At 45.6% G+C, this 57,671-nt stretch carries 56 protein-coding genes, 2 pseudogenes and 1 riboswitch (1 of these 59 running past the window's edge); of the genes and pseudogenes, 36 read left to right on the forward strand and 22 right to left on the reverse strand.

The window, feature by feature from the left end; genetic code table 11:
- Positions 1–440 precede the first annotated feature (440 nt).
- The 5 genes from metA (at position 441) to I2494_RS15475 (ending at position 6,439) form a co-directional block, all read left to right on the forward strand.
- Positions 441–1,370 carry a homoserine O-acetyltransferase MetA gene (metA, locus tag I2494_RS15455; protein ID WP_218467770.1) on the forward strand — a complete coding sequence of 310 codons (930 nt, stop codon included), beginning with the start codon at positions 441–443 and terminating at the stop codon, positions 1,368–1,370.
- A gap of 102 nt (positions 1,371–1,472) precedes the next feature.
- Positions 1,473–5,153, forward strand: a complete 3,681-nt coding sequence (gene metH, locus I2494_RS15460) for a methionine synthase (RefSeq protein WP_218467771.1) — start codon at positions 1,473–1,475, stop codon at positions 5,151–5,153.
- Between the two features lie 124 nt (positions 5,154–5,277).
- Positions 5,278–5,574: a metalloregulator ArsR/SmtB family transcription factor gene (locus I2494_RS15465; protein ID WP_407656562.1), complete on the forward strand. Its 297-nt coding sequence runs from the start codon at positions 5,278–5,280 to the stop codon at positions 5,572–5,574.
- A complete protein-coding gene (locus tag I2494_RS15470) occupies positions 5,574–6,008 on the forward strand; it encodes a YeeE/YedE family protein (protein ID WP_218467772.1) in 435 nt (144 codons plus the stop codon). Before I2494_RS15465 ends, I2494_RS15470 begins: the two co-directional genes overlap by 1 nt.
- 5 nt (positions 6,009–6,013) lie before the next feature.
- Complete coding sequence (locus I2494_RS15475) at positions 6,014–6,439, forward strand: DUF6691 family protein (protein WP_218467773.1); 426 nt, start codon at positions 6,014–6,016, stop codon at positions 6,437–6,439.
- 57 nt (positions 6,440–6,496) lie between these two features.
- Here I2494_RS15475 and I2494_RS15480 read toward each other — a convergent pair.
- The 5 genes and pseudogenes from I2494_RS15480 to I2494_RS15505 all read right to left on the reverse strand — a co-directional run bounded on the left by I2494_RS15480 (position 6,497) and on the right by I2494_RS15505 (position 12,987).
- Positions 6,497–7,951, reverse strand: a pseudogene (locus I2494_RS15480) (DASS family sodium-coupled anion symporter).
- Between the two features lie 220 nt (positions 7,952–8,171).
- Positions 8,172–9,098 (reverse strand): ketopantoate/pantoate/pantothenate transporter PanS, encoded by a 927-nt coding sequence (panS, locus tag I2494_RS15485; protein ID WP_218467774.1) that lies wholly within the window; start codon positions 9,096–9,098, stop codon positions 8,172–8,174.
- A 196-nt stretch (positions 9,099–9,294) separates the two neighbouring features.
- Positions 9,295–10,644, reverse strand: coding sequence for a lysine-sensitive aspartokinase 3 (lysC, locus tag I2494_RS15490; protein WP_218467775.1), 1,350 nt, complete (start codon positions 10,642–10,644; stop codon positions 9,295–9,297).
- A 115-nt stretch (positions 10,645–10,759) separates the two neighbouring features.
- A riboswitch (Lysine riboswitch) is annotated at positions 10,760–11,018 on the reverse strand.
- Positions 11,019–11,323: 305 nt separating this feature from the next.
- The gene (locus tag I2494_RS15500) at positions 11,324–11,959 is read right to left on the reverse strand and encodes an NAD(P)-dependent oxidoreductase (protein ID WP_218467777.1); all 636 of its coding nucleotides are present in this window, start codon (positions 11,957–11,959) and stop codon (positions 11,324–11,326) included.
- A 479-nt stretch (positions 11,960–12,438) separates the two neighbouring features.
- Entirely contained in the window at positions 12,439–12,987 is a 549-nt protein-coding gene (locus I2494_RS15505) for a helix-turn-helix domain-containing protein (RefSeq protein WP_218467778.1), read from the reverse strand.
- A 148-nt stretch (positions 12,988–13,135) separates the two neighbouring features.
- Here I2494_RS15505 and I2494_RS15510 point away from each other — a divergent pair, with 148 nt between their 5' ends.
- The 18 genes from I2494_RS15510 to I2494_RS15595 all read left to right on the forward strand — a co-directional run bounded on the left by I2494_RS15510 (position 13,136) and on the right by I2494_RS15595 (position 25,827).
- On the forward strand, positions 13,136–13,402 hold the full coding sequence (locus tag I2494_RS15510) for a helix-turn-helix domain-containing protein (RefSeq protein WP_218467779.1): 267 nt from the start codon (positions 13,136–13,138) through the stop codon (positions 13,400–13,402).
- Positions 13,403–13,421: 19 nt separating this feature from the next.
- On the forward strand, positions 13,422–15,506 hold the full coding sequence (locus I2494_RS15515) for a Mu transposase C-terminal domain-containing protein (RefSeq protein ID WP_407657920.1): 2,085 nt from the start codon (positions 13,422–13,424) through the stop codon (positions 15,504–15,506).
- Between the two features lie 16 nt (positions 15,507–15,522).
- Complete coding sequence (locus I2494_RS15520; protein WP_218467780.1) at positions 15,523–16,449, forward strand: AAA family ATPase; 927 nt, start codon at positions 15,523–15,525, stop codon at positions 16,447–16,449.
- A gap of 2 nt (positions 16,450–16,451) precedes the next feature.
- Entirely contained in the window at positions 16,452–16,658 is a 207-nt protein-coding gene (locus tag I2494_RS15525; RefSeq protein ID WP_218467781.1) for a hypothetical protein, read from the forward strand.
- Between the two features lie 2 nt (positions 16,659–16,660).
- The gene (locus I2494_RS15530) at positions 16,661–16,831 is read left to right on the forward strand and encodes a hypothetical protein (protein WP_218467782.1); all 171 of its coding nucleotides are present in this window, start codon (positions 16,661–16,663) and stop codon (positions 16,829–16,831) included.
- An 8-nt stretch (positions 16,832–16,839) separates the two neighbouring features.
- Positions 16,840–17,109 carry a hypothetical protein gene (locus I2494_RS15535; protein WP_218467783.1) on the forward strand — a complete coding sequence of 90 codons (270 nt, stop codon included), beginning with the start codon at positions 16,840–16,842 and terminating at the stop codon, positions 17,107–17,109.
- 95 nt (positions 17,110–17,204) lie between these two features.
- The gene (locus I2494_RS15540) at positions 17,205–17,681 is read left to right on the forward strand and encodes a hypothetical protein (protein ID WP_218467784.1); all 477 of its coding nucleotides are present in this window, start codon (positions 17,205–17,207) and stop codon (positions 17,679–17,681) included.
- Entirely contained in the window at positions 17,681–18,151 is a 471-nt protein-coding gene (locus I2494_RS15545; protein WP_218467785.1) for an ANR family transcriptional regulator, read from the forward strand. The genes I2494_RS15540 and I2494_RS15545 overlap by 1 nt, the downstream gene beginning before the upstream one ends.
- Positions 18,148–18,291, forward strand: a complete 144-nt coding sequence (locus I2494_RS15550; protein ID WP_218467786.1) for a hypothetical protein — start codon at positions 18,148–18,150, stop codon at positions 18,289–18,291. The genes I2494_RS15545 and I2494_RS15550 overlap by 4 nt, the downstream gene beginning before the upstream one ends.
- Before the next feature lie 44 nt (positions 18,292–18,335).
- Positions 18,336–18,581, forward strand: coding sequence for a hypothetical protein (locus I2494_RS15555; RefSeq protein WP_140918676.1), 246 nt, complete (start codon positions 18,336–18,338; stop codon positions 18,579–18,581).
- A complete protein-coding gene (locus I2494_RS15560; RefSeq protein ID WP_218467787.1) occupies positions 18,574–18,753 on the forward strand; it encodes a phage protein GemA/Gp16 family protein in 180 nt (59 codons plus the stop codon). The genes I2494_RS15555 and I2494_RS15560 overlap by 8 nt, the downstream gene beginning before the upstream one ends.
- The gene (locus I2494_RS15565; protein ID WP_228350984.1) at positions 18,746–18,985 is read left to right on the forward strand and encodes a tail fiber assembly protein; all 240 of its coding nucleotides are present in this window, start codon (positions 18,746–18,748) and stop codon (positions 18,983–18,985) included. The genes I2494_RS15560 and I2494_RS15565 overlap by 8 nt, the downstream gene beginning before the upstream one ends.
- Before the next feature lie 237 nt (positions 18,986–19,222).
- Positions 19,223–20,128 carry a LysR family transcriptional regulator gene (locus I2494_RS15570; protein WP_218467789.1) on the forward strand — a complete coding sequence of 302 codons (906 nt, stop codon included), beginning with the start codon at positions 19,223–19,225 and terminating at the stop codon, positions 20,126–20,128.
- 220 nt (positions 20,129–20,348) lie between these two features.
- Positions 20,349–21,992 carry a glucose-6-phosphate isomerase gene (gene pgi / locus I2494_RS15575; protein ID WP_218467933.1) on the forward strand — a complete coding sequence of 548 codons (1,644 nt, stop codon included), beginning with the start codon at positions 20,349–20,351 and terminating at the stop codon, positions 21,990–21,992.
- Positions 21,993–22,053: 61 nt separating this feature from the next.
- The gene (psiE, locus tag I2494_RS15580; RefSeq protein WP_130592822.1) at positions 22,054–22,464 is read left to right on the forward strand and encodes a phosphate-starvation-inducible protein PsiE; all 411 of its coding nucleotides are present in this window, start codon (positions 22,054–22,056) and stop codon (positions 22,462–22,464) included.
- Positions 22,465–22,610: 146 nt separating this feature from the next.
- On the forward strand, positions 22,611–23,117 hold the full coding sequence (gene ubiC, locus I2494_RS15585; RefSeq protein ID WP_218467790.1) for a chorismate lyase: 507 nt from the start codon (positions 22,611–22,613) through the stop codon (positions 23,115–23,117).
- Positions 23,118–23,990 carry a 4-hydroxybenzoate octaprenyltransferase gene (gene ubiA / locus I2494_RS15590; protein ID WP_218467791.1) on the forward strand — a complete coding sequence of 291 codons (873 nt, stop codon included), beginning with the start codon at positions 23,118–23,120 and terminating at the stop codon, positions 23,988–23,990.
- 346 nt (positions 23,991–24,336) lie between these two features.
- Positions 24,337–25,827, forward strand: coding sequence for a tryptophan 7-halogenase (locus I2494_RS15595; RefSeq protein WP_218467792.1), 1,491 nt, complete (start codon positions 24,337–24,339; stop codon positions 25,825–25,827).
- A gap of 126 nt (positions 25,828–25,953) precedes the next feature.
- On the opposite strand, the gene plsB is transcribed toward I2494_RS15595, so the two are convergent.
- Positions 25,954–28,407 (reverse strand): glycerol-3-phosphate 1-O-acyltransferase PlsB, encoded by a 2,454-nt coding sequence (gene plsB, locus I2494_RS15600; RefSeq protein WP_218467793.1) that lies wholly within the window; start codon positions 28,405–28,407, stop codon positions 25,954–25,956.
- 120 nt (positions 28,408–28,527) lie between these two features.
- Here plsB and I2494_RS15605 point away from each other — a divergent pair, with 120 nt between their 5' ends.
- Together I2494_RS15605 and lexA are read left to right on the forward strand one after the other, a co-directional pair.
- Positions 28,528–28,905: a diacylglycerol kinase gene (locus I2494_RS15605; protein WP_218467794.1), complete on the forward strand. Its 378-nt coding sequence runs from the start codon at positions 28,528–28,530 to the stop codon at positions 28,903–28,905.
- Between the two features lie 88 nt (positions 28,906–28,993).
- Positions 28,994–29,605, forward strand: coding sequence for a transcriptional repressor LexA (gene lexA / locus I2494_RS15610; protein ID WP_218467795.1), 612 nt, complete (start codon positions 28,994–28,996; stop codon positions 29,603–29,605).
- A gap of 133 nt (positions 29,606–29,738) precedes the next feature.
- Here the strand turns inward: lexA and I2494_RS15615 are convergent, their stop codons facing one another.
- The gene (locus I2494_RS15615) at positions 29,739–30,293 is read right to left on the reverse strand and encodes a hypothetical protein (protein ID WP_218467796.1); all 555 of its coding nucleotides are present in this window, start codon (positions 30,291–30,293) and stop codon (positions 29,739–29,741) included.
- 392 nt (positions 30,294–30,685) lie between these two features.
- A complete protein-coding gene (gene zur / locus I2494_RS15620; protein ID WP_218467797.1) occupies positions 30,686–31,141 on the reverse strand; it encodes a zinc uptake transcriptional repressor Zur in 456 nt (151 codons plus the stop codon).
- Between the two features lie 207 nt (positions 31,142–31,348).
- On the opposite strand from zur, the gene dusA reads away from it, so the two are divergent.
- Complete coding sequence (gene dusA / locus I2494_RS15625; protein WP_218467798.1) at positions 31,349–32,347, forward strand: tRNA dihydrouridine(20/20a) synthase DusA; 999 nt, start codon at positions 31,349–31,351, stop codon at positions 32,345–32,347.
- A gap of 66 nt (positions 32,348–32,413) precedes the next feature.
- Here the strand turns inward: dusA and I2494_RS15630 are convergent, their stop codons facing one another.
- The 4 genes from I2494_RS15630 to I2494_RS15645 all read right to left on the reverse strand — a co-directional run bounded on the left by I2494_RS15630 (position 32,414) and on the right by I2494_RS15645 (position 35,442).
- Positions 32,414–33,385, reverse strand: a complete 972-nt coding sequence (locus I2494_RS15630; RefSeq protein ID WP_218467799.1) for an aldo/keto reductase — start codon at positions 33,383–33,385, stop codon at positions 32,414–32,416.
- Positions 33,382–33,765 (reverse strand): MerR family transcriptional regulator, encoded by a 384-nt coding sequence (locus I2494_RS15635; protein WP_218467800.1) that lies wholly within the window; start codon positions 33,763–33,765, stop codon positions 33,382–33,384. The genes I2494_RS15630 and I2494_RS15635 overlap by 4 nt, the downstream gene beginning before the upstream one ends.
- A gap of 147 nt (positions 33,766–33,912) precedes the next feature.
- A complete protein-coding gene (locus I2494_RS15640) occupies positions 33,913–34,404 on the reverse strand; it encodes a YfbM family protein (RefSeq protein ID WP_218467801.1) in 492 nt (163 codons plus the stop codon).
- Between the two features lie 54 nt (positions 34,405–34,458).
- Positions 34,459–35,442, reverse strand: coding sequence for a quinone oxidoreductase (locus I2494_RS15645; protein ID WP_218467802.1), 984 nt, complete (start codon positions 35,440–35,442; stop codon positions 34,459–34,461).
- Between the two features lie 147 nt (positions 35,443–35,589).
- Between I2494_RS15645 and dnaB the strand changes: the two genes are divergently transcribed.
- On the forward strand, positions 35,590–37,008 hold the full coding sequence (gene dnaB, locus I2494_RS15650) for a replicative DNA helicase (RefSeq protein ID WP_218467803.1): 1,419 nt from the start codon (positions 35,590–35,592) through the stop codon (positions 37,006–37,008).
- Positions 37,009–37,179: 171 nt separating this feature from the next.
- The gene (alr, locus tag I2494_RS15655; protein ID WP_218467804.1) at positions 37,180–38,256 is read left to right on the forward strand and encodes an alanine racemase; all 1,077 of its coding nucleotides are present in this window, start codon (positions 37,180–37,182) and stop codon (positions 38,254–38,256) included.
- Positions 38,257–38,321: 65 nt separating this feature from the next.
- Here the strand turns inward: alr and I2494_RS15660 are convergent, their stop codons facing one another.
- Entirely contained in the window at positions 38,322–39,638 is a 1,317-nt protein-coding gene (locus I2494_RS15660) for a cation:dicarboxylate symporter family transporter (protein ID WP_218467805.1), read from the reverse strand.
- Between the two features lie 590 nt (positions 39,639–40,228).
- Here I2494_RS15660 and I2494_RS15665 point away from each other — a divergent pair.
- Together I2494_RS15665 and I2494_RS15670 are read left to right on the forward strand one after the other, a co-directional pair.
- The gene (locus I2494_RS15665) at positions 40,229–40,606 is read left to right on the forward strand and encodes an MmcQ/YjbR family DNA-binding protein (protein WP_218467806.1); all 378 of its coding nucleotides are present in this window, start codon (positions 40,229–40,231) and stop codon (positions 40,604–40,606) included.
- 481 nt (positions 40,607–41,087) lie between these two features.
- Positions 41,088–41,633 carry a bactofilin family protein gene (locus tag I2494_RS15670; RefSeq protein ID WP_218467807.1) on the forward strand — a complete coding sequence of 182 codons (546 nt, stop codon included), beginning with the start codon at positions 41,088–41,090 and terminating at the stop codon, positions 41,631–41,633.
- A 155-nt stretch (positions 41,634–41,788) separates the two neighbouring features.
- Here the strand turns inward: I2494_RS15670 and I2494_RS15675 are convergent, their stop codons facing one another.
- From I2494_RS15675 to uvrA, 3 genes are all read right to left on the reverse strand, one after another.
- Entirely contained in the window at positions 41,789–42,673 is an 885-nt protein-coding gene (locus I2494_RS15675; protein ID WP_218467808.1) for a TPM domain-containing protein, read from the reverse strand.
- A 2-nt stretch (positions 42,674–42,675) separates the two neighbouring features.
- The gene (locus I2494_RS15680) at positions 42,676–43,293 is read right to left on the reverse strand and encodes a LemA family protein (RefSeq protein WP_228350985.1); all 618 of its coding nucleotides are present in this window, start codon (positions 43,291–43,293) and stop codon (positions 42,676–42,678) included.
- A gap of 192 nt (positions 43,294–43,485) precedes the next feature.
- Complete coding sequence (uvrA, locus tag I2494_RS15685; RefSeq protein WP_218467809.1) at positions 43,486–46,317, reverse strand: excinuclease ABC subunit UvrA; 2,832 nt, start codon at positions 46,315–46,317, stop codon at positions 43,486–43,488.
- Between the two features lie 320 nt (positions 46,318–46,637).
- Here uvrA and I2494_RS15690 point away from each other — a divergent pair, with 320 nt between their 5' ends.
- The 4 genes from I2494_RS15690 to I2494_RS15705 all read left to right on the forward strand — a co-directional run bounded on the left by I2494_RS15690 (position 46,638) and on the right by I2494_RS15705 (position 49,379).
- Complete coding sequence (locus I2494_RS15690) at positions 46,638–47,288, forward strand: tellurite resistance TerB family protein (protein WP_218467810.1); 651 nt, start codon at positions 46,638–46,640, stop codon at positions 47,286–47,288.
- Between the two features lie 182 nt (positions 47,289–47,470).
- A complete protein-coding gene (locus I2494_RS15695) occupies positions 47,471–47,977 on the forward strand; it encodes a single-stranded DNA-binding protein (RefSeq protein WP_130592791.1) in 507 nt (168 codons plus the stop codon).
- 124 nt (positions 47,978–48,101) lie between these two features.
- Positions 48,102–48,809 carry a hypothetical protein gene (locus I2494_RS15700; protein ID WP_218467811.1) on the forward strand — a complete coding sequence of 236 codons (708 nt, stop codon included), beginning with the start codon at positions 48,102–48,104 and terminating at the stop codon, positions 48,807–48,809.
- 60 nt (positions 48,810–48,869) lie between these two features.
- Complete coding sequence (locus tag I2494_RS15705) at positions 48,870–49,379, forward strand: deoxycytidylate deaminase (RefSeq protein ID WP_218467812.1); 510 nt, start codon at positions 48,870–48,872, stop codon at positions 49,377–49,379.
- A gap of 220 nt (positions 49,380–49,599) precedes the next feature.
- Here I2494_RS15705 and I2494_RS15710 read toward each other — a convergent pair whose 3' ends face one another.
- Both I2494_RS15710 and I2494_RS15715 read right to left on the reverse strand, forming a co-directional pair.
- A complete protein-coding gene (locus tag I2494_RS15710; protein WP_218467813.1) occupies positions 49,600–49,929 on the reverse strand; it encodes a hypothetical protein in 330 nt (109 codons plus the stop codon).
- A 103-nt stretch (positions 49,930–50,032) separates the two neighbouring features.
- Complete coding sequence (locus I2494_RS15715; protein WP_218467814.1) at positions 50,033–50,941, reverse strand: DMT family transporter; 909 nt, start codon at positions 50,939–50,941, stop codon at positions 50,033–50,035.
- A gap of 130 nt (positions 50,942–51,071) precedes the next feature.
- Between I2494_RS15715 and I2494_RS15720 the strand changes: the two genes are divergently transcribed.
- On the forward strand, positions 51,072–51,845 hold the full coding sequence (locus I2494_RS15720; RefSeq protein ID WP_218467815.1) for an AraC family transcriptional regulator: 774 nt from the start codon (positions 51,072–51,074) through the stop codon (positions 51,843–51,845).
- On the opposite strand, the gene I2494_RS15725 is transcribed toward I2494_RS15720, so the two are convergent.
- On the reverse strand, positions 51,846–52,460 hold the full coding sequence (locus tag I2494_RS15725; protein WP_142665299.1) for a LysE family translocator: 615 nt from the start codon (positions 52,458–52,460) through the stop codon (positions 51,846–51,848). It lies immediately after the preceding gene.
- A 145-nt stretch (positions 52,461–52,605) separates the two neighbouring features.
- Here I2494_RS15725 and I2494_RS15730 point away from each other — a divergent pair, with 145 nt between their 5' ends.
- Complete coding sequence (locus I2494_RS15730; protein WP_218467816.1) at positions 52,606–54,069, forward strand: aminotransferase-like domain-containing protein; 1,464 nt, start codon at positions 52,606–52,608, stop codon at positions 54,067–54,069.
- Here the strand turns inward: I2494_RS15730 and kdpE are convergent.
- From kdpE to kdpC, 3 genes and pseudogenes are all read right to left on the reverse strand, one after another.
- On the reverse strand, positions 54,059–54,748 hold the full coding sequence (kdpE, locus tag I2494_RS15735) for a two-component system response regulator KdpE (protein ID WP_218467817.1): 690 nt from the start codon (positions 54,746–54,748) through the stop codon (positions 54,059–54,061). The genes I2494_RS15730 and kdpE overlap by 11 nt on opposite strands.
- Positions 54,745–57,444, reverse strand: a pseudogene (gene kdpD / locus I2494_RS15740) (two-component system sensor histidine kinase KdpD). Before kdpD ends, kdpE begins: the two are co-directional and overlap by 4 nt.
- 8 nt (positions 57,445–57,452) lie before the next feature.
- Positions 57,453–57,671 carry the 3' portion of a potassium-transporting ATPase subunit KdpC gene (kdpC, locus tag I2494_RS15745; RefSeq protein ID WP_218467818.1) on the reverse strand. It continues 360 nt past the right edge of the window, so only the last 219 of its 579 coding nucleotides appear in the window; the start codon falls outside the window, past its right edge; the stop codon is at positions 57,453–57,455.

Genomic DNA, 57,671 nt, shown 5'->3' on the forward strand with positions numbered 1-57,671 from the left:
TGCAGATAGTGAAACAGTCAGAGACAGGCTCTACCGGCCGGGCACCTAAGTGATATCAGCACATACCGGTTACGGCCGGAATATCCGCTCCAGCCAATTTGTCAGGTTTGAATCAGGAAAAACCATCTCTGCTGAAAGACTGAGGGTTTTGTTATGCACAGGTGTAAAACCGTTTGGTCATGTTATTTTAATCAATTCACTCATTGAGATTTATTCATTTCAAGCATTCCATTTGGGTATAACAAATTTGGTTTTTATCTCTAAGATTTCCATCTGTCTGTAATAAATAGTTTTTTATTTTAAATTCAGTTCCCGCATGATGAATTTTATATAACCAAATATCTTTTTATCCTCTCGACATGATATTAAAAAGACGCTATCTTTAGCAGTATAGAAGTCTAAATGTATAAACGTATAAATGGATATTTGAGGATAAAGCAATGCCAATTCGTATACCTGATGAACTACCCGCCGTTAATGTTTTACGTGAGGAGAATGTCTTTGTAATGACATCCACTCGCGCCAGCCATCAGGATATTCGTCCGCTTAAAATTCTTATCCTCAATTTGATGCCAAAGAAGATTGAAACTGAAAACCAGTTTTTACGTCTGTTATCTAACTCTCCATTGCAATTGGATATTCAGCTATTAAGAATTGACTGCCATGAGTCGAAAAATACTCCAACTGAGCATTTGAATAATTTCTACTGTAACTTTGAAGATATTCAGGATCAGAACTTTGACGGGCTAATTGTTACCGGAGCACCTCTGGGGCTGGTTGAGTTCAAGGATGTTGCTTACTGGGCTCAGATAGAGAAGATAACCAACTGGGCTAAAGCGCATGTAACGTCGACCCTGTTTGTTTGCTGGGCTGTACAGGCGGCATTGAATATTCTTTATGATATTCCTAAACTGACCATGAGTGAAAAGCTGTCAGGCGTCTATTGGCATAACGTAGTGGCGCCATTGGCTCCGTTGGCTCGCGGTTTTGACGATCGCTTCTTAGCCCCGCATTCTCGCTATGCCAGTTTTCCGTCAGACGTTATTCGTCAGCAAACCGACCTGGAGATTTATGCCGAATCGGAGCAAACCGGCGCTTACCTGTTTGCCAGTAAAGATCGTCGCTTTGCGTTTGCAACCGGCCATCCTGAATATGATGCAGGAACGTTGTCTGCCGAATATTTTCGCGATCGTGATGCCGGACTGAATCCTACAGTTCCTGAGAACTACTTCCCTGAAGACAACCCTGATCGGGCGCCGGTAGCATCCTGGAGAAGCCATGGCTACCTGCTGTTTAATAACTGGTTGAATTATTTTGTCTATCAGAGAACACCATTCGATCTGCGTCAGATGAATCCTACACTGGATTAGTTTTTTATATTCTGTGCATATCAGGCAAATTCAGCCTATAACTATATGATTTAAAATGATGCCGGCAGACTGGCATAACGATTTATTAATGAGATTAATGTGATGACCAAGACAGAACAACTACATCAGCAGCTTACTAAACGAATTCTGGTTCTGGACGGCGGAATGGGAACCATGATCCAAAGCTATAAGCTGGGTGAGGAAGACTATCGTGGCACACGTTTTTCTGACTGGGAAAGTGACCTCAAGGGTAATAACGATCTGCTGGTATTAACCAAACCGGAAGTGATCTCTGCGATTCATCATGCCTATCTTGAAGCTGGCGCTGACATACTTGAAACCAATACCTTCAATGCCACATCTATTGCGATGGCCGATTACCATATGGAGTCGTTATCTGCAGAGATTAACTATGAAGGCGCTCGTTTAGCCAGACTATGTGCCGATGAATGGACGGCGAAAACACCGGATAAACCACGTTATGTCGCTGGTATCTTAGGGCCGACTAACCGTACCGCTTCTATATCACCAAATGTGAACGATCCCGCTTTTCGTAATGTTACTTTTGATCAATTAGTCGAAGCCTACAGAGAATCTACCAGAGCGTTAATTCAGGGCGGTGTCGATATCATCATGATAGAGACGATTTTTGATACTCTGAATGCCAAAGCCGCTATTTTTGCTGTAGAAGATATATTTGAAGAGCTGGGCGTTGAGTTGCCGGTAATGATATCCGGGACTATTACTGATGCATCTGGGCGCACATTATCAGGCCAGACTACAGAAGCCTTCTACAATTCATTACGTCACGTCAGACCGCTCTCTTTTGGCTTAAACTGCGCATTGGGGCCGGATGAGTTACGCCAGTATGTTGCTGAGCTTTCACGAATCTCCGAGTATTTTGTTTCAGTTCATCCTAATGCAGGCTTACCTAACGCATTTGGTGAATATGATCTCGGCCCTGAAGATATGGCAATTCAGATTGAAGAATGGGCTAAATCAGGGTTTGTTAATATTGTCGGAGGGTGTTGTGGAACGACTCCGGCTCATATTGCTGCCATTAGTAAGGTTCTGGAGACAATACCGCCTCGCTCATTACCAGAGATCCCCGTGGCTTGCCGTTTATCTGGTTTAGAGCCACTGGCAATTGATGCGAATACTCTGTTTGTAAACGTGGGTGAGCGCACCAACGTAACGGGTTCAGCCCGCTTTAAACGACTGATTAAAGAAGAAAAATATAACGAAGCATTAGAGGTCGCTCTTCAGCAGGTGGAAAGCGGCGCTCAGATTATTGATATCAATATGGATGAAGGCATGTTAGATGCTGAGGCGGCGATGGTGCGCTTCCTTAATCTGATTGCCGGTGAACCGGATATTGCCCGAGTTCCCATTATGATTGACTCCTCTAAGTGGGAAGTCATTGAGAAGGGCCTGAAATGTATTCAGGGGAAAGGTATTGTTAACTCGATCTCCATGAAAGAAGGGGAAGAAAAGTTTATTCAGCAGGCTCGTCTGGTTCGTCGTTATGGCGCCGCGATGGTCGTGATGGCATTTGATGAAGATGGGCAGGCCGATACTCGTGCCCGCAAGATTGAGATATGCCGCCGTGCTTACCGTATTTTGACTGAAGTCGTTGGTTTTCCGGCAGAAGATATTATTTTTGACCCGAACATTTTTGCTGTTGCCACCGGTATTGAAGAACATAATAACTACGCGGTGGATTTTATTCAGGCCTGTGGTGATATTAAGGCAGAGCTGCCACATGCTTTGATTTCTGGTGGTGTTTCTAACGTTTCTTTCTCATTTAGGGGTAATGATCCGGTTCGCGAAGCGATTCATGCAGTGTTTCTTTATCATGCCATCAAGAACGGCATGGATATGGGGATTGTGAATGCGGGGCAATTGGCCATTTATGATGATTTACCGGCGGAGTTAAAGGATGCGGTAGAAGATGTCATTCTTAACCGTCGTACCGATGGTACTGAACGTTTACTGACGTTGGCAGAGAAATATCGTGGCAGTGCCGGAGATGCCGAAGCAGATAAACAGCAGGCGGAGTGGCGCAGTTGGCCAGTGACGAAACGACTGGAATATGCATTGGTTAAAGGTATCACCGAGTTTATTGAAATAGATACTGAAGAAGCCCGTCAGCAGGTTGATTTGCCATTAGAAGTAATAGAAGGGCCGTTGATGGGAGGAATGAACATCGTCGGCGATCTGTTTGGCGAAGGCAAAATGTTTTTACCTCAGGTAGTAAAATCAGCGCGGGTTATGAAGCAGGCTGTAGCGTATCTGGAACCCTATATTGAGGCCAGTAAACAAAAGGGCTCTGCAGCCGGTAAAATCTTACTGGCGACAGTGAAAGGGGATGTTCACGATATCGGTAAGAACATTGTTGGTGTGGTATTGCAATGTAATAACTACGAAATTATCGATTTAGGCGTTATGGTTCCAACCGAGAAGATTTTAAAGACTGCTCAGGAAGAGAAGGTGGATATCATTGGTCTGTCCGGTCTGATTACCCCTTCTCTGGATGAGATGGTCAATGTGGCTAAAGAGATGGAGCGTCAGGGATTCTCGCTGCCACTGTTAATTGGTGGTGCAACCACTTCAAAAGCCCACACCGCGGTTAAAATCGAGCAAAACTACAGTGGCCCAACCGTTTATGTACAAAATGCCTCCCGTAGCGTGGGTGTCTGTTCAGCCCTGCTTTCCGATATGCAGCGGGATAGCTTCGTTGAACGTACTCGTAAAGAGTATGAAACAGTCAGAATTCAGCATGCGCGCAAAAAGCCAAGAACTGCACCGGTTAGCTTACAGGCCGCCAGAGATAACGGCTGGGAGTGCGATTGGGATAATTACACCCCTCCGGTGGCTAAACATTTGGGCATTCGGCAGGTTGAGGCTTCTATTGAAACCTTAAGAAATTATATCGACTGGACGCCGTTCTTTATGACCTGGTCGCTGGCGGGAAAATATCCACGAATTCTGGAAGATGAGATTGTCGGAGAAGAAGCCAAACGTCTGTTTAACGATGCCAACGAACTGTTGGATAAACTCTCTCAAAATCGTTCGCTAACTCCAAAAGGTATTATGGGAATTTTTCCGGCAAACCGGGTTGGTGATGATGTTGAGATTTATGCTGATGAAACTCGCCAGCAGGTTATTAATATTGGTCATCATTTGCGTCAACAGACTGAAAAAACAGATTTTCCTAACTATTGCCTGGCCGACTTTGTCGCACCAAAACGGAGTGGAAAAGCGGATTATTTGGGGGCATTTGCAGTAACGGGTGGTCTGGAAGAAGATACTTTGGCGGATGCTTATGAAGCGGTACATGATGATTATAACAAGATCATGATTAAAGCGCTGGCAGACCGTTTAGCTGAAGGGTTTGCTGAATATTTGCATGAACAAGTACGTAAAGAAATCTGGGGATATGCGGAAAGTGAAAACCTGACTAATGAAGAGTTAATCAGGGAGAATTATCAAGGTATTCGCCCTGCACCCGGTTATGCAGCTTGTCCGGAACATACGGAAAAAGCAGCTATCTGGCAATTGCTGAATGTTGAAGAGGCAATCGGCATGAAACTGACCGAGTCCTATGCTATGTGGCCAGGTGCCTCGGTGTCTGGTTGGTATTTTAGCCATCCTGAGAGTAAGTATTTTGCGGTGGCTCAGATTCAGCGCGATCAAGTTGAGGACTATGCTGCTCGCAAGAATTTGAGTATAACGGAGGTAGAACGTTGGTTAGCTCCAAATCTGGGATATGACGCTGACTAAGATCTGCTTGCTTTAAAAGATATCTCAGTTTATATTTTAATCATTATATTATTTTATATAATATTCATTGGTAAATTGAGATACCTTAATGAGTCAAAATAATTTTCTATCTGATATTTCTTTAATGAGAGCCGCAGCCGGTGACGTTGCGGCGCTTTTGCGTGCATTGGCAAATGAAGATCGCTTGTTAATTCTCTGCCAGCTCAGTCAGGGAGAACTTTCCGTTAGCGAACTGGAACAATGCCTGGATATTCGCCAGCCGACGTTATCTCAACAGTTAACCGTATTGAGAACCGAGGAGTTAGTGAGTACTCGCAGAGAGGGAAAGCGGATTTTTTATTCCATCCGTGATGAGAAGGTATTAGCGTTGTTAAATATGCTATATCAGCTTTATTGTCCGGCGAGTGGGGCGAAAATTTGATGAGTATTGCCTGGGCTGCATTTACTCCATTAACCGCTTTAGTGGGCGGTGTTTTGATTGGCGCTGCTGCCGCATTGCTGATTGTTTTTAATGGAAGAATTGCCGGAATTAGCGGTATTTTAGCCAATGTAATTAAAGGTCAGCGCGAAGGATTTGGCTGGCGAGGTGTTTTTCTGTTGGGCATGATTGTTTCACCGCTGGTTTATGGATTGCTATGGCCTTTGCCTGATATTCAAGTTGTCTCAGGATGGCCTACGCTGGTTATTGCCGGTCTTTTGGTGGGAATAGGCACTCGTTATGCTTCTGGCTGTACTAGTGGTCATGGTGTTTGTGGACTATCCCGTCTCTCATTTTGTTCCTTGATGGCTACCCTGACATTTATGGTTACCGGTGTAATAACGGTTTTATTATTAAATCCATTACAAGGGAGCTGAACAATATGAAACTATTTTTTGCCTTTATCAGTGGTTTGACTTTTGGCTTAGGGATTATTGTTTCCGGCATGGTTAATCCGGTGAAAGTTTTATCATTTCTGGATATTACCCGCGATTGGGATCCTTCATTAGCTCTGGTGATGGGAAGTGCTATTGTTGTTGGGCTATTGGCTTTTGGTTATATGAAGCATCGGCAGCAATCGGTTTTAGGCGAGCGTATTCAGTGGCCTGCTTTACGAGTTATAGATAAACGTTTGATTGGCGGTAGCGCCCTGTTTGGGATTGGTTGGGGAATTGCCGGTATTTGCCCTGGGCCCGGGCTGGTATTGCTTGGCGCCGGGATGGGAAAAGGTCTGATTTTTACCGGGGCTATGATCGCAGGTATGTTGATTTTTGATGCACTGGAGAAAAGAAAGACTTGCTCAGTATAAATGATAAAGGCCATATAAATAATATATGACCTTTTGTGAGGTTAGCTTCTGAAAGTATTAATACAATCCTAACGCTTTCCACCAAACTAAGCCCAGTATCAGGAATATCGCTTGATTGACAAGACTGACTATAAAACCAACTCGCCATCAGGTTCCGGTAGGAACATACCCGGCACCAAATAGAATTGGGCCACGGGCGTGAGAGTATTGAGTCAGTGAGCAATACAAACTACTGGTAAAAGCCAGCATCAGTGCCATAGGTAGGGCAGGAATATGCAGATTAATACCCACACTAAGGAAAACGGCATATAACGCGGCGATTTGAGCATTTCCACTGGCGAAGAAGTAGTGAGTGTAAAAATAGGCGGCATTAAGTAGCAACAGAATTAAAATCCAACTGCTGTCTCCCATGGCTGCGCCAATATGTTCACCAATAAGATTACCAAACCAGGTGGTAAAGCCAAGTTTCTTCAATTGGTTAGCCATCATTAATAATGCAGCAAACCAGATCAGAGTATCCCAGGCACCTTTTTCACTTTTTACATCTTCCCAGGTGAGAACCCCGGTTAACAGTAAGAATGAGAGGCCAACGAAAGAAGCGGCTGTCGGGTCAACACCTAACTTATCGCCAAAAATCCACAAAATCAGTAACAGCACGACAGTGGCGGTCATAATCCATTCACTGCGGCTCATTTTTCCCATTTTCTCCAGTTCGGTTCTGGCGAGAATTGGTGCATCCGGCGTATGTTTAATTTCAGGTTTGGTCAGCCAGTAAACTAATAGTGGAACAATGATCAGCGAAGCCAGACAAGGGACGATTGCTGCGACAAACCAGCTACCCCAGGTTAAGTGAACATCCGCATTGGCTGCCAGTTTTACAGCCAGCAGGTTACCGGTATAAGCCGTCATAAACATGGCTGCGGTTACGTCATTAACGTTACCAATACAGGTAATCAAAAATGTACCGATTTTATTACGTGACTGATCTTCAGGATTGGAATTAAAACTACGAGCCAGAGAGTCAGCGATAGGGTAGATAACACCACCGCATCGTGCAGTATTGCTTGGCATGGCTGGAGAAAGAATAAGATCGGCGACAGCCAGTCCATAAGCCAGGCCTAGTGTCCTTTTACCCAACAGACGAATCATTTGTAATGCGATACGCCTTCCCAATCCGGTTTTAATAAAACCTCTGGCAATCATAAAGGCAACAACAATCAGCCAGATTAAAGAACTGTTTAAATCACTCAGTGCTGTTGTAATGGATTCAACAGCAGTGGTAGCGCCTGAAGCATAAGTCAGAGCAAAAACAGTAATACCAATTAACCCGACGGCACCAATTGGCAGAACTTTAGCCACAATACAGGCAATAGTTGCCACAAAAACAATGGCGGAATGCCATGCAGGCAGACTTAAACCTTCAGGTGGGGTGATGTGCCAGAGAATAGCGGCACAAATAACGATAATAATCAACGGTAACCAATTTACCGGAGAAGAGGTATTTTCCTTCACAAGCTATCCCTACTCTGTATCAGAGAAGTAAATGTCCAAACGCTGAAATTAAGAAAATAAAAGAAACTGTCAGAAAGATTGATGTATAAATAGAATAGTATTTTATTTATTACGTCGCGTAATAATATATTATTAAATAATTCAAAATTAAATATTTACTATTGTAAGCAATAAAAAAGAGAGGCCGGAGCCTCTCTTTTTTAGAAACGATTATTGATAGTTATTTTTTAACGTTATCTTTAGTTGGCTTACCTTGCCAATATCCAGCTAGCAGAGAGCCTGACAGGTTGTGCCACACGGAGAACAATGCTCCTGGCAGAGCGGCAACCGCAGAGAAGTATTGTGCTCCTAATGTTGCTGCCAGGCCGGAGTTTTGCATACCAACCTCAATAGCTAATGTGCGGCAGGTAGATTCATCAAATCCACATAGTCTCCCGCCCCAGTAGCCGCCCAGCAAACCAATTGCATTATGTAGGACTACAGCGATAGCTACGACAAAGCCGACTGAAGCAATATGACTCTGACTGTTAGCTACTACTGCACTGATAATAGCCAAAATGCAGATCATCGATAGCGCTGGCAAAAACGGCTCAACGCGCTTAACGACATTGGTTAATGTATGGTGGATAAGTAAGCCTGCGCCAATAGGAATAATGACAATTTGTAGAATTGAGCGAAGCATACCTAATACATCAACATTAATTGAAGCATCCACATATAAATAGGTTAATAACGGTGTAGCAAACACGCCGACCAGTGTTGATACCGATGAGATGGTGACAGAAAGAGCTACATCGCCTCTGGCAAGATAAATCATTACATTCGATGCAGTTCCGCTGGCTACACTGCCAACCAGAATCATACCCGCAGCCAGGTCAGCCGGCATACTAAAGACTTTTGCCAGAATCCAGGCTGCTAACGGCATAATCAAATAATGCAGCAAGGTACAGGCAATAACCGGCATAGGGCGAGTGAAGATACGTTTGAAATCGCTGACTTTAAGGGTCACTCCCATAGCAAACATAATCAGCATTAGCAGATAGCTGATATAAGGGGCGATACCGGTAAATGTTGTCGGCGTGTAGTAAGCAGTAACAGATAATAACAGAGCCCATAAAGGGAATAAGCGAGTAACCTTAGCTAACATGGATGAAGACTTCCTTTTTCATTAGTGCATGCGATCGTTAAAGCAATCTCTGCACGTTGATACTTTCTATGTTGTGTTGTTTGTGTTTATAGCAAAGAAACAATATTCAAATAAATAACGAAGAAGAGGGCTATTAACAAAAGATAATGTGCAACCGAAGTTGCACATTATTACTGAAGTTGACCATCACATGACATTATTCAAACAGGTTATGGTGTAGTGTCTTAACTACATGTTCAGCATCATCTCCGGGTACCAGAAGGCAGAGATTATGGCTACTGGCGCCATAAGAAATCATTCGGATATTAAACGGTTCCAGTACGCCAAAGACTTCTTTTCCTACGCCGCGAGCTTTTGCCAGCTCGTTACCGATCAGGGCGACCAACGCCAGATTTTCTTCAACTTCCACTCGACACAGCGCTGATAGTTCAGTTAACAATGCGCTGGTGAGAAGGCTGGTGCCACAGGTGGATGAGCCGGCAGTGTCCAGCGTCAACGCGATGCTGACCTCTGAGGTAGTGATTAAATCAACAGAGATATTGTGGCTGGCCAGAATATTAAATATTTCCGCCAGGAAGCCACGAGCATGCAGCATATTGAGGCTGTGCAGGGTCAGTAATGTTTGTTTGCGGCGCAGTGCCAATGCCCGGAACAGCGGAGGTTGGCTGGTTTTATTACATACCAGAGTACCGCCGGCACTCACATCTTTGCTGGAACCCACAAACACGGGGATATCTCTGCGTACGGCAGGTATCAGGGTTGCCGGATGCAGAATTTTAGCGCCGAAAGTTGCCATTTCTGCTGCTTCTTCAAAGCCAATTTCATCAATGCGCTTGGCATTAGGAACTACACGGGGGTCGGTAGTATAAATGCCGGGAACATCCGTCCAGATATCAACTCGCTTAGCATTTAGCGCTTCACCCAGCAGTGCTGCGGTATAATCACTACCACCACGGCCTAATGTGGTGGTGCGTCCGCGAGATTCACTGCCGATAAAACCTTGAGTGATGACCAGAGCATTTGCCAGACGCGGTTGCAGGTGTTGTTCACTTAAGGCATTTAGTGCCTGAACGTCGGGTTCGGCTTTACCAAAACGATCGTTGGTTTTCATTACGTTACGTACATCAAACCACTCAGCATTGACGTTTCTGCTTCTGAGCAGTTCAACAAACAGCAGAGTAGACATCAGCTCACCGTGACTAACCAGTTCATCGGTTAATGCAGCGGAGGTTGCCAGACTGGCTGCCTCAGAAAGCGTGGTGATATTTTCCAACATGCGATCGATTTCTTCACGTACTACCTCTGAGCCGGGCAGGGTGTTAAGAATTTGATATTGGATGTGGCGGATTTGCTCAATCTTTTCTGTACGAAGATCCGGGTTACAGCCTTCAGCCAGGGCAACTAACAGATTAGTCACGCCAGCCGATGCCGATAAAACCACCACTTTTACTTCAGGATTTGATAATACAACATTGGCAGAGTTATTCATTGCGGCGCTGTCAGCGACGCTGGTACCACCAAATTTAGCAACAACAATATTAGACATAACTCAATAATTCCTCGTGTCAGGTGGAGCTAATCAATAGCCCTTAAATTCATCAGCCTTGGCACAAAGGAAGCGCGGTAAACAGGGAGCAGACGTAGGAGGGAAACACTACGATACACCCAGAAGCGCCCCACCTTGCCAGAGTCTTCTGTGATTGTGCTGAAACTACCTGCACGATAATTCCACGTTAAGACCCTTATTCCCGCAATATGTCTGCGGGTAACATTGGTGACAACCCAAGGGATTCAGCCCTTGTGGTCGACAGCTCTCTTGTCCGGTTTGAGTGCTGCCTCGGCGTCGTATCCCCTGGAGTGTTTTCACAGGATTCCGGATCCTCAAACACTTTACCTGAACGACGCGCCTCTTCTGGCTTGTGTACGGGATACACAAGTTAGGCTTTAAGAAATAGCGGGTTATGAGGTCAGTGTCAATGGTGTTTATGTGTTTGTTTTTTATTTCTTTAACGGGGGAACCGAGGTTTGCGTGGTTTTGCTTTTATACAGAAGGGGAATACGTTATGGGAAACTCATTTTTCGATATTAGACGCTAAGTTTTAGCTTGTTTTTATTATAATTATTTTTTAACTAATAAAAGCGCATGATGGCGAACGGTGGTGGAGCTGAACCGATAGCCAAAAAGCGATCGGTTCAGTAGAGGGCTGGCCGCATACGACCACGGCTTATTTTTCCACAACGGTAAAACGTTGACGAATATGCTTACCTTGTTCGATCTCATCCAGCATAGCAATGGCATAGTCTGCATAGCTGATGGTACTTTCTCCGGCACTATTAACCATTAAGCGATCGTTACCGGTATTGTAGCTGCCAGTACGTTTGCCATCGGCTACAAACATGGCTGATGGGCTTATATAGGTCCAGTTGATGTCGTTTGCGTTCTTCAACTCCCGGAACGCGTCTCCCATGTTGCTGGCGGTTGCCCTGTAAGCGTCAGGAAAGTCCGGCGAATCAATAAGGCGCTGCGTTAGCTGCTCATCAAGATATAAACTGCTGGCACCACCAACCACTAACAGCCGGGTATTCGGATTGCCAGAAAGAATTTTTCTCAGATGAAGCAGCGAACTTTGGTGTAAATCTTCATGGCCTGGAGAAGCATTGAATGCATCGACGACTGCGTCAAAAGGTTTTAAATCGGCGGCGGCGAGATCAAAAATATCTTTTTCCAGCACAGTGACGGATTTATCACTTACCTTGCCCGCATTACGAACAATGGCGGTAACCTGATGTTTTCTGCTCAAGGCTTCTGCCATGATTTTTTGTCCGGCTTTACCGCTGGCGCCAATAATTGCGATTTTCATTATTTATTCTCCTGTCTGAATGGGGGAACACGTGACTGTGATTAATTGGCTGTATCAATGACATGAGCGTCAGGTGTTCATGTCATGAAGGAAATCATTTGATACTAGGGAATAACTTGGATAAGACGGGAATAAACGGGATTATCATTAACTTACCCGAATAGGGTTATTTGATACCACTTTTCAAAAAACAACTTGATTCGCAAAATATTTGATACTACACGTTAACGGTTTAAATACTGTTTAAGACTTGTTTAAAAAGAAATTATCTAACGCTATTACTTCCTTTTACTATACTGACAAAAGAACATATAGGTACTTTTGTTGAGGCTATGCACTTTTCTTATAACGCATTGATATAAAATAATATTTACAATGTGGTGACCTCTTTTTGTTTTATTACAAAAGAAAGTACATTTTTTACTTTTAGGTTCTATTCAAAAAGACCTCATGTCATATGATGCATGGGTGCAACGCCTTTATCCAACCTTTCTTTTTTTCGATGTGAGGTTGTCCTGTATTACCTTCTCACTAACCTTAGGTGCCCCTTTTTTCACTTCCTCAAATAGCCGCATAACCTGTTCTTTTTCAGCCTCCGATAGTGAAGCGAATTCGGCTGAAACACTTGGCTCATTTAAAGCACTTAAAATGCCGTCAATGCCAAACCTTATAATTGCATTAATTAAAGATTGGCGTTGAGAGCTTGTTAAGTTCTTCATAATAAATGCCAGCCCTTCGTCATATTGCTCAGCACTCATTTCGCTTAATTGTGCGAAGCAATCACCTGTTATAAGCCATTCTAACGGAGCGCAGCAAGCAATAGATATAGCTTGTATCTTATCGATTGCCGGAAAACTTTTTCCTTTTAAATAGCCACGGATGGCTGATTCAGATACGCCACTTAGACGCGCTAATTCAACATTAGACATGTTTCCCATAGCCAGCTTTAATCGTTCGGCAAATCGGTTTATTCCCGGCATGGGAATAAACCGATTATGGTCTTTATCCTTATATACGGTTTTTTCCATACAACCACCTGATATATATTAACTTTCAATTGAATCGCTTAATATTGCGAATAAACCGCTTGCAATCGGTTTATTGTGCGATTGCCTTTATGTGTATCTGATAATCATTTTAGATTATCAATTTTGATAAACAGAAGAGGATCACACAATGCCGCAGCCAAAACAAGATTTGACGGATCTGTTTGTCGATCTGGGTCAAGATTGGCCCAGCGACGCAATTATTCGAGCGCTTAAACGTAAGGGCCTTAAGTTGCGTGATATAGAAAAAGAGCTTGGATTAAAAGAGAACAGTATTCGTAATGCGTTTTATCGTTCATGCTCTGGTTATGAGAGTGTCATTGCTGAAAAGATCGGTCTTTCTCCTGATGTAATCTGGCCCAGTCGTTACCCATCCGAACAGCGTCTGACAGCGTAACGGGAGAGATACGATGTCCATTTGGTTAACAGCAAAAGAGTGCGCCACGCTGCCGGGCTTTCCCGCAATGGAACACAATATCCGCAGCCGTCTGGATAAGGCCGCTAAGGGGGTGACTGGATTACGCCGTCGCCGTGAAGGTACCAAAGCCTTTGAATATCATATCGACTGTCTGCCAATTGCTGCTCAGGAACAAGTCCGCGCTCGTTTCGTTCAGCAGATGATGACTAAACCGAATATCTCCGCCACCGTTCCGACCTCAGTATCGCCAGCCACCAAAGGCCGTGACGAAGGCAAGATAGCCCTCTATCGTCAGTGTCCGGCACTGATGGAACAAAAGCTGGTTGAGTTTAATACAGCTCAGCGCGCCGTCGCTGATGCCCGTATCGTTCTGGTCTCCGAAGTTCTGCGCCTCGGTGCGGTACCTGGTTACAGTTGCGCCAAGGCTATCCGTGAGATTGTCCGCCTGGCTCAGGCTAATGATTTACCGTCGCATCTGGCACAGGCCGCAGCTCAGGCCAACGCCAAGAAAGGCAAGACCCGCGCCCTTAGTGAAATCACCCTCAAGCGTTGGGTCGCTGACTTCAACAAGGCGTCTTCACCTGCTGAACGTCTGGTCTTACTGGCACCGGGTAAGCGCCAACCTGTGAAACTGGAAGCTATACCATGGTTCTCTGATTTTATGGCGCATTTCAGGGATACAAACGGAATATTGATGACCGAGGCTTACGAGGCATTCAAAGCCGAATGGTGCGCCTGTTACGCTGACCAGCCGGACATGATGGCGGCTATTCCTTCCTACGATACCATTTGCTACCAGATGAAAAAACTACCCGCTGTCGTGAAGCAACAAGGCCGGGTTACTGGCAGTGAATCACGCCAGATTGAAGGTTTTGTTCGCCGTGACTGGAACAGTTTACCAGTCAATTATGTCTGGATTGGTGACGGTCACGGCATGAAGATGAAAGTTGCACATCCTGACCACGGTAACCCGTTTACCCCTGAGGTGACCTTCGTCATGGACGGTTCGTGCCGCTTTATTACTGGTTGGAGTCTGGCGCTATCAGAGAGCGTGATTGCCGTTGCTGATGCGCTTCGCTATGGCATCAAGAAGGAAGGCAAGCCGTTTATCTATTACTCCGATAACGGCGGTGGTGAAACAAACAATACCTTTGATGCTGATATCACCGGGATACTACCGCGCTTAGGCATTGACCACCGCACTGGTATTCCTGAGAACCCACAAGGCCGGGGTATCATCGAACGTCTGAACCGTTCTTTAGCTATGCGTATCTCCCGCCAGTTCGCCACCTATTACGGTACCGGTGCTGACCGTAATACGGTGCGCCGTATGGGTAAGACGCTGACCTCTGCCTTAAACGCACAACGCAAAGGCCGGGAGTTAACACCCGTACAAAAACGCGCCCTGCAAGGGTTGCCTTCATGGGATGAACTGGTCGCAGCGATTGAGTCCGGTATCGAGTGGTATAACAATCGGCCGCACAGCGAACTACCGAAAACGGACAGCGGCGAACACTTCACCCCAGCGCAGTTCCGCCGCTACAAACTGGATCAGGATAAGACCGCGATTGAGTGGCTGTCAGACGTGGAGCTTCGCGACATGTTCATGCCGCAGATTGAACGTACTGTGAACCGCTGTGAAGTCCGTCTGTTCAATAACTTCTATTATTCCTTAGACCTGAACCATGAGCACGGTAATCAGGTACTGGTCAGCTATGACATCCATGATGCAAATCGCGTCATCGTGCGCCGCATGGATGGTACCTATATTTGTGATGCTGTTTGGGATGGCAACAAGAAAGCCGCCTTTGCTGTTACTGCCGAATACCATCAGCGCCAGCAGCGCATCAAAGGTATGCGCAATCGTGCTGAAGAAAAAATCCGTCTGGCTGAGGCCGAAGGTAACCGGACATTGTTATCACCTGTGGAAGAGGAGCGCCTAAACAATAACGTCTATCGCACTATTGGGAATGTTGTTGCGGTAGAGCAACTAGTCGAAGAGCCCGTCGATATTGATGTCGATAGCGCATTCAGCGCAGGTATAGACCGCCTGTACCGTAAACAGTTAGACGACCAGATTTAATACCAGGAGAAACACAATGAATACTATTGAAGAAACCCGCGCTGCTGTTGCGACCATCAGGGATAACGAGGGCGTTACCGCCGCGACTATCGCCCGTGAAAGTGAAGTGTCACAGGCTGCACTGTCGCAGTTCCTGCGCGGTAGTTACACCGGCAGCAATGCCGAGGTTGCTCTGAAGCTGGAGAAGTGGCTGGAGAGTCGCGCAGCTCGCCAGTCAGTAACGGCGGTTGTTACAGCTCCCCGGTTTATTGAAACGGAAACCGTCTCAAGCATTTGGCGGACGTTGGTTTATGCGCAGGCGGCACAACGTATCGCCATCATTTACGGTAACCCAGGCGTGGGTAAAACAGCCGCCTTGCGTGAGTTCTCCGAACGCAACCCGAATGTATGGCTCATTACTATCAAGCCGTCCACCTCGTCACTGGTGGAATGTCTGAGCGAGTTTGCCGATACGCTGGGGCTATCTGATGCGCCTCGTCGTGCTGGTCCATTATGCCGAACTATCCGCCGTCGCATTACCGGCACGAAAGGTCTGCTCATTGTTGATGAATCTGACCATCTTGATTATGACGTTTACGAGGAACTGCGCCTGCTTCAGGAAGAGACGGGTATTGGTCTGGCTTTATGTGGTAACCATAAAGTGTATTCCAAACTTACCGGCGGCAATTCTCGCAGTGTGGACTATGCGCGGTTGTTCTCCCGTATCTCTAAAAAGATAGTGATTGAAGGTGTACGCACTAGCGACGTTGATGCCATCGCGGACGCATGGCAACTCAACGGCCGCAAAGAACGCGAGCTGATCCATAAGCTGGCCGCCAAGAGTGGCGCATTGCGAACCGTATCCACCACGCTCGACCTTGCTGCCATCATCGCCCAGGGTGCTGATGAAGCTTTATCTGAGCGTCATATCCGTGCTGCTGTTAAAGACCTGGAAGGAGTTTAATAGTGAAAGAGAAAGAAATCATGACTATCACCATCAGGGTATTAGCAAAACCCGATGGCATTCATCACGCCGTTAACATTACGGGCATAGGTGTAGTTAAGGATGCCGCTAACTTGTACGTGGAAGCTCTGGAATCCTTTATTCCTGAGGTTGGTGAAGCTGCGGAGAAACTTATCGCCAGGGCGATAAAAAATAAGGGGCGCCATTAATTATGACCCGCATTAAACAAATTGTCTGTTGTCGTTGTGGAAAAATAATCAGAGCAGCCGGAGATAAGAAAAGTCAGGCTACCTGGGGAAGTAAAGGTTTTGATTCATATTGCTGGCCTTGTATCGATGCAATTATCGATGAAGAGCAGCATTTAAAGAATAATAAAAAGTGAGGCTTATTATGAACGCACAACAATTTAATCAGCAGTACCCGAAACAGTCATTATTTTATCTCCGCACTTTTGCAGGTCAGCAAATTGTTCGTACAACAGGACAGGCACATCATTGTAGTGAAGGTCAGGTCATGGTGGAAATCAATCGTAACCCTTGGTTTGTCTCAATCCATGCGTTGCGTGCTGTTCCTGTTGGTGTTGTTAAGCAGGAATCACCAGGGCCATTTTTTACTATTGGGCCCGTAGTCAGAACACCGCTTTATTATTCGGAATTCTGATTTAACACTGATTTAAACGTTACTTAAACACACATTAATTTTTATTTGGCGTAAACCCGCCGGGGCGCGGCTACGCCAAAACAAGGAAATTGATTATGTCTACTAGAACAACCAACGCACTTAGTACCAATACCAATCTCTCACCCTGTCCGTTCTGCGGTGCTCGTCACCTTACCGTCATTGATAATTGCTTCGGCCGGTGCAGTAATATTATTTGTGGTAACTGTGGTACCAGTGCATTTAATTTCGACAGCCCATCAAATAACTCATGGTGGAATCACCGTGCAGTCAATCATTCGGTACCAACTGACTCGCCGTTATCACATCTTTTATTGTTACTTCAGGCCGAGCTTGAACGCGCCGTTACTGTGCATCCCCAGTGGCCGACCGATGCCATTCATGCTTCAGCCATCCTCAACGAAGAGGCCGGAGAGTTAACCCAGGCCGCTCTCGACTTTCATTTCTATGTTGATGACAAAGAACGTATGCGCGAAGAAGCTATTCAGGTCGGTGCGATGGCACTGCGCTTTTTGCTGAACATCGACAGCTATAAACCAGAGGAAAAATCATAATGGAAATTATCTCAAAGGTTGAAACCCTACGTCAGGCCCTACAGGTTTATGGTGAATTGACGGCGCATGAACTGTATCAGCGTACCGGCATTCCTGTGTCTCGGGTTGGTATGTTGCTGAACTATGATATCGAGAACGGTATCTCAGTGGAGCGTAGTTGGAAAGGCAAGAACCGTAGTTACCGTTTACTACCTGAAGGTCAGCGGAAACTCAAAAAATCCCGCCAGACAAAAGACTATCAGAACGCCGCCCCCGTATTGTTCGAAGCCGTCGAGCGCCTGTTTCCTGATATTGCAGCTCAGGCCGCCGAGCGAGAGAAAGCCGCAGACTACGATAACGCTGTTCCCCTCTGGTTACAGGCTAAAGGATTAGCCGCGCTAGAGATCAATACCGAATATTGCCACCACCGGGCGCAATTCTGTATGGCAGCACTTGATCGCGGCTGGAGTCGTCAGGAAGGTGGCGTATGAATCGTTATCTTTTAAAAGCCTGGCAATGGTTCTGGTTACAGGTTTGGGAGTTATCAGAGTGGACGGGTATTGGTCTGGGTCGTTTTGCTCCCTGGGTATTTAGTCAGATGATTGGAGTCAGAGGGGTAAAAATCAAATGAAAAAATCCGTACTCAAACGCTATACGCCGGATTGCAGCATCCACATGAGCGCCGAGATTGCCTTCATGCGCGAAAACCCGACCGGCTCTTATGTTGAGTTTAACGACTATTTCGTGCTGGAAACCCTGTTGCTGGCTCGGGATGCTGACGAAGCTCGCGATAAGGCAAAGCGTCAGGAACTGGCGCGCCGCAATCAGGAGCTGTCTTACGCGTTATGTAACCGTATGCCGTTATCGTTCTGGTGGCGCTTCCTGTTTCGCACCTTCATTTTAGGGGGCCGTGATGACTAAACCACAATTGATCCGCTTGATCCACATCGCCAAAAGCAAGTTAAGCCTGGACGATGAAACCTACCGCGCCAAGCTGGAAGCCGCCGTCGGTAAAACATCCTGTACAGCCATGACTCACGGTGAACTGCAAACCGTTTATCAGTCCTTTCAGGATGCGGGATTTAATGGATGAACAGGCCAAAAAACAGATGGATATCACGGTCGCGGAGGCGGAAAAGCAGCGCTTAACTGATGAGGCCAGCACCTATATTAATACCCAACAATGGCCCTCTAAACTGGCGCTCGGACGTCTCAGCGAGGCCGACAAGGTTAAATTTAATTTATGGCTGGACTATCTCGATATACTTAATGCTATTGATACGTCACAGGCACCTAATATTGAGTGGCCGAAAAGCCCACAATAGGAATTGTTTCCTACCACATTAAAACGAGGGGTAACCCTCGTTTTGGTATCAAATGTTTTAAAAGCACCGAGCTCAACGTAGTATCAAAAGAAATCAAAACCGGTATCAAAAGATTTCGCGCGCTACATTCAATCATTTTTTATTTTCGATATTGCACAGGAATAAACTTTAATCCCTTTCCATTGTTTTAAAAATAGAGTATTTAATGACAGACTGTTGCAAAAAATGAGCGAATAAATGGATCGATTAACCGCTATGCAGGTGTTTGTTGAATCGGTGGAGCGCGGGAGCCTGACGGCCGCTGCTGAGCGACTGGGGCTATCCCGGGCGAAGGCTTCCCGCTATCTGGCTGAGCTGGAACGCTGGCTGGGTATACGTTTGTTACACCGTTCAACCCGTAGTCTGAGTTTGACATCCGCCGGAGAGCTGGCGCTTATTGATTGCCGTCAGATGCTACAAATTCAGGAAAAAATGTTAGCGGCTCGTCATGACCACTCTTCAGTTCCTAAAGGAACGTTACGTATTACTTGCAGCCAATCTTTCAGCCAGTCCTATTTGGCTAATCTGATAGCCGAGTACTCTTTACGTTATCCTCAGGTGAGTATTGATATCCAATTGTTAGATCGCACAGTAAATCTGGTGGATGAGCGTATTGATTTAGCTATCCGTATTACCAATACTCTGGAACAAGGGATAATCGCGCGTCCGCTGGCAACTTGCCATTCCGTAACCTGTGCTTCACCACATTATCTGGATAAAATGGGGCGCCCTCAGAGGCCTGAGGATCTATCCCGACATGTTTGTCTGACACATGCCAAATTTAGTGCCCATACCTGGATTTTTCGCTCGCTGGCAGAGAATAGCGAGTTGATTAAAATTCCGGTAAAAGGACGGATTAGCGCTAATGAGGTTCTGGCGCTGAAAGATGCGGCCACTGCCGGAGTTGGTATTACGCTGTTACCGGCTTATTTAGTCAGAAATGAGCTGGCTAACGGTCAACTTGAGGCCATTCTGACGGAGTATGAAATAGAGCCTATGACTATTTATGCCATTTATACTTCACGCAATCATATGTCAGCGGCGCTACGCACTTTGTTAACCTTTCTGGATGAACGGTTTAAGTCAGACAGCTTTTGGAAATAATTGCCGATAGTAATAATAGGTATACGATCTGCATTTATGCCTATAATTTAGAGAGTAAATATTTTGCTGAATCCTGTCAGCTATGGTAATAGAAAGTATATGATTGGTGGTAGATGATAATTATCTTAGCGGCATTCGCTTTGTGACACTCATTAACTACAGGCTGACAGGGTATAAACAACCTAATCTTTGTCTTGATTTCATGTATAAGGGCCCAATGATGAAAAGTATTAATCCGACGGAAACGGCAGCGTGGCAGGCACTTGAAAAACATTTTGATGAGATGAAAAAGGTCACTATTAGTGATCTGTTTGCTCAGGACAAGCAGCGTTTTGAACACTTTTCGGCGACATTTGATAATCAAATGTTGGTTGATTACTCAAAAAACCGCATTACAGATAAAACATTAGAGCTTTTGCGTAATCTGACAAAAGAGTCCGATCTCTCTGGTGCGATAAAATCGATGTTCAGTGGTGAAAAAATTAACCGCACCGAAGATCGCGCGGTACTGCATGTGGCATTGCGCAACCGTTCAAATACCCCAATTCTGGTTGATGGTAAAGATGTTATGCCAGAGGTGAATGCGGTATTGGCTAAAATGAAAGCTTTTTGTACTCGTATTATCAGCGGTGAATGGAAAGGCTTTACCGGTAAAGCAATTACTGACGTGGTAAATATTGGTATTGGTGGTTCAGATTTAGGCCCTTATATGGTGACAGAGGCGCTGCGTCCTTATAAAAATCACCTGAATATGCATTTTGTCTCTAACGTTGATGCCACCCATATTGCGGAAACCATCAAAACGTTAAATCCTGAAACCACGCTGTTTCTGATTGCCTCTAAAACCTTCACAACTCAGGAAACCATGACCAACGCCCATACGGCTCGTGACTGGTTCTTGAGTGCAGGAAAACCGGCAGACGTAGCTAAGCACTTTGCGGCCCTTTCTACCAACGCTAAAGCCGTGTCTGAGTTTGGTATTGATACTGCCAATATGTTTGAGTTTTGGGATTGGGTTGGCGGTCGTTATTCATTGTGGTCTGCTATTGGCCTGTCAATTGCACTCTCTGTTGGCTTTGATAATTTCGAGAAATTACTCAGCGGTGCACATGCTATGGACCGTCACTTCGCCGATATGCCAGTGGAGAAGAATCTGCCGGTAACGTTGGCGCTCATTGGCCTGTGGTATAACAACTTCTATGGCGCTGAAACAGAGGCTATCTTGCCTTATGACCAGTATATGCACCGTTTCGCGGCCTATTTCCAGCAGGGAAATATGGAGTCTAACGGTAAATATGTTGACCGTAATGGAAAAGCCGTGAGCTATCAAACTGGCCCTATTATTTGGGGTGAGCCAGGTACCAATGGTCAGCATGCTTTCTATCAGTTGATTCATCAGGGTACTAAGATAATACCGTGTGATTTTATCGCGCCAGCTCAAAGTCATAATCCACTGGGCGATCATCATTCCAAATTACTCTCTAATTTCTTTGCACAAACAGAAGCGCTGGCTTTCGGTAAAGGTGCTGAAGAAGTGCGTGCGGAGTTTATTAAGGCGGGTCAGAAGGCCGAAGATTTTGAACAGATCGTTCCTTTCAAAGTGTTTGAGGGCAATCGCCCAACTAACTCTATTTTATTGAAAGAGATTACGCCATATAGTCTTGGGGCTTTGATTGCTCTGTATGAGCACAAGATTTTCACTCAGGGCGTTATCATGAATATCTTTAGTTTTGATCAGTGGGGCGTTGAACTGGGCAAACAGCTTGCTAACCGCATTCTGCCAGAATTATCAGGAAGCCAGGCGGTATCCAGTCACGATTCATCCACCAATGGATTAATCAACACTTTTAAGCAGTGGCGTTAATTCATCTGGGTTGTGTGGGCAGGGTGATTATCCTGCCCAATCGTTAAAACAGGGGAGAACCATGCTGGAAAACATTAAACGTGCAACACTGGTAGCACGCGTACTGCAAACGGTTCTGAATTGTGGTCTGCTATTGTTGGCGATAATCCTGATCGTGTTTCTTGGAAAAGAGACCTATGCTCTGATTCAAGTGCTGTTTGTTAATTCTGCTCAATCATCAAGCTATTTATTGATTGAAGGCATTGTTATCTATTTTCTCTATTTTGAATTTATTGCCTTGATTATTAAATACTTCCAGTCAGGTTATCATTTCCCTCTACGCTACTTCATCTATATTGGTATTACGGCCATCATTCGTCTGATTATTGTTGACCATAAAGATCCCATGGATACCCTTATCTATTCCGGAGCCATTTTGGTTTTAGTTGTAGCACTGTATTTAGCAAATACCGATCGACTAAAGCGTGAGTAGAAATTCGTCAATTTTATTGACGTAATGTTAAAAAATAGTTCCAGGAATGAAACCTTCGCTGTTTGCAGAGGGCGATTTTACGTTACAATGACCCCCGATTCTTATGGTCTGTTAGTTACCAGACCTTACTATTTTAGGGTGTTACGATGACGAGTGAAACGCTATTGATACCAAATTGGAAAATACGAGATTGGTATTCAACACAAAGCGATTCGTTAAGTAAGCCTGTTGCTGACTGGTTATTGGAAGAAGATTCTATGACCCGCCGCTGTGAGCGTTATTGCCACAAGGTAACAGTTCAACCCTTGTTTGAAGGGTACATTCCAGCTTCTTCACTCGGTAATGAATTGTCGGAATTACCTACAGATAAACGCTACTGGGTACGTGAAGTCTTTCTGTTTGGTGATACTATTCCATGGATATGGGCACGTACCGTTGTGCCGGAAAAGACACTCAGTGGTCCTGAACAGCAGTTGATTGAATTGGGTGATACCCCGCTAGGGCGTTACTTGTTTAGTCAGTCTGCCCTTGAGCGGGATTATATTCAGGTATCATTACACGATGGCTTGTGGGGGCGACGTTCCCGCCTGCGACTGTCGGGTAAACCTCTGCTACTGACGGAAATTTTTTTACCGTCATCACCGTTATATTAATTGGGGGAAAATGTGACTGAAGGCAAATGGCTGGCTTACTGCCGTTTGATGCGTATCAATAAACCCATCGGGGCTCTGCTATTGCTCTGGCCTACGCTTTGGGCACTCTGGCTTGCAGGGAAGGAAACGCCGAACGTTTATATTCTGCTTATCTTTATCATCGGTGTATTTTTGATGCGTGCGGCTGGATGCGTGATTAATGATTTTGCCGATCGTCATTTTGACGGACATGTTGAACGAACTCGTCACCGTCCTTTGCCAAGCGGCGCTGTGACAGAGAAAGAGAGTAAAGTTCTGTTTTTATCGCTGGTGACAATTTCTTTTCTGTTAGTTTTAACGCTTAACCGGTTGACGATTTTACTTTCTGTTGCCGCAGTGATCCTTGCATGGGTCTACCCCTTTATGAAGCGATTTACCCATTTACCTCAGGTTATTTTGGGTATGGCCTTTGGCTGGTCAATACCGATGGCTTATGCCGCGGTTAGTGATACATTACCGCTTAGTTGCTGGTTGTTATTATTGGCTAATATATTCTGGACTGTTGCATATGATACGCAATATGCCATGGTTGATCGTAACGATGATTTAAAAATTGGAATTAAGTCAACAGCTATTCTTTTTGGTCGTTATGACAAGCTGATTATTGGCCTGTTGCAATTAGGTACAGTGCTCATATTATGCTTGATTGGTTATTTAAATAATTTGAGTTCTCTTTTTTACTGGTCTTTATTATTAGCCAGTGCATTATTCTTATATCAACAAAACCTTATTTATCATAGAGAAAGAGAAAAGTGCTTTCGGGCATTTATGAATAATAATTATGTTGGTTTTGTTATTTTTTTGGGATTATTGGTAAGTATCTCCTTATCTTAACTGAAAAAATATTGATTTAAGATATATATATACTTATGAAACGCTGTTAGCATTCGAGTCTGTGTTAACAGTGGGTTCAGGGATGAACGATATAACTTACTCAGTACCTGTCTATATTCCCTTCAAACATTACCCCGTTAGCAGACGAAGAAAATATCGTTTATGTTTTCTTTTTGCTATTTATGCATTTGCAATGCAAATAAGTTGGTTTTTAATTATCAATCGTTGTTTTAATTATTTGTTTTTGTGCAATGAATAGTCTGAATACTGATAGTTATTGAGCGAGTTTCTTAAGCATCAAACTCGTTGTAATCGAGATATCAACATAAAATGGAAGAGGTTGCTGATGTTAAATTTGAGAACACCAAAACGCATCGTTATTCTCGGTGGTGGAACAGCTGGATGGTTTGCCGCGCTGACGTTACGTCGTATTTTTAGTGCTAATGTGGAAGTTCGGGTTATTGAATCCAGTCAGATTGGTATTGTTGGCGTGGGTGAAGGTGGATTGCTGAATATTTATGATGCACTTCAACGTAACCAGATCGACATAAAAGAATTTATGGCAGAAACCGATGCTACTTTTAAGTGGGGTTTCAGCTATGAAGGTTGGCGTACGGGTAAAGCGGACGATAAATTCTACCATCTGTTTACCTCTGCTCGCGGTGAAGGCGCCCAGTGGGTTGAAGGTGGCTTCCTGCCTTATTATTCTGCATTAATTAATCAGGGTGTACCGCTAGAGTCATGGATTCGTGGTTTCCAGCTGATTAAAAATAATGCATCAATGGAAGAAGCGATTAAGGCTGTAGACGAAGATCGTACCGATCTGGTGACCTCTTTCCACTTTGACAGCTACAAAATTGCCAAATACATGAAAAAAGTGGCGTTGTCTCGTGGTGTGGTACATGAAGATGTACTGGTTAAAGACTTTGTTCGTAATGAAGAAGGGCTGGTTACTAAGCTTATCACTGAGAAAGGTGAAGTTGAGCTCGACTTCCTGATCGACTCCAGCGGCCTGACCCGTCAGGTAATGGCAAAAATGCCTGGCGCACGCTGGCAGACCTTTAAAGACTATCTGTTGATGGATAGCGCGATTCCATTCTATATGCCTCATCCAAATAAAAATCCAATGTTGATTACTCGTGCAATCACAATGGATGCAGGTTGGATGTGGCAGATCCCACTGTCTACTCGCGTTGGTGCTGGTTATGTGTTCAGCAGCAAACATAAGAGCGAAGCCGATGCCATTGATGAGATTCAGAAGTATCTCGGATTTGAAATTGAGCCTCATAAAACCATTCGCTTTGATCCGGGCTGCTATGAGCAAGTGTGGATTAAGAACGTTATGTCTCTGGGCCTCTCTTCTGGTTTCGTTGAGCCACTGGAAGCAACCTCAATTGGTCAGATGATCGAGCAACTGCGTAACTTTGAGCGCGTGCTGGTATCGAGTCAGGGCATCATCTCTGAGAACAGTATCCGTGAGTATAACGAAGCTAACCTGGCTTCATGGCACGGTATTCGTGACTTCCTGCGCATGCACTATGACTGTACTCGTAACGATACACCGCTGTGGCAAGAAGTGAATAAATCGCCAATGACGGAACGTTATGCTGAGTTCAGAAAATGTATTAAAGAGCGTACACCACATATGATTGACGTAGAGAACTACGCTATCAATGGTTGGGGCGGTATCTTCCATCCGGTTAACTGGATGTCGGTTGCGGTTCCTTTAGGGCTGGTTCCGGTAAGTGCCGCGGGTATGGACTTACTGTGGCTGTCTAAAGATAAGCAGCAGAAAACACTGGATTTTGTTAATAGAGTTAAAGAGAAGGGCTGGTAAATATCCCTTATCCATAATGAACAAAAGCCTGCTAATTAGCAGGCTTTTTTGTCGTTCTTAATTAAACAGTTATTAGTACCTGTGGGATAAGTACCAGCCCTATATCAAAGGCTGGCTATTTACCCGTTATTCTGTTGGCGTTTCACTTTCTGTTGTTGCGACAGTAACACTTTCAATCGTCAGTTTGACTTCTGGTGTCATCAGGCGGGTTAACATGTCATACATAGCCTGCATGTTTTCCGGAACCGCATCACCCACATCATTGATATATCCTGCAGTACGCAGTGTTGCCACCAACGTAGAGAAGACTGCTTTATCAAAGAATTCAGGCGCATTGATACCGTGTAAGACAGACAGACGTTGAGCCAGCAAACGGCTCTCTTTCTCCAGCATGCCACGGTTAATACTTGGGTTATTGCGCAATAAAGATAGTGTAATGGTATAGCGCTGTAATGTTTCCCGAACGCCGGCAGCCAGTAACTGTAGGGTACGAATACGGGAAGGCGTTAGCACCAGTAAACCCTCGGCCTGTTGGCGAATCAGATTTTGGCGTTCCAACTCATCAATTAAGGTCTCAATCACTGCAGGCAGCTCTTCGCTACTGTAGTGCATAAACAGCTCTTCGCGCAGTAGTGGATAGATTAGCGACACTTGTTCGATAATCTGCTGACGCGAGATACCGTCGTGATGCATCACAATACTGGCGATAAGCGACGGTAGAACTAACATATGGTGAATGTTATTACGGTAGTAAGTCATCAGAACTGCTTGTTCGCGGGCTAATATGATGATCTCACCGGCGTTGTCCTTCTCTACCTCAAACTTACTCATTTTCAACGCATGTTCCAGCATTTGCTCTGGCGTGCTGGATGGAACGGTCGCGTCTTTGGCGTAAGGCACATTGCGCAGCAATTGGATATAGCAATCAAGTTGCTCAAGCAGTTGCTCGCGGGTTAGTGCCCGCTGGCGGGAGGCCAATAACGCGGTACAGCACAGGTTCATCGCGTTAGCCGCCGCTGCGTTATTAATATTCACCATTAACTTACTGGCAATCTGATTAACTGTCGGTGTTAACCAGTTTGGTCTTGGCGTTTCTATCGGATCGATAGATTCTCTCCAGTTTGGTACGTTCTGATTCAGATAGGTCATTAATGGGATAGGTTCACCAAAGTTCACGTAGCCTAACCCTAAATTACGCAACTTACGCATGGTGCGGACTACCTGCCAGAGGTTCTCTTTCTCTTTGGTAGCTCCACGTAGTTCGTTGGCGTAAGTACCCACTTCCATCACGTGTTCATAACCGATATACACTGGCACAACCGTGATAGGGCGATTACCGCCGCGCAACATTGCCTGAATAGTCATGGAAAGCGTACCGGTTTTCGGTTCCAGCAATCGACCGGTACGTGAACGGCCACCTTCAACAAAGTATTCAACGGAATAACCCCGGCTGAACAATTCACCCAGGTATTCGCGGAACACCGTAGAGTAGAGCTTATTACCTTTAAACGTCCGGCGAATAAAGAATGCGCCCAGCCGGCGGAAAATAGGGCCCGCTGGCCAGAAGTTAAGATTGATACCCGCAGCGATGTGCGGTGGTACCAGTCCCTGATGATAAAGTACGTACGAAAGCAGCAGGTAGTCCATATGGCTACGGTGACTTGGCGCATAGACAATACCGTGACCATCCTGAGCTAGCTGGCGTACTCGCTCGGCATTATGGACGTGAATACCCTGATAGAGACGGTTCCATGTCCAACTGAGTACCCGGTCAGTAACGCGTAGCGTTTCATAGTTAAAATTAGCGGCAATCTCTTCCATCATATCGACGGCGTTTTGTTTCGCTTTTGTCAGGGATATCTTCTTCGATGCCGCTTCTTCCTCAACCGCTTTTTCAATGGCTTTGGAGGTCAGTAATTTATTGAACAGATCCTGACGCATCGGTAATTTGGGGCCGGTTGCAGCAAGGCGCTGTCTGGCGAAGTGCATACGGGCAACACGAGCCAGCTTTTGAGCAATGGTTTTATCAGTACCGTGTTCATCCGCCATATAGCGTAATGAAACGGTTTGGGAAAAACGCACAAAACTATCGCGGCCTAACCACATCACTACAAAAAATTTCTGGATACCGTTAAACAGTTGGAGGCGAGGCGCTTCGTGGCTTTCATGACCTTCGCGACCAGGGGAGCGACCAAACATTACAGAGACGGGAACCATCTGAATATCCAGATCGGGATGGTTACGGTGCAGATCAAGATAGTCGTGAAATAGCTTTATTGACTCTTCTTTCGGGGCGTAATAACTGAATACTCGCGGTCCTTCATGAATAAAAACATAGCGAGGCAGTAGCTGACCATCAATCTCATAAGGTTCTAATGGGTCAGGTAATTCCTGAGCCAAACACTGTGCGCGTAGGGTTAACAGGTCTGCTTTTGAGTTATAGGGCAGGACATATAGTATTGGACGAGTGGTGTCCAATCCCAGTTCAGCGATGGGGTCAGAAGGAATACACTTGCTACGAACCAGCATTTTTATAGGTATATTCAATAGCTTATAGTAAAGTTTACGCCAACCAGACATAAATATTTCGAGCCTCATATAGATAACGAGTCGCCAGAATACCAGAACTCGGCGCGATCTGTGATGATGTGATGAATGATAATTGCTAAAATTGAGTAGAATTTTCTTGAGGATTTGTGAATGAACCAGGCAACAGGACTTACCCGTATCATTAAAGCGGCAGGATATTCGTGGGGTGGCTTGCGAGCTGCCTGGAAAAATGAGGCAGCTTTTCGTCAGGAAATTGCGCTGCTGGTGGTCGCTATTATTCTCGCCAGTTGGTTGGATGTCACCATCATTGAGCGAATCTTATTGATTGGCTCTGTGGTATTGATTGTGGCTTTTGAAATTATCAATAGTGCTATTGAAGCAGTGGTTGATCGTATCGGTACCGAACGCCACGAGCTATCGGGTCGGGCGAAGGATATGGGATCTGCTGCTGTATTGATCATGATATTGCTGGCGCTGTTTGTCTGGGTATCTGTACTTTGGAGTCATTTTTCTCGATATATCTCGTAAATATGAAGGATGAAGGTTTTCATCTGACGAATACCTGTATATACTCACAGCATAACTGTATAAAAAAACAGGGTAAGGGAATCGAAAAATGAAAGCACTAACCGCCAGACAGCAACAAATTTATGACCTGATTCGCGATCATATCAATCAGTCAGGGATGCCGCCGACTCGTGCAGAGATTGCCCAAACCTTAGGGTTTAAGTCACCCAATGCGGCCGAAGAACATTTAAAAGCTTTAGCTCGTAAAGGGGTGATTGAAATTATTAATGGGGCATCCAGAGGCATTCGTCTGCTGCTGGAAACCGAAGATGCCGGTCTCCCGTTAATTGGTCGGGTTGCCGCAGGTGAACCTTTACTGGCTCAGGAACATGTGGAAAGTCATTATCAGATCGATCCGGCGCTGTTCCGACCGCACGCTGACTTTTTACTGCGCGTTAGCGGTATGTCCATGAAAGATATTGGTATTATGGATGGCGATCTGCTCGCTGTGCATAAAACTCAGGATGTGCGTAACGGGCAGGTGGTCGTTGCGCGTATTGATGATGAAGTGACAGTTAAACGTTTGAAGAAACAGGGCAATGTTGTTGAGTTACTTCCTGAAAATGAAGAGTTTTCACCTATAGTGGTTGATCTGCGGGAACAGAGCTTAACCATTGAAGGGCTTGCTGTTGGTGTAATTCGTAACGGCGACTGGATGTAATTAATCAAGAACCCAAAAATTAATATTGGCTGATATGAAAACAGACAGTCAATATAGTAGGAAATCTAAAAGCGCCTCAGGGCGCTTTTTTAATAACAATGACTGAATGATATTTACCAGCGTTAATAAGTCGTTATGCTCCTGACGGTGCACTTTTTGCTACCAAAATATTGTTCATTAATTGATGCCGATGCTGCTGAAGTTTATTGATGCTGGTGTGGCTGGTGAGCAAAATAGTATAGATTTTGTCCTGGTAGTTCATAAATACAAAGATACCCGCCACGTCTTGCTCTCCATCCTTGGTGCTGATCTCTAATTGCTCAGTATCGATATCGCCATAGGTTTCTGTACGTCGGGTGATATCTACTGACTGAAATTTAAAGCTATCAGCAATGGAGTCTACTTCATCTTTAAGTTGAATCCCTTCATCAAGGGATTGTGCTGAAATTCGCCCCAGTAAGTTAGGATCATCCAGATTTTTTAGCAGCCAGATAGAAGATAAATCAGTTTCAATAAACTGCCAGCGTTCTGGTAATTGGCCAGGAAGCCCGGTGACGTCATGCCAGTTCTGAGCTTCAATATATTGTTCACCGTCAGTAGTTAATGTTATGGGCGTTATTGACTCTCTGGCTGAAGCACTGACCAGTGTTCCTGCAACAGCAAAAAGCGCCCATATAAACTGCTTCATCTTGTTTTCCCTGGAAAATAACCAACAATATACAACTATGCCGTTAAGGTGTGTTTCAGATAACGTGCTTATAAGTATGTTGCTAATATATACTCTATTTTTAAGGAAAATAAAATAGAAAAGGCAATTGAAATAAATGAGCGTAAGAATGTGTTAGTTATTATTCTTAATGTATGTCAAAAACAACGTTGATAGAATGTTAATATATATTAATTGTTTTTAAAAACATGTTGTTATGAAGATTGTTTTTATTGTTTTTTATGAATTTAGTATGTGGAAATAAAGAATATTTATTCATTTTTTCTTGTCTGTAAGTGTAGCTTTTATAGCTTGCGCTATTGGCAAGGTAAATTAATCACAGTTATCCTTCTATTACTTAAATTATATTACTTTTATCCTGCTTTATTAGCACATTGCGAACAAATACCATGGGTTTCCAGTACGCTATGTTGAATAGTGAAATGACTCTTTTCTGCCAGTTCTTTAAGTAACTGATCGATACCTTCTGCGTGGTGTTCAGTAACTAAGCCGCAGCTATCACAAATGAATAGTGCGGAGGTGTGCAGGGGCTCACCTACATGGTGGCAAACAACATAACTATTGGTGGATTCGATTTTATGAATAAAACCCTGCTCAAGTAAAAAATCGAGTGCACGGTAGACCGTTGGGGGTTTGGCCTGAGGTTCGGAGATACGTAATAAATCTAATAAGTCATAAGCACTGATGGCATTCTTTTGTTCCGCCATGAGGCGCAACGCCAAACGTCGTTGAGGGGTTAAACGCACAGCTCGCTGATCGCACAGCTTTTGGGCTTTTGTCAGCATAGACTCAATATTGATTGATTTCATTGTTATCTCTGTTATTCACAATCCTGTTAATGATTCTATCATGCTTAATAAAGAACGCCGATAGCAATCCCCAACCAGACAATCGTGGGAAGACGGTAACGACAATAGCCTTTTCTATGGTAAAATATCAGTAATCATCCCGCCGAACCTCATGCTGGTATCGCGTTCGTCGATCAAGAAAACTATCTGGTAGCCGTTAATCTCTTTATGAACTCTGATAAATCAACACCGTACCCTATGCAGCGCTTTTCTGTTGCACCGATGCTTGACTGGACCGATCGCCACTGTCGCTATTTTCACCGGTTACTCAGCGGGCAAACGCTGCTGTATACCGAGATGGTCACTACTGGTGCCATTCTGTTTGGTAAAGGCGATTATCTGGCATACAGCCAGCAGGAGCAGCCGGTTGCGTTGCAATTAGGCGGAAGTGAGCCTCAGGCGCTGGCAGAATGCGCTAAGCGCGCAGAAGCATTAGGCTATAACGAGATTAATCTGAACGCGGGCTGCCCTTCCGATCGGGTGCAAAACGGACGTTTTGGCGCTTGTCTGATGGCTGAACCGGAGCTGGTGGCGGAATGTGTTAGTGCCATGAAACAAGCGGTTTCCATACCGGTAACGGTGAAAACGCGCATTGGTATTGATGATTCAGACAACTACGAGTTTTTGCAGCGTTTTATCACTATTGTTTCAGAACAGGGTGGTTGTGATAATTTCACGCTTCATGCGCGCAAAGCCTGGCTATCTGGTTTAAGCCCAAAAGAGAATCGGGAAATACCTCCGCTGGATTACTCCCGTGTCTATTTAGTTAAGCAAGAGTTTCCTCACCTGACCATCGCCATTAACGGTGGTATTAAAACGTTGGAGGAGGTGAAGGAACACCTGCAACATGTTGATGGTGTGATGATGGGACGTGAAGCCTATCAAAATCCGGGCATACTGGCGCAGGTTGATCGCGAAATTTTTGGTATTGAGCGAGAGCTTCCTCAGGGCGCAGAGGTGGTCGAGGCAATGTACCCTTACATTGAGCAAGAGCTGTCTAAAGGTACCTATCTGGGACATATTACCCGCCATATGCTGGGGTTGTTTCAAGGGATCCCTGGTGCCCGTCAGTTCCGCCGCCATTTAAGTGAGAATGCTCACAAAGCAGGCGCTGATGTTGAAGTATTGCGACAGGCTCTGGCGATGGTGACGGGAAAACTGAATTAAATTTGCTTTAAATAGTAAAAAGGCAGCTCAGGAAGAGCTGCCTTTTTAGTTTTATCACCAAACGATTTACTCGTGACCCGCCAGATTTCTTGGGCGGTATGGTGCTTCCAGTATAGCCACTTCATCATCACTTAACGTTAATGATAACGCAGCAACGGCATCGTCCAAATGGTGCGGTTTAGACGCGCCGATAATGGGTGACGTTACTACGTTACGATGTCTCACCCAGGCCAGAGCGACCTGTGCAGGAGGAACCCCTCGGGCGGAGGCGACCTGTTCTACTGCGTTAACGATGGCATCTTCTTCTGCCTGATGGTTATACCAGTTATGTGCTGGCGTATCAGTCGTTGCCCGAATCGTTTGATTCTTTCTGGAACCGGTTAATACGCCGCGAGCCAGTGGAGACCACGGAGTAACGGCAATTCCCATCTCTTCGCACAGCGGCAGCATTTCACGCTCTTCTTCGCGATATATCAAATTGTAGTGATTCTGCATTGAGACGAATTTTGCCAACCCATTTTGTTCTTGCAGGGATAACATACGCATAAACTGCCATGCATGCATGGAAGATGCGCCAATGTATCTGGCTTTGCCGGAGCGTACTACGGTATCCAGCGCTTCAATGGTCTCTTCAATTGAAGTCTCCGGATCGAAACGATGAATGATATACAGATCGATATGATCGGTTCCCAGACGTTTCAGTGAGGCATCAATGCTTTTCAGAATATGCTTACGGGACAAACCACGATCGTTAGGGTTATCACTCATCGGGTTAAATACTTTAGTGGCGATAACCACATCATCACGAGGAACCATTTTCAACAGTGTGTTACCTAAAACCTCTTCGCTGGCGCCACGAGAATACATATCCGCGGTGTCAAAAAAGTTGATACCAAGATCCAGTGCTTTTTTGATGAAAGGGCGGGTACCATTTTCATCTAATACCCATTCCCGCCATTCCGGGCTGCCATAGGTCATACAGCCGAGGCAGATAGGGGAGACTTTAATACCTGTGGAACCAAAACGGACGTATTTCATTTGGGATCTCCTGTTGTATCAGTAATCGTGTGACTGCCGTTGCAGTAGCCATCAATTTTTTTATCAATCACCAACAGACAGCTTTGTAATTCAGCCAGTCGGTGCCGAACCTGCTGGCGGTGTTGCTCCAGCAATTGTTGGCGTTGAACTGCGGTGCTATCACCCTGAGTCACCAGCTCCGCATACCGCTGCATATCGCGCAGAGGCATTCCCGTCGTTCTCAATTTGCTGAGAAACTCAATGCGGTTCAGCACTCGCTGGTCATAGTCTCTCTGTCCACTGCTATCCCGATAAACGGTCGGTAGCAAACCGATGCGTTCGTAATAACGCAGCGTATGGGGAGATAAGCCAGTCTTTTTTGCCAGTGTGCCAATTTTCATATAACACGCCTTTTGCGGGTGAGTGGGATAACCTTAAAGGTTAGAGTGCACTCTAAGTCAAGCGGAATCATTTATTTGTTAGTTATTTTCCGAAAGGAAAAACCAGAAGAGGGTACGACACATTTTTGCATCGTACCCGAAGACAACTTAATAAATACTTACAACAACATGCATATCAGTATCCAGACAGCGCTGGTAAAAATTTATCAGTTCCTTTAATGCCTGCTCTAATTCAGCATACAGCGACTCTTTAGATTCTGAAGTCCAGATATCAGGATAGATCTCTGCATCGCTTAATTGCTGAGGATCAAACCGGGATTTTAGCCCGGCTAAATCGACCTGTTTTAGTGCGGCAATGACCGGAGGAAGTTCATTATTTCCGATGGCGGCAATAAAGTTCTCTTCATCCAGTATATGAATACCAACAATGGCATCGCTCAATGGCTCATCTTCCAGAGGTTCACTGGCGGAACTGCCGGTCAATATAAAATGCAGTCCATCCCACATTTTTCCAATGTCCAGCGTGTCGTTGTGCTCCTCCAGCTCTTCCAGTTCATCAACCAGATCGACTTCATCCAGATCTATCAGGTGGTTAAGGCCATCTTCATTAATGGCCATGTAGCAGGCTTGTATTCCCATTATGGATATCCATTTGTTAGTCAGTATTATTGCTTCTTTGCTATTCTTCAGCCATCAAGGAATTAACAGGCTGGAGCCTGACGTTATCCGGCTTTCCAACGCCTGATGAGCCCGGACAGCATCTTTCAGTGGGAATTGCTGTTCCGGAGCGACATCCACATTAATAGCACCACTGGCGATCATGGAAAACAGTTCGTTGGCTGCATGTTGTAATAGCTGTTTAGTGGTGATGTAGTTGCCCAGTGATGGGCGGGTAACATACAGGCCGCCTTTTTGATTAAGAATGCCCAAATCTACGCCGGTAACCGGGCCTGAAGCATTACCAAAACTCACCATCAACCCGTGTGGGCGCAAACAGTCCAGTGAAGCCAGCCAGGTTGATTTGCCCACAGAATCATAGACAACATTGACTCTTTCACCATTAGTTAGCTCTGAAACACGTTTGGCAATGTCTTCTTCCTGATAATTAATCGTGGCCCATGCCCCGTCTTGTTTCGCCTGAGCAGCTTTCTCTGCGGAACCTACCGTACCAATTAGTTTAACACCCAACGCTTTTGCCCACTGGCAGGCAATTTTACCTACGCCGCCAGCCGCGGCGTGAAACAAAATCGTTTCTCCCGGTTTTACCTGATAGGTCATATGCAGCAAGTAATAAACGGTTAATCCTTTCAGGAAGGACGCTGCCGCCTGTTCAAATGAAATAGCATCCGGGAGTTTAGCAACTTTATCTGCAGCTACGCAGTGATAGTCGCTATAAGCGCCTAATGGTGATTGGGCATAGACAACCCGATCGCCAACGTTAATGTGTGTTACACCGGCCCCTACTTTTTCTACGATACCTGCGGCTTCCGTACCTAATCCTGAAGGCAGGGAAGGGGGTGGATAAAGGCCGCTGCGAACATAGGTATCAATATAGTTAATACCGATAGCCTTGTTGGCGACCAGTACTTCATTGTCAGCGGGTTGTTTGGGGGTAAAATCGACATATTTCAATACTTCCGGACCGCCATTTGCAGCAAATTCAATATGTTTAGCCATAATACAAACTCCGGGATAATGAATGATTTTTAATCAACACAGATTAAATTCATCATAGCAGTCATGTTGATCGTTGGGTAGGTTGCCATCATCGCGTATACTGCTTAGCTGTTATCTTTTAATCGTAACCGGATCGCTAATTATCCCATGTCTGGCAAAACACCTTTTAATAAGCAGAACGCCCGTAACGAACGGCCTGTCGACCGTCAAATGGAAGGGCTGAAAATGCCGCCTCATTCCCTTGAGGCTGAACAATCCGTATTGGGCGGCCTGATGCTGGACAATGAGCGTTGGGATAATGTGTCTGAACGGGTAACGGCCAATGACTTTTATAGTCGCCCTCACCGTACGGTATTTGGTGAAATGCAGCGCTTGCTGGAGCTGGGCAAGCCAATTGATTTGATCACATTATCTGAATCATTAGAGCAAAAAGGGGTGCTGGATCAGGTGGGTGGATTTGCCTATCTGGCTGAGTTGTCGAAAAACACCCCAAGTGCGGCCAATATAGGCGCTTATGCGGATATCGTTCGTGAACGCGCGGTGGTTCGTGAAATGATTTCGGTGGCCAATGAAATTGCCGATGCCGGTTATGATCCTCAGGGGCGCAGTAGTGAAGACTTGTTAGACTTGGCAGAATCGCGAGTTTTTCAGATTGCAGAAAGCCGTACCAACAAAGATGAAGGGCCAAAAAGTATTGACCAGATTTTGGAAGATACCGTTTCCCGTATTGAGCAATTGTATCAACGCCCTCATGACGGTGTGACCGGCGTTTCTACCGGTTTTAATGATTTAGATAAGAAAACCGCCGGCTTACAGCGCTCAGACTTAATTATTGTCGCCGCGCGTCCTTCGATGGGTAAAACCACCTTCGCCATGAACCTGTGCGAAAACGCAGCCATGATGCAAGAGAAACCAGTGCTTATCTTCAGTCTGGAGATGCCCTGTGAACAGATTATGATGCGTATGCTGGCTTCACTCTCACGTGTAGACCAAACCAAAATTCGTACTGGTCAGTTAGATGATGAAGACTGGGCCAGAATTTCCAGCACCATGGGTATTCTGCTGGAAAAACGCAATATGTATATTGACGACTCTTCCGGTCTGACGCCAACGGAAGTTCGTTCCCGTGCCCGGCGTATTTTCCGTGAGCATGGCGGACTTAGTCTGATTATGATCGACTACTTGCAGTTAATGCGAGTACCTGCTCTGTCAGATAACCGTACGCTGGAAATCGCTGAAATTTCCCGTTCCTTGAAAGCGTTAGCAAAAGAGCTACAGGTACCCGTTGTGGCGCTGTCTCAGCTTAACCGTAGCCTGGAACAGCGGGCCGATAAACGCCCGGTTAACTCCGACTTACGTGAATCCGGCTCCATCGAGCAGGATGCGGACGTGATTATGTTTATCTATCGTGATGAAGTCTATAACGAGAACAGTGAAGAGAAGGGGATCGCGCAGATTATTCTCGGTAAGCAACGTAACGGCCCTATCGGTTCTGTTCGCTTGACCTTCCAGGGGCAATGGTCACGGTTTGATAACTACGCAGGTCCGCAATTTGATGATGAATAACCGGTTTCTGATGTTTGGCCTAAAACATGAATACCGGTTTATGACCAAATAATTTCACAATCACTTCACAAAAGTAGAATAATAATAAATGCCTTATCCGTGGAAAACGTTCGGGCTGTAGTTTAGGCAGCCGTTTCCACTCTGTAATCGTGTATTAACTAAGGATTTAAAATGATCTCGGCAACAGCGGTAATTGACCGCGGCGCATTGAAACATAATCTACAACGTATTCGCCAAATAGCTCCCGAAAGTCGCATCATTGCCGTGGTAAAAGCCAATGCCTATGGGCATGGCCTGTTAGATGTCGCCCACACTCTGCCTGATTCTGATTGTTTTGGCGTTGCCCGCATTGAAGAGGCGCTGATGTTGCGCTCTGGTGGTGTGATTAAGCCTATTTTACTATTGGAAGGCTTCTTCTGTGCAGAGGATCTGCCGATGCTGGCGGTCAACAATATCGAAACGGTAGTACATAATATTGAGCAGTTAGAAGCACTGGAACAGAGCGAACTCGATCGCCCGGTACGTGTGTGGATGAAAGTGGACACTGGCATGCATCGCCTTGGAGTACGTCCTGAACAGGCAGAAGCATTCTATCAGCGCTTAAGCGCCTGTGAGAATGTGGTTCAACCGGTTAATATTATGAGCCATTTTAGTCGTTCTGATGAACCTGAGGTTGATACCACCCGTAAGCAAATTGATTGCTTTGATGCTTTTGTGAATAACAAGCCCGGTTTGAAGAGTCTGGCGGCTTCTGGTGGTATTTTGTTGTGGTCAGAAGCGCATCGCGACTGGATTCGTCCGGGTATTATTATGTACGGCGTCTCCCCGCTGGCGGATACTTTCGCGGATAAGTTTGGTCTTAAACCTGCGATGACGCTAAAAGCAAGCCTGATCGCGGTACGTGAGCATAAAGCGGGTGAGCCGGTAGGTTATGGCGGTGCCTGGGTTAGTGAGCGGGATACTCGCTTAGGAGTGATTGCCATTGGTTATGGTGACGGATATCCGCGGGATGCGCCAAATGGTACACCTGTATTGATTAACGGTCGACGAGTGCCGCTAGTAGGGCATGTTTCGATGGATATGATCACGGTAGATTTAGGGCCTGATGCCACGGATAAAGTCAGTGACGAAGCCACTATCTGGGGGCCAGAATTACCGGTAGAAACCATTGCGAAGTACACCGGTATTATTCCTTATGAGTTGATTACCAAGCTGACAGCTCGCGTAGCAACCCGATATATTGATTAAACCACCAATCCGGCACTCTGCTATGGCAAAGTGCCGGTTTTTTTCTATTCGTCTATTCGCGCCGATTAGTCCTCATCATCTTCCAGTTTTTGACGCCGACTCGGATGGTATTCACGATTCATTTTTGCCACCGCAATGGTTGCCACGGTATTACCAATAATGTTAGTCACTGCCAGAGCCATCGACATAAAACGATAAACACCGAACATCACGGCAACCCCTTCCAATGGTAATAGTCCTGTGGTGGTAATGGTGGCAGCAAATACCACAAAAGCCCCGCCGGAAACCGTCGCTGCGCCTTTAGAGGTTAACAGCATAATCAACAGAATGCCGAACAGTTGCTCAATGCTAAGTGGGATACCATAGGCATTGGCCAGGAAGATAACCCCCATTGACATATAAATTGAGGTTCCATCCAGATTAAAGGCATAGCCGGTTGGTAAAACCAGTCCTACAGTTTGACGTGAAGCACCGTACTTAGGCAATTTTTCCAGCAGCCGAGGTAGCACACTCTCAGAAGAAGCGGTACCGAAAGTAATGTACAGCTCTTCTTTAATAAACTTAATAATATCAAACAGATTAAGTTTAAAAATCAGACAAACACCGCCCAACACAATCGCCACAAACAGAATCAGTGTCAGGTAGAAAGCGAGTACCAGATAAGTTAGCTTAATCAACATATCCACACCGTTACTGCCTACCGCATAGGCGATGGCACCAAAGGTTCCGATAGGTGCCAGTAACATAATAACGTGGATAAATTTGAAAAAGGCTTTAGCAATAAAATTGAGGGCATTCTCAACCACCACGCGTTCTTTCTCTTTCAGCAGCAAAATCCCGAAACCAAACATTAACGCCAGTACCAAGACCTGCAATAAATTATTAGAAGAGAAAGCCCCCATAAAGCTATCGGGGAATATTTCGAGAAAGAATTGGGCGAAAGATTTTGGTGCCGCATGAGAGGCTTGAATCAGGCTGGTGGCCTGCGAGTTCACATGGCTTTCTGTGAGTACCGTGCCGCTACCAACACTGAGTAGTTCTCCCATTCCAAAGCCAAATAAAATGGCAATGGTCGAAACTATTTCAAAATAGATAATAGCACTCAGGCCAACCCGTCCAACCTGCTTGATATCGCCTGCGGCTCCGATTCCCAGAGCTACCGTTAAAAAGATGAGTGGCGCCACCGCGCTTTTTATCAATCGTAAAAAGATATCACCCAATAGTTTCAGGCTAGTGGCAAACTCTGGCCAGATAAATCCTACCAAAATCCCCAGAATCATACTGACAGCAATCTGAAACCCAAGACCTTTCCAGAAGGCCTTTTTAGCAGGTTTAGCGAGTAAAGGTTGATCGTGCTCCAATGTATGCGAGTGATTTGTCATAGTGCTTGCCTTAATTTTGATTTACCTGAATTTTTTATAAGAATGCGCAAAACGAGAAGAACCATGTCTGGCTAGATGAGGGCCAGCACAAGGAACGTGAAGGTTGTTGAGTCTTTCGTTTTTGCTGAGTCGTACATCAAGATTGATTCTTGTGGTTTAAAGACTTGCAGGGTAACCGCATGAGGTTCCGTTATTCTGTTATAAAGTGTGGCGCTATTTTAGCAAAGAAGTGTATGTGCATTTTATGATCCGACTAACATAATCGTCATACAAAAAGTAAAAAGCATTTTTAATCATGTGTTATTAATCTATTTCTGGTATGTGGCAAATATTAATTGTTTTATTGCTACTATATTGTCTTTTTTGTCAGATGTTATAGCAAATGCCTTACGATAGTAGGGTTCCACCCGTTTGATTTTACAATTAATATTTCAGAGACCACTCAGTCTTATTATATTTTTATTTGATCTGAATAACGAATAAACAGCATAAAGGAAGACAATGGTATTTTTATCAGTAATATCGATAAATATGATTAATTAACGGCATAAAAATAATTAACGTGATAAAAATATGTGTGGTAAATAGATATGAATTTGCAGGACTGTATTGAATATTGTTTAACCAAAACAGGCAGTGTTCATGACTATCAACCGCTTTGGGATGCGGATCGTGTTAAGGTGGGTGGTAAAATATTTGCCATAGTGGGTGATTTGAATGGCAGGTCGAGCATCACGCTCAAGTGTCCTCCGGCGCTGGCGGAGCGTTTGCGGGATGAACACCAGAATATTATCCCCGGATATCACATGAATAAAGCACTATGGAATACGCTATTTCTTAACGGGAAACTGGAAGACGCATTGATAAGAAATATGATTGATATTTCCTATCAGGAAGTGAGAGCGTTGTTACCTGCGTATGTAAAAAAGGCTCTGGCAGCAGGGGAAAGTCTAGAGGCAATAAAATAAGCAACCGGTTTTAATCGTTATTATCTGATTTATTTACTTGTTTAGTTAAATTAAGCGATATTAACGTATGTTTTTGGTAAGTAATTGTTTATTTATTGCACGAGTAAATAGCAAATAGTCTCGACATAATAACGAGATATGACGATTAATAGCATTATGACTATTATATAATTAGCAATACATCAGGTGCACTTCGGGTTGAATAAGCATAAAATAACGCAGCGCTCGTATGAGCATTTTATGTAACAGCTTAACACCTATTGCTACCCATCAATTATTACCGGAATGTAGTTCCATGAATGCTAGAAGCAGGCATAATCAGCCTCTCAGGGATGTTCTTCTATGCAGCGTACTGATCTTATGGATAAGTGCCCTCGCTTTGTATATCTCTGGTTATTTGGTATTGGGTGTTATTTCATCAACGTTATCTATACTGTTTTTCTTTTGCTATTTAACTAATATAAGGACGAAATTATTATCTATGTTTGGGAAAAAAACATCTAAATATGAGATGACAGGCACTCAATCACCATCGTTGACCAGTAACGTTTCAAGTACGGTTTCAGGTAGTGAGTCAAAAGTCTATTCAGATAGTATTGATGTGCGTAATCGTTGCACGATTATCGCCAGAAATGCTTCATTTGTTGGTGACATTGAAGACAGTGGCGATATCCAGATTTATGGCAAAATTATCGGTAATATAAATATTACTGAAGGCTCTATCCGTATCATGAACACCGGATATGTTAAAGGCCAACTGAATGCGCCTGAAATCATTATTGATGGGCAGGTTCACGGTAGCTGTTACGCTGAGAATATCGATATTCTTGAACACGGTATGTTACGTGGCACCAGCTGTTGTGAAAATATTGCTATCAAACGCGGCGGTGTTTTTGTTGGTCAATCTGAAGAGTGGACGCCAAAAGAAGTTCCGTTAACTCGCGTAACTAAAGATGTGATTGAAGAGTTAGAAGTTCAGAATGAATTAATCATCACATCAGATGATGATTTAAACGATAAGTTATAATAATTCATGTCGTGGGTGGGGTGTAGATACCTGAACCAGATAAATGATTTAACTCTAGTATTTTGTTTTTCTTCGGTAACTGTCAAATAGCAGCAGAATAACGATGAAGATTAAAACGGGTTGATGGTCATTCCATCAACCCGTTTTTAGATCAGCTACCAGCGACCTGATGCGCCACCGCCGCCAGAACGACCACCGCCGCCGCTGAATCCGCCACCGCCGCCGAAACCACCACCACGACCGCCGCCAAATCCGCCCCCACCACGGCCACCACCGCTAAGTAAGGCATTCATAAGCATTGGGGCAATAAGTGTTCCGATAGCGCCGAGACCAAATGATAAAAGCAGATCCAACCAGACAACGGCATGATTAATGAGCAGTTGAAATAGCAGAACACCAGCGGTCAGTGTCAGACCGGTAAAAAACATCTTTTTTAGTAGCGTCAGTTTACGAAACAGACTGGATAATATCACCAGAGCAGCTAACCACAGGATAGAACGTCCTTCATCAATAGGAGGAGCATCTGATTGAGAATGCGCTTGCTGCGGAGAAGCTCCATTTTTGTGTTCAGGGTTTAGCTGATAGATTATGGCTTCCACAGCCAGTTCTATTCCCCGGCTGTAATCGTTCTGCTTAAAACTTGGAATAATCAGACGATTAATAATCTGGCTGGATTGAAGATCGGTTAGATCGCCTTCCAGACCGTATCCTACTTCAATTCGTACTGTCCGGTCGGATTTAGCCACCAGAAGCAATATGCCATCATCGACATTTTTCTTACCCAGTTGCCACTGGTCAAAAACGCGGGTGGCAAATTGTTCGATAGTTTCATCACCCGTTGTGTCAATAATCAGTATTGCAAGCTGGTGCCCAGTGTTTTTCTCAAAGCTGGCAGCTTGCTGCGTCAGGGTATGGACACTGTCTGCTGACAGCGTAGCAGTCAGGTCTGTAACCTGTTGCTGTAATGGCGGCACAGCAATCGGTGCCGCATTGACCAGCAATGACAGAAAAAACAGTCCAAACAGTACCAGACGGCGCATAACTATCTCCGATCGCTACCTGAAGAGGAGAAGTCAACGCTTGGAGCCGTTGATATTTGCTCACTGTTTTCCGGCAGGAAGTTTTGCTTGGTTTTATATCCTAAAAGCTTGGCAGTAATCAGCCCAGGGAATCGGCGGATCTCAAGATTATAATCCTGAACTGCTTTGATATAGCGCTGACGGGCAACGGCAATTCGATTCTCTGTGCCTTCCAATTGAACCATCAAATTAGAGAACATTTCATTGGCTTTCAGATCGGGATAGCTCTCTCTGATAACCAGCAGGCGGGATAAGGCACTACCCAGCTGAGCTTGTGACTGCTGGAAAGAGCGCATAGCTTCTTCGCTATCCGGTGCCGTCATATTTTGTTCTGTAGAACCAATTCTTGAGCGCGCATCGGAAACTTGCTTAAACACATCTGCTTCATGGGCAGCATAGCCTTTGGCGGTAGATACCAGATTAGGGATCAAATCAGCACGGCGCTGATATTGGTTTAAAACTTCAGACCAGCTCGCCGTAACATTTTCATCCTGAGTTTGAATTTCGTTATAATTACAACCGGTTAGCGTAAGTGCCAGTAACGCCATAGCCAGCCAGCGGAAGTGAGAAGAAAACGACATAAATATTTGTTCCTTGAATACTGAAATAACGCCCCCCTGTGAAGGCAGGCAATATACGACGATTATAAATCAGTTTGAATACTATTCAGCTTTTAATGATGGCAGGAGACTGACATATTCAAACCGGGTTGGTTGAGGAAAAGTAGTAAATAAAAAGGGAAGCTTAAACAAGCTTCCCTTTTTGTGGCGATATTAGCCTTTTTCCAGAATTGGTTTCAGGAAGCGGGCAGTATGTGATTCAGCGCATTCTGCGACGGTTTCAGGCGTACCGGAAACCAGAATTTGACCGCCACCGCTACCCCCTTCCGGCCCCAGATCGACGATCCAGTCGGCGGTTTTAATGACGTCCAGATTATGCTCGATGACCACGATAGTATTGCCCTGATCTCGTAGCTGATGGAGGACTGTTAGCAGCTGTTCAATATCAGCGAAGTGCAAACCGGTGGTGGGTTCATCCAAGATATACAGCGTTTGACCGGTACCGCGCTTGGAAAGCTCTTTTGCCAGTTTCACCCGCTGAGCCTCACCGCCGGACAGTGTGGTGGCCGACTGGCCTAAACGAATGTAGGAAAGGCCGACATCCATTAATGTTTGCAGTTTACGTGACAGAGCGGGCACTACGTCAAAGAATTCTCTGGCATCTTCAACTGTCATCTCCAGCACTTCATTAATGTTTTTACCTTTATATTTTACTTCCAGGGTTTCACGGTTATAGCGTTTACCTTTGCACTGATCGCAAGGAACATACACATCAGGCAAGAAGTGCATTTCAACTTTAATTACGCCATCGCCCTGACAGGCTTCACAACGACCACCGCGAACGTTAAAACTGAAACGACCAGGGTTATAGCCACGGGCACGAGACTCAGGTACACCGGCAAACAGTTCACGAATCGGTGTAAAAATACCGGTATAAGTTGCCGGGTTAGAACGAGGTGTCCGTCCGATAGGGCTTTGGTCAATATCAATCACCTTATCGAAGTGCTCCAGGCCGGTAATCTCTTTGTAAGGCGCGACTTCATCGCCAGTAGCGCCATTAAGCTGGCGTTGGGCTATCGGATATAAAGTATCATTAATTAGGGTAGATTTTCCTGAACCGGAAACACCGGTAATACAGGTAAACAGGCCAACAGGAACCGTCAGCGTAACGTTTTTCAGGTTATTTCCTGTCGCACCAATCACTTTCAACACCTTGCTGGCATCTGCCGCAACCCGTTGTTTAGGGATCTCAATTTTACGTTTACCCGACAGGAATTGACCGGTCAGCGATTCCGGAACCTTCATGATGTCTTCCATGGTACCTTCAGCGACCACATTACCACCATGAACACCGGCTCCCGGGCCAATATCAATCACGTGGTCTGCTTCACGGATAGCATCCTCATCATGTTCAACCACAATGACAGTATTGCCCAGATTTCGCAGATGAATCAGGGTATCCAGCAGGCGTTGGTTATCGCGCTGATGTAAACCGATGGAAGGTTCATCCAGTACATACATTACCCCAACCAGGCCGGCACCAATTTGGCTGGCAAGGCGGATACGTTGGGCTTCACCGCCGGACAGGGTTTCTGCCGAGCGTGAGAGTGAAAGGTAGTTCAAACCAACGTTGACTAAAAAGCTTAGGCGTTCACCGATTTCTTTCAGAATTTTTTCGGCTATTTGTGCTCGCTGGCCTTGCAAGGACAGGGCACCAAAGAATTTCATCGCATCGCCAATACTGAGCTCAGAAATTTCTGGCAGGGTCGTATTTTCGACGAATACGTGGCGAGCTTCTTCTTTCAGACGAGTACCACCACAGGAGGTACAGGAACGATTGCTGATAAATTTAGCCAATTCTTCACGCACGGCGGTGGATTCCGTTTCTTTATAACGGCGTTCCATATTATTCAGCACACCCTCAAACGGGTGCTTACGTACGGTGGTGTCACCGCGATCGTTAACATATTTGAACTCAATGTTTTCTTTACCTGAACCATTGAGTATCACCTTCCGGACGTTTTCCGGCAGGCTGTTAAACGGCGCTTCCACATCAAATTTGTAGTGCTCAGACAGGGAGCGAATCATTTGGAAATAGTAAAAGCTACGGCGATCCCAGCCGCGAATAGCGCCGCCAGCCAGCGATAGCTCATCGTTTTGCACAACGCGTTCCGGATCAAAATACTGCTGAACGCCCAGACCATCACAGGTCGGACAGGCACCGGCCGGATTGTTGAATGAAAACAGGCGGGGTTCCAGTTCGCGCATACTGTAACCACATATCGGGCAGGCAAAGTTAGCGGAGAACACCATCTCTTCCGCTTTGTTATCGTCCATATCGGCAACCACAGCGCTACCGCCAGAGAGAGCTAACGCGGTTTCAAATGATTCTGCCAGCCGTTGCGCCATATCGTCACGTACTTTAAAGCGGTCGACGACCACTTCAATGGTGTGTTTTTTCTGCAGCTCTAACTTTGGCGGATCGGAAAGGTCGCAAACTTCGCCGTCAATTCGGGCACGGATATAGCCTTGAGACGCCAGATTCTCCAGCGTTTTAATATGTTCGCCTTTACGATCTTTGATTACCGGAGCCAGTAGCATCAGGCGGGTGCCTTCCGGTAATGTCAGCACGTTATCGACCATCTGACTAACCGTTTGGGCAGCCAGCGTAATATTGTGGGTAGGGCAACGCGGTTCACCTACGCGAGCAAACAGCAAACGCAGGTAATCGTGAATTTCAGTAATGGTACCCACGGTAGAACGCGGGTTATGGGAGGTTGATTTCTGTTCAATAGAAATCGCCGGGGAAAGACCTTCAATGTGGTCTACATCCGGTTTCTCCATCAGCGACAGGAACTGACGAGCGTAGGCTGATAAGGATTCGACGTAGCGGCGCTGCCCTTCAGCGTATAGGGTATCAAACGCCAATGATGACTTACCTGACCCGGATAGCCCGGTAACAACAATCAGCTTGTTGCGCGGCATGATCAGGTTGATGTTTTTTAAGTTATGGGTGCGGGCGCCCCGGACTTCTATCTTATCCATTTCAACAAGCCTTACTGTGTTAACTCTGACGCGGAACTGCGAATTATCGCACAAAATAAACTGAATGGATATACAGTGTTATGATGTGATTTAGAACAAAAAGCCTTCTAATGGTAAGGCGGCAAATTAGCACTAATAATTTCAAGTAATTGGCTGTTTCTCACTCATATGTATCGGAAAGTTACTGGGATAGTGGTTGCTAAAACCGGGTATAAATCGTTTATCTGGCATTTGATGGGTTATACATATCTTGACGTTTTTTCTCTTATACTCGGACAAGGTTCGCCTCGCTGCGTAGCATCAACATATGATGGAGAAAAATGATGAACAACTGGCTACAACAGATTCAATCGATACTCGGGCAAAAAAGTAATGGAGAAAACCACGAGTCAGGAGGATTAAACGATTTATTAATGCCGGGCGTGCTGGGTGGTCTGGCAGGATTGCTGTTAACCAATAAATCCTCCCGCAAGATGGTAGGAAGTGCCGGTAAAAATGCGCTGGTGATTGGCGGTGGTGCAGTATTAGGCGCGGTGCTTTGGAATAAATATAAACAACGAGTGAAAGAGACTCAACAACAGGATGAACAGTTTAGTTCCCAGCAAACGCCGGTGGATCAACGGGCTCGTCGACTGGTGCAGGCACTGGTTTTTGCCGCCAAAAGTGATGGTCATATTGATGAGCAAGAACAGCAGACGATTAATAATCAGATTCACCAGCTAGGCATAGGTGAGCAAGCCGAGCAGTGGGTACAACAAGCCATTGAACAACCTCTGGATCCACAAACTCTGGCTTATGGCATCAAAAACGAAGAAGAAGCATTGGAAGTTTATCTGTTAAGTTGCGCAGTGATTGATGTTGACCACTTTATGGAGCGTAGCTATTTAGATGAACTGGCCAGAGCGTTAAAAATTCCTGATGATGTTAAACAAGGGATTGCTCAGGAGTTGCACGGTAATCCGAATGCCTGATTTTACCGCAGCAGATAAGTCATTGACTGGGAAATGTTATGCAATGGCAGATGTAATTTCATTGCGGTTGTAATAAAGTTTGTGGACTCAATTCCATTTTTTAACGCTTGTGTCCTTCGCCTGTTGCCATGCTACAATCGAGGGATCAAAATAGTATATCTTTACTCATCAGGAGAATCGACATGGCCAGCAGAGGCATCAATAAAGTAATTCTAGTCGGAAATCTGGGTCAGGACCCGGAAATTCGTTATATGCCTAATGGTGGTGCGGTGGCGAATATTACCATTGCGACTTCTGAGAGCTGGCGTGATAAGCAAACCGGTGAGCAAAAAGAAAAAACCGAATGGCACCGTGTGGTGATTTTCGGCAAATTAGCAGAAATTGCAGGTGAATACCTGCGTAAAGGTTCACAGGTTTATATCGAAGGTTCTCTGCAAACGCGTAAGTGGCAAGACCAGAGCGGTCAGGATCGCTACACCACTGAAGTTGTGGTTAACATTGGCGGCGTAATGCAAATGTTGGGTGGCCGTCAGGGCGGCGGTGAAGGCCAGTCAGCTCAAGGTAGCTGGGGTCAACCACAACAGCCGCAGCAATCACAGGCTCAGGCATCTCGCCCGGCTCAGCAACAAAGTGCACCAATGCAGCAAAATGAACCACCAATGGATTTTGATGACGATATTCCGTTCTGATAAAACCGATTCAGCAAAGCAATTCCCAAAGCCCTGTCTGCGACAGGGCTTTTCATTATCTCAGAACCCATTATCATAGAGGGAGATTTACCCTATTTTAATCATTATGCTCAATGGATGTTGAATGGTACCGCCTTCTTTATTGTCGAAACTGAACCAGCTAAACCCACTGTTGGCGATTGTGCCGTTACTGTTTCTGTTGTTTTTATTACCTTTCCTGCATGTCTCTGCGCTGGTCACTATTCTGGTTGCTGTTGGTTTTCTGATACTTATTCTGGCGGTTTTACATAAGAAGAAACGCAATATTGCCGTATTGATTTTCATTAGTCTGTCGATTATCTGGATTTGGCAGGCTCATTTTACCTGGCAGGGATACTTCTGGATCAATGCGCGTGAACTGGATTCTCTGGTTCATAAAATTTCCAGTTATGGAAAGATTCGTTCTCTGGAACTGGGAAGTGACGGCAGTTATCAGGATGGCGATCGAGTTGTTCATTATGACTCTTACCGTTTTTTGAATGGTGTGAGAGTGACGCACTATCCGGATGCGCACAATCCTAAAGCCAGCCAACCTGAATGGTTTATCGATGCCTACTGTCAGCAGCATGAGATTTCATTAAAGTTGTATTATGAACTGCGCAGTGAGTTGAAAAACCTTCGAATCAGTGGCTTTAGTCTGATGGACAATGGCGATATTTCATTTATTTTGTGGCAAAAGGGCGGTGTACCCTGGACGATAAATCTGGTGCATATTGAAGATGGTACACATCCATTAGATGGGGATACATTAGAAAAGCTGAATGCTCACTGGTATATTGCTACCTATTCGTAATTTATTCATTATGACCGTCAGAATCAGGTAGCCACCACTCACACCATCAGGAGAAAGCGTATGGAACGACACGAGTATTATATGAATATCGCCATTGCCGTACGTAAAAAGGCTAACTGCCTTGGGCGCAAGGTTGGGGGTGTGATGGTCAAAGATAATCGAATTATCTCTACCGGTTATAACGGCACGCCGGAAGGAATAAAGAACTGTACCGATGGTGGTTGTGTTCGTTGTCGTGACCGTGCTGCCTATAAAGCCAGCGTTGGTTATGATGTTTGTATTTGTGTTCATGCAGAGCAGAATGCCATTATTTCCGCTGCGCGATTTGGTAACCCGGTTGAAGGCTCGGTAGTCTATTCTACTTTACGCCCTTGCTTTGACTGCACTAAATCCATGCTGCAAGCTAAGGTTCAGGCAATTTACTACCTTCATGACTGGAAACATCCGATTGGGGAGCTACAGGAACAGTATGAACTGCTGCAATCACAGTTCCCGGGCGGCGTACATCAGGTCGCCATGGAAGATCCTGAAGCCGACTGGGCTAACGGCGTAACGCTATCAGGCTCCTGATTAATTCATAAGATTGATGATGTTATATTTTAAAAGCGTCGATTGTCGGAAGGGCGAAGCGTAGCCGCTCTAGCTACCGGATACGCTCTGAAGCTAAGTACAAGCGCTCTTCCGGTCGAGCACAAACTCAATATGATTACTTTAGATTTTACGACCGGAATAGGTGCTATTGATAATTTTCTTGGTTTATCAATAGGTTGATTTGGTAGTCTTGTATTACTTAAAACTCTTCCGTCACATCATCCCAACGTTTTAAATCTGGTATCTTGTTATCCTGATAATAGGCAACAAAAAAGTCGGTGACTTCATCCACATCACTGGTGGTATAGCGATAGTGGGAAAACTCTTCGCCGAAGACTAACCTGGTTTCAACCATATAATTGTCATCGGTTAATGCGGCCTGAAGATAGATTGAACCCTCTAATGGCGTTTTGGGTTCCAGCACGATAAAACTGCCAACATCGTCATAGATACCGGCTACGGCTTTCTTCAGTATTGGCATACTGACTTCCGGCAACACTTCACCATCCACCATTAGTTCAAAATTCATTGGTTATCCATCTCTGTTTATTAACAAACCTGAGTAAGTGCGCTTATTGTAATGTGTTGCAGCGCGGATTCACAGAATATAACCCGATTTCAGCCATATCTTGTTATCTCTCCACTTCAACAATAGAGACTTTTGGCTTGGTTTTCCCCAAAGGGATATGCAACCGCTGCGCCAGAATAACGCCGATAAGTGAGATGGTGCCGCCAACAAGATGGTAACTGTGTAATGGTTCACGCAGAAAGATAATGGCGATAATAGCGGTTATCACTGGTGTCAGGTTCATAAACAGTGCTGCTTTGCTGGCGCCCAGTTTCATCACCCCCTGAATCCAGACAAAAGGCGCAATAACCGAAGCAGGAATACCGGCATACAACACCAATGGAATATTATGTGCGTTTAGCGAAATATCATCGGTCATCAGAAAATCAGGTAATAGCAGCAACATGCCAAAGAAAGATTGAATATATACCGATTGCCAGTTTGATAGTGGGATTGACCAGAGCTTAGTTAACACACCATACAGGGCATAGGCGGTGGCGGCGGTTAGCATCATCAGTTCACCTTTACCAACCCCAATGGATAACAAACCGGCAGGGTTTCCTGCGCTAATCAGCCATACCAGACCACAGAAAGAGAGCAGCCCACCGATAACCACTCCCAGCGTTGGTGGTGTCTTAAGAATAATAATGCTTAATAGTACTGTCAGTAATGGGATCAGCGAAACAAAGATACCAATCGTTAATGCGCTGATGGTGTAGGCTGCGTAGTAAGCCAGACTTTGATACAGCGCCATTCCCAGAAAGCCAAGGATTAACAGCTTCCACCAGTAGGGATAGATACTCTTTCTGCGGCGAATGACACCCGGCAAAATAAAAGGGGTCATGATAAGTAAGGCCAATGCCCAGCGGTAGAATGAAATTGCCGCAGGATCAATAGCGCCAGCTGACAGCTTATTGACGATGGCATTAATTGCCCAAATAAGGACAGCAAGCAGGGGGAACAGGTAGGCCATACGGTACATCACTCATAAACAGAAATTATCAGGTTGCAGAGTGTACATCTGTCCTGTTTGATAGATATACTTCAAATCAGACAATTGATCACGTCTTTCAGACAATCCTGATTAAGCCCAATGGAGGAGTATGCCCGGCGAACAGCGTTTTGCATCGACAGAGTCGCACCCTGACAGCATTCTGTTTTTTCGTAGTGAAGAGGTAAATGCCAATACGGAGTTTCTTGCTCACTCTCATGATTGGGGACAAGTCATCTGCGTAAAATCGGGCGTGTTTGCCCTGAATATTGGTGGTCAGCGTTTTTTAGCGCCCTGCGGGTTTGCTATTTGGATCCCTGCGGGCATGGAACACTCCAGCTACAACCGAAGACCAACCCGATTCCGTTCTATCAATATTGCCGCCCGTTTTTGTGGAGGGATGCCCGAACAACCCTGTGTCTTGAATATGGGGGCCATATGCAGTGCGATTGTTGAGTCCTGCTTTGAACGCAATATTATGGTACCGGTAAACCATGCCGACCGCCGCCTTTGTCGGGTTTTGGTGGATCAGCTCTCGGTCGCACCGGTTCAACATACCTGGCTACCAGGCAGTGATGATAAATATCTGGCGCCTGTTCTTCAGGCACTGGAAGCCAACCCATCGGATAACACCTCACTGGCTCAGTGGGCTAAGCGAGTTTATACTACTGAACGTACGTTAGCCCGTCGTTGCAATCAGGAGTTAGGAATGTCATTCAGTGAGTGGCGGCAACGTTTGCGTTTTCTGTATGGCATTTCCCTGTTAGAGCAGGGAAAAACCGTACAGGAAGTGGCGCTGGAGGTCGGTTACAGTTCCGCATCGGCGTTCATTGCGATGTTTCAGCATAATGCCGGAACGACGCCAGAGCGTTATCGGCGTGGGTAATTACACCAGTGTCTGAAACGTTCTCCATTCATCCCACAGCAGCCAAAAAGCGGTCAAGGCCAGTGAACCTGCCATCACGCCGTTAAACACGCGTAATCGCCAGCCAATTTGCAGGGTTTCCCGCAATTTGTCACCCATTAGCGCCCAGACATAAACGCAGGGGAAACCAACAACGGTAAAGGCAGCGGAAAGTAACAGAGCACTCATAGTGATATCCATTTCCCGCGAGCTAAACAGAATGGCGGCATTGACCAGCATTAGCCAGGCTTTGGGGTTAACCCACTGGAACAACATAGCACCCACCAGCGACATCGGATGAGCATGCGCCTTTCCTTCAGGGCTACCGGCCAGCCAAATCTTCCAGGATAGCCACAGTAAATAGGTACAACCAAAGATCGCCAGCGGCAGGCGAATAGATGAGATGTTATTCAGAATCACACTAAAAGAGAGAGTAATGCAAAGACATAACACACCACAGCCAAGGCTGATACCAATCAGATGAGGCATAGTGCGGCGCAGGCCAAAGTTAACGCCTGATGTTGCCAGCATCAGATTATTAGGGCCAGGGGTAATACTCATTACAACAATATAACTGATTAAAGCTAAATCTATCATGGCTGTCTCTGCACCAATTATCACGGTAGGTCACGATATAATAGGGGTGGTAAATGAAAGGTAACAGATACAGAAAACTGATATTTTAATGGATACAGTTGTGATAGCGTATTAAGTCGTCGATGCTTTTTACCGGGGTTCATTCATGTCAGATAATCATGATTTATCGTTATATTTGCAGGTTGCTGATGGTGTTGTTGAATCAATTCGTCGCGGTGTGTTGCAGGCTGGGGATCGGTTACCTTCCATTCGACATGCGGCTCGTAACCGTAATGTAAGTATTAATACGGTACTGGCGGCCTATCGTAATCTGGAGGATCGTGGCGTTATTGAGGCGCGCCCTCAGTCCGGTTATTACGTCAGAGCGCGTTTGCCGCAAGTGAATAAAACAGCGATGCCGGTGACCCCCATCTCTTCTCCTAAGCTGGAAGTTCTGGATTTGATCGACATGGTTTTTGCCGCACAGCAGAACCCTGAGTTTACCGATATCTCTTTAGCCTGTCCGGTTGGTGAAGCGTTTTATCCGGCAAAGAAGCTATCCCGTCTCTTAAATCAATTATTACGTTCCCAACCTAATATGATAGGTACCTATAGCCTGCCGCCGGGCAGCCTGCGATTGCGGCAGCAGATTGCCCGCAGAACGCCTTTGCTGGGAATGTCTCTGAGTTCTGATGAGATTATTTTGACTCATGGTTGTCTGGAAGCGCTGCAACTGGCGCTGCGTGCGGTGACTAAACCAGGAGATTGTGTCGGACTGGAGTCACCCACCTATTTTTATATGATCTCTATGGTGGCGATGCTGGGGCTTAATGCAGTAGAGATTCCAACTGACTCACAGCATGGCATCTCAGTGGATGCCGTTGAAGCGCTGTTGAAAGAGAAGAAAATTGACGCTCTGATGCTGATGCCCGGCGTGCAAAATCCATTAGGTTGCAGTATGCCGATAGAAGAGAGACAGCGTTTAGCGAAGCTGGTTAATCAATATCAGGTTCCTATGATTGAAGATGGTCTTTACTCTGAATTGCAGTTTTCTGGTGATTTGCTACCGACAGTAAAAGCGTTTGATAAAGATGGCTGGGTGATTTTCTGTACCAGTTTTACCAAAACGCTGGCGGCAGATTTTCGTATTGGTTGGATGTCCGGTGGACGTTTTGCAGAAAAATTACGCCGGCTAAAAGCGCTCTCATCGATGTCTGAACCCACTATTCTGGCGGAAACGCTGGGGCAGTTTCTGACCACCGGTGGATACGATCATCATTTGCGCGGGTTGAGAAAACGCTATGCCTTTCAGATGCAGGAAGCTCGTGGATTGATAGCTCGCTATTTCCCTGAGGGAACGCGGGCAACTCAGCCTTCCGGGGGATTTGTCTTATGGGTAGAACTTCCGTTGAATGTTGATGGTGTAAAACTGTTTCACGCCGCGTTGGCAGAACACATTAGCCTGACGCCGGGGATGCTGTTTTCACCCAGCGGGCGTTATGCGAATGCGTTTCGACTCTCCTATTGCTACACCTTCAATGAACATTATATTGCGGCTATTAAGCGAGTCGGAGAACTGGCCTGTGAAATGGCGTCAAGTGTGCCTGAGTCTGAAGAAATCAGGGCATAAAGCGATAGCCAACCCCGATTTCGGTCAACAGATGTTTTGGCCGGGCCGGATCCCGCTCCAGCTTTTGTCGCAGATGCCCCATATAGATGCGTAAATAATGGCCATGTTCAACGCTATTGGGGCCCCATACGTTGTTGAGCAATTGACGTTGGGTTAGAACTTTACCGGCATTGGCTAATAGCTCTGCCAACAGCCGAAATTCGATGGGCGTCAAATGAATCGCTTCCCCACCTTTCATCACCTGACGATTGATTAAATCCACACTGATATCTGAAAAACTGATAATCGGTTGGTCTTTCGTGTTGCCGGAACGATGCCGTAATGCAACGCGTACTCGAGCCATTAACTCGCTAATACCAAAAGGTTTCACCAGATAGTCATCGGCACCCGCATCCAGCGCCTGCACTTTATCTTCTTCAGCGATACGGGCAGAAAGCACGATGATCGGCACTGAGCTCCACTGACGCAGGTCGAGAATAAAATCCAGGCCATTACCATCAGGCAGACCCAAGTCCAGAATAATCAAATCTGGTTTACGGGTGGCGGCCTCCATGAGTCCGCGTTGCAACGTTTCACTTTCGTAAATCCGGCAGTTTTCATTTTCCAGTGCGGCCCGGACAAAACGCCTTATCTCTTTTTCATCTTCTACGATAAGAATCGATAATGAGGGTTGGGTCATGATTCTTCCATACTGGTTATGATTTCGGGTTGTGGTTCCAGAGGCAAAGTGAAATAAAACCAGGCACCACCATCGGGGCCATTTTCTGCACGGATACTACCACCATGAAAATGAATAATAGCCTGACAAATTGCCAGACCAAGCCCAATGCCATGAATGGCAGACTCTTTATTGCCCCGGGAAAACTTATCAAATATTGCCTGTTCTTGCCCGTGAATAATACCGATACCGTTATCCCGTACGATAACTTCAATGGCCTGTTGCTCTGGTTGAACGGTTGCACTGATACTAATCGTGGCTTGGGAGCCTGCATATTTCACCGCATTTTCCAGCAGATTAAGAAAGACGCGTTCAAGCAGAGACGAATCGCAATTAATCAACGGTAAATCTGGTGGAATATGGATAATAACGCGATTCTCTTCCAATATCCCTTCCAGTGTATGCAGAGCGCTGCCAACGATCTCCTCCAGTGATTGCCACTCTTTTTTTAGCGTAAAGCCGCCGGACTGGATACGGGCCATATCCAGTAGATTATTCACCAGCTGTGCCGTGCTTAAAATATACTGACGGATCTTCTCGGCTTGCTGATAGTGAGCAAGATGGCTTCTTTTCAAATCCGATGCCAGTATATCGGTTTGCCCCAGCAATACGGTCAACGGGGTGCGCAGATCGTGGGATAAGGCCGCCAGCAGAGAGTTACGTAATTGCTCCCGTTCTGAACTCAATTTTGCTTCCTCGGCGGTGTGAATCAAATAGAGTCGTTCAAGAGCATTAGAAATGAGAACGCTATAGGTTTGAAGCAACCGTTGTTGTTCCGGCACCATAAGCTGTCTCAGGCTGGAGGGTTCAATGGCTAAAACACCCAGCGTTTTGTTTTGGCTGATTAATGGCTGTAATTGATAAGGAACACTGGGTAAGGTATCGGTGCCGGAGCCAGCGGGCTGGCGTTTATCAAAACACCAGTGAGCGATGGATTCGTCAACGACCATCGATAACTGGTTATCTGATTTCACTTCTTGTAATCGGTTATCTCTGTCCGGTAGTAATAACCGGCTTTTGGCATTAAAACTGCCGTTGATAAAACGTTCGCTACTTTTTGCAATATCTTCAATGCTTAACGCCTGACTGAGGACTTTTGACATTTCATACAGATGTCGAGCTCGTTGCTCGCGCAATCTGGCGACTTTTGCCTGATAGCGCACGCCGGAAGTCAGGTTACCGATAACCAAACCGACACTCAACATGACGCAGAAGGTAACGATATATTGAGCGTCGGTGACTGACAGTGACCAGCGGGGCTGAACAAAAAACAGATCGAAACTGGCAACGTTAATGATGGTGGCAAAAACCGATGGCCAGCGGCCATAGAACAGGGCGATGATGACCACGCCCAGCAAATAGATCATGACAATGTTCGCCAGATCGAACATAGGCAGCTGCCATTGTGCCAGCAGAGTAATTAAAGAACAGAGCAGAATAGCAACAGCGCAGCCGCACAGTTCTAATCGCCATTTTTCTGTAACGGGGCGGTTATCGCTCTCTTTCGCGGGTAATGGGTTCGGTGTGTCTTCTACTGCAATAATCACCAGATCGAGGTCTGGCCCTAATTTCCCCAGACGATCGGCAAAGCTACTTCGAAGTTTCCAACGTTGTTCACTGCGGCGGCCGATGAGAATTTTCCCCAGGTTATGTTCCCGGGCATAGCGCAAAATAGCTTGTTCTTCGCTGGGATCGGAGAGCGTTGCCGTTTCTGCTCCCAGCTCTTGTGCCAGTTTGAGAGACATCAAAATCGCACGTCGTTGGCTTTTCGGCATTTTATGTAGCCTTGGCGTTTCAACATATACCGCATGCCAAACACAACCCAACTTGGCTGCCAGTCGGGCAGCGGCTCTGACTAATTTATCGCTACCGGAATGACGGCCGATGCACAGTAAAATGGCATCCCGGGTATGCCACACCCGCTCCTTTTCACCGGTTTTTCGATAGGCTTGCATCTGCTCGTCTACCCGATCGGCAGTTCGGCGTAGCGCCAGCTCTCGCAGGGCGATCAGGTTGCCTTTACGAAAAAAGTGTTCAATTGCCCGTTCAGCCTGCCCGGGCAGATAGACCTTACCTTCATTCAGGCGCTGGCGCAGATCGTCCGGTGGAATATCCACCAGAATAACGTCAGTGGCATCATCAAACATATGGTCAGGCACGGTTTCGCGCACCCGAATGCCGGTAATACCACCGACAACATCATTCAGACTTTCCAGATGTTGCACATTGATAGTGGTGAAAACATCAATACCGGTACTCAATAACTCTTCTACGTCCTGCCAACGTTTAGGATGGCGTGAACCGGGAGCATTGGTGTGAGCCAACTCATCAATCAGTATTACCGCCGGATGGCGAGCAAGGGCAGCATCAAGATCGAACTCTCGGATCTGATGGTTACGTAGCTGAATTCGCTTTAATGGCAGGGTTTCCAACCCATCTAACAGCGCGGCCGTTTCATCACGTCCATGGGTTTCAATAATTCCCGCGACCACATCCAGCCCCTGAGTTCTCAGGCGCTGTGCCTCCTGTCACATGGCGTAGGTCTTTCCTACCCCGGCGCAGGCACCAAAAAAGATTTTTAACTTGCCACGGCACTCTTCATTTACCTGAGCAAGCAATTGGTCCGGATCGGGCCGCTGGATTTCATTATCTGACATAACGATGCTTACTGCCCCGCCTGAGTTGTACTATCCAGAGCTAAATTTAGCTCAAGTACATTGACCACTGGTTCACCGAGAATACTCAGCGGGGTTTGTGTATGCAATTTAATTAATTGCCTAACCTGTTCCGGTGCTAAATGGCGAGCAGAAGCCACTCTTGGTACTTGAAAGTAGGCGCTTTGCGGGGAAATATGCGGATCTAACCCACTGGCAGATGCCAGTAC

The organism is Limnobaculum allomyrinae (genome assembly GCF_016649425.1).
GTDB classification, from domain to species: domain Bacteria; phylum Pseudomonadota; class Gammaproteobacteria; order Enterobacterales; family Enterobacteriaceae; genus Limnobaculum; species Limnobaculum allomyrinae.

Excerpts from the sequence above, each read along its gene's own strand:
- metA (WP_218467770.1), top strand. The coding sequence starts at position 441 with ATGCCAATTCGTATACCTGATGAACTACCCGCCGTTAATGTTTTACGT.
- metH (WP_218467771.1), top strand. The coding sequence starts at position 1,473 with ATGACCAAGACAGAACAACTACATCAGCAGCTTACTAAACGAATTCTG.
- I2494_RS15465 (WP_407656562.1), top strand. The coding sequence starts at position 5,278 with ATGAGAGCCGCAGCCGGTGACGTTGCGGCGCTTTTGCGTGCATTGGCA.
- I2494_RS15470 (WP_218467772.1), top strand. The coding sequence starts at position 5,574 with ATGAGTATTGCCTGGGCTGCATTTACTCCATTAACCGCTTTAGTGGGC.
- I2494_RS15475 (WP_218467773.1), top strand. The coding sequence starts at position 6,014 with ATGAAACTATTTTTTGCCTTTATCAGTGGTTTGACTTTTGGCTTAGGG.
- panS (WP_218467774.1), bottom strand. The coding sequence starts at position 9,098 with ATGTTAGCTAAGGTTACTCGCTTATTCCCTTTATGGGCTCTGTTATTA.
- lysC (WP_218467775.1), bottom strand. The coding sequence starts at position 10,644 with ATGTCTAATATTGTTGTTGCTAAATTTGGTGGTACCAGCGTCGCTGAC.
- I2494_RS15500 (WP_218467777.1), bottom strand. The coding sequence starts at position 11,959 with ATGAAAATCGCAATTATTGGCGCCAGCGGTAAAGCCGGACAAAAAATC.
- I2494_RS15505 (WP_218467778.1), bottom strand. The coding sequence starts at position 12,987 with ATGGAAAAAACCGTATATAAGGATAAAGACCATAATCGGTTTATTCCC.
- I2494_RS15510 (WP_218467779.1), top strand. The coding sequence starts at position 13,136 with ATGCCGCAGCCAAAACAAGATTTGACGGATCTGTTTGTCGATCTGGGT.
- I2494_RS15520 (WP_218467780.1), top strand. The coding sequence starts at position 15,523 with ATGAATACTATTGAAGAAACCCGCGCTGCTGTTGCGACCATCAGGGAT.
- I2494_RS15530 (WP_218467782.1), top strand. The coding sequence starts at position 16,661 with ATGACCCGCATTAAACAAATTGTCTGTTGTCGTTGTGGAAAAATAATC.
- I2494_RS15535 (WP_218467783.1), top strand. The coding sequence starts at position 16,840 with ATGAACGCACAACAATTTAATCAGCAGTACCCGAAACAGTCATTATTT.
- I2494_RS15540 (WP_218467784.1), top strand. The coding sequence starts at position 17,205 with ATGTCTACTAGAACAACCAACGCACTTAGTACCAATACCAATCTCTCA.
- I2494_RS15545 (WP_218467785.1), top strand. The coding sequence starts at position 17,681 with ATGGAAATTATCTCAAAGGTTGAAACCCTACGTCAGGCCCTACAGGTT.
- I2494_RS15550 (WP_218467786.1), top strand. The coding sequence starts at position 18,148 with ATGAATCGTTATCTTTTAAAAGCCTGGCAATGGTTCTGGTTACAGGTT.
- I2494_RS15555 (WP_140918676.1), top strand. The coding sequence starts at position 18,336 with ATGAGCGCCGAGATTGCCTTCATGCGCGAAAACCCGACCGGCTCTTAT.
- I2494_RS15560 (WP_218467787.1), top strand. The coding sequence starts at position 18,574 with ATGACTAAACCACAATTGATCCGCTTGATCCACATCGCCAAAAGCAAG.
- I2494_RS15565 (WP_228350984.1), top strand. The coding sequence starts at position 18,746 with ATGGATGAACAGGCCAAAAAACAGATGGATATCACGGTCGCGGAGGCG.
- I2494_RS15570 (WP_218467789.1), top strand. The coding sequence starts at position 19,223 with ATGGATCGATTAACCGCTATGCAGGTGTTTGTTGAATCGGTGGAGCGC.
- pgi (WP_218467933.1), top strand. The coding sequence starts at position 20,349 with ATGAAAAGTATTAATCCGACGGAAACGGCAGCGTGGCAGGCACTTGAA.
- psiE (WP_130592822.1), top strand. The coding sequence starts at position 22,054 with ATGCTGGAAAACATTAAACGTGCAACACTGGTAGCACGCGTACTGCAA.
- ubiC (WP_218467790.1), top strand. The coding sequence starts at position 22,611 with ATGACGAGTGAAACGCTATTGATACCAAATTGGAAAATACGAGATTGG.
- I2494_RS15595 (WP_218467792.1), top strand. The coding sequence starts at position 24,337 with ATGTTAAATTTGAGAACACCAAAACGCATCGTTATTCTCGGTGGTGGA.
- plsB (WP_218467793.1), bottom strand. The coding sequence starts at position 28,407 with ATGTCTGGTTGGCGTAAACTTTACTATAAGCTATTGAATATACCTATA.
- I2494_RS15605 (WP_218467794.1), top strand. The coding sequence starts at position 28,528 with ATGAACCAGGCAACAGGACTTACCCGTATCATTAAAGCGGCAGGATAT.
- lexA (WP_218467795.1), top strand. The coding sequence starts at position 28,994 with ATGAAAGCACTAACCGCCAGACAGCAACAAATTTATGACCTGATTCGC.
- I2494_RS15615 (WP_218467796.1), bottom strand. The coding sequence starts at position 30,293 with ATGAAGCAGTTTATATGGGCGCTTTTTGCTGTTGCAGGAACACTGGTC.
- zur (WP_218467797.1), bottom strand. The coding sequence starts at position 31,141 with ATGAAATCAATCAATATTGAGTCTATGCTGACAAAAGCCCAAAAGCTG.
- dusA (WP_218467798.1), top strand. The coding sequence starts at position 31,349 with ATGAACTCTGATAAATCAACACCGTACCCTATGCAGCGCTTTTCTGTT.
- I2494_RS15630 (WP_218467799.1), bottom strand. The coding sequence starts at position 33,385 with ATGAAATACGTCCGTTTTGGTTCCACAGGTATTAAAGTCTCCCCTATC.
- I2494_RS15635 (WP_218467800.1), bottom strand. The coding sequence starts at position 33,765 with ATGAAAATTGGCACACTGGCAAAAAAGACTGGCTTATCTCCCCATACG.
- I2494_RS15640 (WP_218467801.1), bottom strand. The coding sequence starts at position 34,404 with ATGGGAATACAAGCCTGCTACATGGCCATTAATGAAGATGGCCTTAAC.
- I2494_RS15645 (WP_218467802.1), bottom strand. The coding sequence starts at position 35,442 with ATGGCTAAACATATTGAATTTGCTGCAAATGGCGGTCCGGAAGTATTG.
- dnaB (WP_218467803.1), top strand. The coding sequence starts at position 35,590 with ATGTCTGGCAAAACACCTTTTAATAAGCAGAACGCCCGTAACGAACGG.
- alr (WP_218467804.1), top strand. The coding sequence starts at position 37,180 with ATGATCTCGGCAACAGCGGTAATTGACCGCGGCGCATTGAAACATAAT.
- I2494_RS15660 (WP_218467805.1), bottom strand. The coding sequence starts at position 39,638 with ATGACAAATCACTCGCATACATTGGAGCACGATCAACCTTTACTCGCT.
- I2494_RS15665 (WP_218467806.1), top strand. The coding sequence starts at position 40,229 with ATGAATTTGCAGGACTGTATTGAATATTGTTTAACCAAAACAGGCAGT.
- I2494_RS15670 (WP_218467807.1), top strand. The coding sequence starts at position 41,088 with ATGTTTGGGAAAAAAACATCTAAATATGAGATGACAGGCACTCAATCA.
- I2494_RS15675 (WP_218467808.1), bottom strand. The coding sequence starts at position 42,673 with ATGCGCCGTCTGGTACTGTTTGGACTGTTTTTTCTGTCATTGCTGGTC.
- I2494_RS15680 (WP_228350985.1), bottom strand. The coding sequence starts at position 43,293 with ATGTCGTTTTCTTCTCACTTCCGCTGGCTGGCTATGGCGTTACTGGCA.
- uvrA (WP_218467809.1), bottom strand. The coding sequence starts at position 46,317 with ATGGATAAGATAGAAGTCCGGGGCGCCCGCACCCATAACTTAAAAAAC.
- I2494_RS15690 (WP_218467810.1), top strand. The coding sequence starts at position 46,638 with ATGATGAACAACTGGCTACAACAGATTCAATCGATACTCGGGCAAAAA.
- I2494_RS15695 (WP_130592791.1), top strand. The coding sequence starts at position 47,471 with ATGGCCAGCAGAGGCATCAATAAAGTAATTCTAGTCGGAAATCTGGGT.
- I2494_RS15700 (WP_218467811.1), top strand. The coding sequence starts at position 48,102 with ATGGTACCGCCTTCTTTATTGTCGAAACTGAACCAGCTAAACCCACTG.
- I2494_RS15705 (WP_218467812.1), top strand. The coding sequence starts at position 48,870 with ATGGAACGACACGAGTATTATATGAATATCGCCATTGCCGTACGTAAA.
- I2494_RS15710 (WP_218467813.1), bottom strand. The coding sequence starts at position 49,929 with ATGAATTTTGAACTAATGGTGGATGGTGAAGTGTTGCCGGAAGTCAGT.
- I2494_RS15715 (WP_218467814.1), bottom strand. The coding sequence starts at position 50,941 with ATGGCCTACCTGTTCCCCCTGCTTGCTGTCCTTATTTGGGCAATTAAT.
- I2494_RS15720 (WP_218467815.1), top strand. The coding sequence starts at position 51,072 with ATGCCCGGCGAACAGCGTTTTGCATCGACAGAGTCGCACCCTGACAGC.
- I2494_RS15725 (WP_142665299.1), bottom strand. The coding sequence starts at position 52,460 with ATGATAGATTTAGCTTTAATCAGTTATATTGTTGTAATGAGTATTACC.
- I2494_RS15730 (WP_218467816.1), top strand. The coding sequence starts at position 52,606 with ATGTCAGATAATCATGATTTATCGTTATATTTGCAGGTTGCTGATGGT.
- kdpE (WP_218467817.1), bottom strand. The coding sequence starts at position 54,748 with ATGACCCAACCCTCATTATCGATTCTTATCGTAGAAGATGAAAAAGAG.